Source organism: Terriglobia bacterium (assembly GCA_020072815.1).
Taxonomy (GTDB): Bacteria; Acidobacteriota; Terriglobia; order Terriglobales; family Acidobacteriaceae; genus Angelobacter.
The window spans coordinates 403700-460734 of sequence record JAIQGE010000001.1 but is presented as its reverse complement, the minus strand read 5'-3'; the positions used below and the strand labels follow the sequence as shown (position 1 = coordinate 460734).

At 58.9% G+C, this 57035-nt stretch carries 53 protein-coding genes (2 of these 53 running past the window's edge); 30 read left to right on the top strand and 23 right to left on the bottom strand.

Annotated features, from left to right (window positions below):
• Window positions 1-3161, top strand: the 3' portion of a protein-coding gene (gene carB / locus LAO20_01975; GenBank protein MBZ5530176.1) for a carbamoyl-phosphate synthase large subunit. The gene continues 133 nt to the left of window position 1, outside the view; the window shows 3161 of its 3294 coding nt (coding positions 134-3294); the start codon falls outside the window, past its left edge; the stop codon is at window positions 3159-3161.
• A 164-nt stretch (window positions 3162-3325) separates the two neighbouring features.
• Window positions 3326-4441: a hypothetical protein gene (locus tag LAO20_01970; protein ID MBZ5530175.1), complete on the top strand. Its 1116-nt coding sequence runs from the start codon at window positions 3326-3328 to the stop codon at window positions 4439-4441.
• 86 nt (window positions 4442-4527) lie between these two features.
• On the opposite strand, the gene LAO20_01965 is transcribed toward LAO20_01970, so the two are convergent.
• Window positions 4528-4935 (bottom strand): nuclear transport factor 2 family protein, encoded by a 408-nt coding sequence (locus tag LAO20_01965; GenBank protein ID MBZ5530174.1) that lies wholly within the window; start codon window positions 4933-4935, stop codon window positions 4528-4530.
• 543 nt (window positions 4936-5478) lie between these two features.
• On the opposite strand from LAO20_01965, the gene LAO20_01960 reads away from it, so the two are divergent.
• A complete protein-coding gene (locus LAO20_01960) occupies window positions 5479-6747 on the top strand; it encodes a nucleotide sugar dehydrogenase (GenBank protein ID MBZ5530173.1) in 1269 nt (422 codons plus the stop codon).
• Between the two features lie 619 nt (window positions 6748-7366).
• Here LAO20_01960 and LAO20_01955 read toward each other — a convergent pair.
• The 3 genes from LAO20_01955 to LAO20_01945 form a co-directional block, all read right to left on the bottom strand.
• Complete coding sequence (locus LAO20_01955) at window positions 7367-8104, bottom strand: hypothetical protein (GenBank protein ID MBZ5530172.1); 738 nt, start codon at window positions 8102-8104, stop codon at window positions 7367-7369.
• A gap of 5 nt (window positions 8105-8109) precedes the next feature.
• Entirely contained in the window at window positions 8110-8739 is a 630-nt protein-coding gene (locus LAO20_01950; protein ID MBZ5530171.1) for a phosphoribosylanthranilate isomerase, read from the bottom strand.
• A gap of 220 nt (window positions 8740-8959) precedes the next feature.
• On the bottom strand, window positions 8960-9718 hold the full coding sequence (locus LAO20_01945; protein ID MBZ5530170.1) for a hypothetical protein: 759 nt from the start codon (window positions 9716-9718) through the stop codon (window positions 8960-8962).
• 419 nt (window positions 9719-10137) lie between these two features.
• Between LAO20_01945 and LAO20_01940 the strand changes: the two genes are divergently transcribed.
• Window positions 10138-10800 (top strand): Crp/Fnr family transcriptional regulator, encoded by a 663-nt coding sequence (locus LAO20_01940; GenBank protein ID MBZ5530169.1) that lies wholly within the window; start codon window positions 10138-10140, stop codon window positions 10798-10800.
• A 28-nt stretch (window positions 10801-10828) separates the two neighbouring features.
• Here the strand turns inward: LAO20_01940 and LAO20_01935 are convergent, their stop codons facing one another.
• From LAO20_01935 to LAO20_01915, 5 genes are all read right to left on the bottom strand, one after another.
• Complete coding sequence (locus tag LAO20_01935; GenBank protein ID MBZ5530168.1) at window positions 10829-11515, bottom strand: response regulator; 687 nt, start codon at window positions 11513-11515, stop codon at window positions 10829-10831.
• 268 nt (window positions 11516-11783) lie between these two features.
• Window positions 11784-12509 (bottom strand): Crp/Fnr family transcriptional regulator, encoded by a 726-nt coding sequence (locus LAO20_01930; GenBank protein ID MBZ5530167.1) that lies wholly within the window; start codon window positions 12507-12509, stop codon window positions 11784-11786.
• Between the two features lie 232 nt (window positions 12510-12741).
• The gene (locus LAO20_01925) at window positions 12742-13392 is read right to left on the bottom strand and encodes a Crp/Fnr family transcriptional regulator (protein MBZ5530166.1); all 651 of its coding nucleotides are present in this window, start codon (window positions 13390-13392) and stop codon (window positions 12742-12744) included.
• A gap of 163 nt (window positions 13393-13555) precedes the next feature.
• Window positions 13556-14395 carry a hypothetical protein gene (locus tag LAO20_01920; protein MBZ5530165.1) on the bottom strand — a complete coding sequence of 280 codons (840 nt, stop codon included), beginning with the start codon at window positions 14393-14395 and terminating at the stop codon, window positions 13556-13558.
• A gap of 22 nt (window positions 14396-14417) precedes the next feature.
• Window positions 14418-14852 carry a hypothetical protein gene (locus LAO20_01915; protein ID MBZ5530164.1) on the bottom strand — a complete coding sequence of 145 codons (435 nt, stop codon included), beginning with the start codon at window positions 14850-14852 and terminating at the stop codon, window positions 14418-14420.
• Between the two features lie 161 nt (window positions 14853-15013).
• On the opposite strand from LAO20_01915, the gene LAO20_01910 reads away from it, so the two are divergent.
• From LAO20_01910 to LAO20_01860, 11 genes are all read left to right on the top strand, one after another.
• Window positions 15014-16054, top strand: coding sequence for a phage tail protein (locus LAO20_01910; GenBank protein ID MBZ5530163.1), 1041 nt, complete (start codon window positions 15014-15016; stop codon window positions 16052-16054).
• A gap of 175 nt (window positions 16055-16229) precedes the next feature.
• On the top strand, window positions 16230-16475 hold the full coding sequence (gene purS / locus LAO20_01905; protein MBZ5530162.1) for a phosphoribosylformylglycinamidine synthase subunit PurS: 246 nt from the start codon (window positions 16230-16232) through the stop codon (window positions 16473-16475).
• Between the two features lie 271 nt (window positions 16476-16746).
• On the top strand, window positions 16747-18624 hold the full coding sequence (gene glmS, locus LAO20_01900; GenBank protein MBZ5530161.1) for a glutamine--fructose-6-phosphate transaminase (isomerizing): 1878 nt from the start codon (window positions 16747-16749) through the stop codon (window positions 18622-18624).
• 145 nt (window positions 18625-18769) lie between these two features.
• The gene (locus LAO20_01895; protein ID MBZ5530160.1) at window positions 18770-19300 is read left to right on the top strand and encodes a hypothetical protein; all 531 of its coding nucleotides are present in this window, start codon (window positions 18770-18772) and stop codon (window positions 19298-19300) included.
• A 202-nt stretch (window positions 19301-19502) separates the two neighbouring features.
• Entirely contained in the window at window positions 19503-21431 is a 1929-nt protein-coding gene (dnaK, locus tag LAO20_01890; protein MBZ5530159.1) for a molecular chaperone DnaK, read from the top strand.
• A gap of 28 nt (window positions 21432-21459) precedes the next feature.
• Entirely contained in the window at window positions 21460-21732 is a 273-nt protein-coding gene (locus LAO20_01885; GenBank protein ID MBZ5530158.1) for a hypothetical protein, read from the top strand.
• Between the two features lie 128 nt (window positions 21733-21860).
• Window positions 21861-22394 carry a nuclear transport factor 2 family protein gene (locus LAO20_01880; GenBank protein MBZ5530157.1) on the top strand — a complete coding sequence of 178 codons (534 nt, stop codon included), beginning with the start codon at window positions 21861-21863 and terminating at the stop codon, window positions 22392-22394.
• Window positions 22391-22918 carry a hypothetical protein gene (locus tag LAO20_01875; protein MBZ5530156.1) on the top strand — a complete coding sequence of 176 codons (528 nt, stop codon included), beginning with the start codon at window positions 22391-22393 and terminating at the stop codon, window positions 22916-22918. The genes LAO20_01880 and LAO20_01875 overlap by 4 nt, the downstream gene beginning before the upstream one ends.
• Before the next feature lie 2 nt (window positions 22919-22920).
• Entirely contained in the window at window positions 22921-23994 is a 1074-nt protein-coding gene (locus tag LAO20_01870; GenBank protein MBZ5530155.1) for a hypothetical protein, read from the top strand.
• A gap of 6 nt (window positions 23995-24000) precedes the next feature.
• On the top strand, window positions 24001-25200 hold the full coding sequence (locus tag LAO20_01865) for a DnaJ domain-containing protein (protein MBZ5530154.1): 1200 nt from the start codon (window positions 24001-24003) through the stop codon (window positions 25198-25200).
• 14 nt (window positions 25201-25214) lie between these two features.
• Window positions 25215-25616, top strand: coding sequence for a helix-turn-helix transcriptional regulator (locus tag LAO20_01860; protein MBZ5530153.1), 402 nt, complete (start codon window positions 25215-25217; stop codon window positions 25614-25616).
• A gap of 160 nt (window positions 25617-25776) precedes the next feature.
• On the opposite strand, the gene LAO20_01855 is transcribed toward LAO20_01860, so the two are convergent.
• A complete protein-coding gene (locus tag LAO20_01855) occupies window positions 25777-26496 on the bottom strand; it encodes a hypothetical protein (GenBank protein MBZ5530152.1) in 720 nt (239 codons plus the stop codon).
• 218 nt (window positions 26497-26714) lie between these two features.
• The gene (locus LAO20_01850) at window positions 26715-27416 is read right to left on the bottom strand and encodes a response regulator transcription factor (GenBank protein MBZ5530151.1); all 702 of its coding nucleotides are present in this window, start codon (window positions 27414-27416) and stop codon (window positions 26715-26717) included.
• 245 nt (window positions 27417-27661) lie between these two features.
• On the opposite strand from LAO20_01850, the gene LAO20_01845 reads away from it, so the two are divergent.
• Both LAO20_01845 and LAO20_01840 read left to right on the top strand, forming a co-directional pair.
• Window positions 27662-28129: a GNAT family N-acetyltransferase gene (locus tag LAO20_01845; protein ID MBZ5530150.1), complete on the top strand. Its 468-nt coding sequence runs from the start codon at window positions 27662-27664 to the stop codon at window positions 28127-28129.
• A 239-nt stretch (window positions 28130-28368) separates the two neighbouring features.
• Window positions 28369-28746, top strand: a complete 378-nt coding sequence (locus LAO20_01840; GenBank protein ID MBZ5530149.1) for an RNA-binding protein — start codon at window positions 28369-28371, stop codon at window positions 28744-28746.
• A gap of 50 nt (window positions 28747-28796) precedes the next feature.
• Here LAO20_01840 and LAO20_01835 read toward each other — a convergent pair whose 3' ends face one another.
• The 6 genes from LAO20_01835 to mqnC all read right to left on the bottom strand — a co-directional run bounded on the left by LAO20_01835 (window position 28797) and on the right by mqnC (window position 35150).
• Window positions 28797-29651 (bottom strand): ABC transporter substrate-binding protein, encoded by an 855-nt coding sequence (locus tag LAO20_01835; protein ID MBZ5530148.1) that lies wholly within the window; start codon window positions 29649-29651, stop codon window positions 28797-28799.
• A 98-nt stretch (window positions 29652-29749) separates the two neighbouring features.
• On the bottom strand, window positions 29750-29914 hold the full coding sequence (locus LAO20_01830) for a hypothetical protein (protein ID MBZ5530147.1): 165 nt from the start codon (window positions 29912-29914) through the stop codon (window positions 29750-29752).
• Window positions 29915-29968: 54 nt separating this feature from the next.
• The gene (locus tag LAO20_01825) at window positions 29969-31600 is read right to left on the bottom strand and encodes a glycosyltransferase family 2 protein (protein ID MBZ5530146.1); all 1632 of its coding nucleotides are present in this window, start codon (window positions 31598-31600) and stop codon (window positions 29969-29971) included.
• A gap of 774 nt (window positions 31601-32374) precedes the next feature.
• Window positions 32375-33001 carry a DUF2971 domain-containing protein gene (locus LAO20_01820; GenBank protein ID MBZ5530145.1) on the bottom strand — a complete coding sequence of 209 codons (627 nt, stop codon included), beginning with the start codon at window positions 32999-33001 and terminating at the stop codon, window positions 32375-32377.
• 43 nt (window positions 33002-33044) lie between these two features.
• Window positions 33045-34028: a hypothetical protein gene (locus LAO20_01815; protein MBZ5530144.1), complete on the bottom strand. Its 984-nt coding sequence runs from the start codon at window positions 34026-34028 to the stop codon at window positions 33045-33047.
• Between the two features lie 75 nt (window positions 34029-34103).
• The gene (gene mqnC, locus LAO20_01810; GenBank protein ID MBZ5530143.1) at window positions 34104-35150 is read right to left on the bottom strand and encodes a dehypoxanthine futalosine cyclase; all 1047 of its coding nucleotides are present in this window, start codon (window positions 35148-35150) and stop codon (window positions 34104-34106) included.
• Window positions 35151-35263: 113 nt separating this feature from the next.
• Here mqnC and LAO20_01805 point away from each other — a divergent pair, with 113 nt between their 5' ends.
• Complete coding sequence (locus LAO20_01805) at window positions 35264-36013, top strand: hypothetical protein (GenBank protein ID MBZ5530142.1); 750 nt, start codon at window positions 35264-35266, stop codon at window positions 36011-36013.
• Here the strand turns inward: LAO20_01805 and LAO20_01800 are convergent.
• Window positions 36010-36855, bottom strand: a complete 846-nt coding sequence (locus LAO20_01800; GenBank protein ID MBZ5530141.1) for a menaquinone biosynthesis protein — start codon at window positions 36853-36855, stop codon at window positions 36010-36012. The two genes, LAO20_01805 and LAO20_01800, sit on opposite strands and share 4 nt — an antisense overlap.
• Before the next feature lie 125 nt (window positions 36856-36980).
• On the opposite strand from LAO20_01800, the gene dprA reads away from it, so the two are divergent.
• The 5 genes from dprA to LAO20_01775 all read left to right on the top strand — a co-directional run bounded on the left by dprA (window position 36981) and on the right by LAO20_01775 (window position 42436).
• Window positions 36981-38159, top strand: coding sequence for a DNA-processing protein DprA (dprA, locus tag LAO20_01795; GenBank protein MBZ5530140.1), 1179 nt, complete (start codon window positions 36981-36983; stop codon window positions 38157-38159).
• A gap of 56 nt (window positions 38160-38215) precedes the next feature.
• Entirely contained in the window at window positions 38216-38629 is a 414-nt protein-coding gene (locus tag LAO20_01790) for a four helix bundle protein (GenBank protein MBZ5530139.1), read from the top strand.
• A gap of 50 nt (window positions 38630-38679) precedes the next feature.
• Entirely contained in the window at window positions 38680-41232 is a 2553-nt protein-coding gene (gene topA, locus LAO20_01785) for a type I DNA topoisomerase (protein ID MBZ5530138.1), read from the top strand.
• Window positions 41233-41451: 219 nt separating this feature from the next.
• Window positions 41452-41784 carry a hypothetical protein gene (locus tag LAO20_01780; protein MBZ5530137.1) on the top strand — a complete coding sequence of 111 codons (333 nt, stop codon included), beginning with the start codon at window positions 41452-41454 and terminating at the stop codon, window positions 41782-41784.
• Window positions 41785-41995: 211 nt separating this feature from the next.
• Complete coding sequence (locus LAO20_01775) at window positions 41996-42436, top strand: hypothetical protein (GenBank protein MBZ5530136.1); 441 nt, start codon at window positions 41996-41998, stop codon at window positions 42434-42436.
• Window positions 42437-42445: 9 nt separating this feature from the next.
• On the opposite strand, the gene LAO20_01770 is transcribed toward LAO20_01775, so the two are convergent.
• Window positions 42446-42790: a hypothetical protein gene (locus tag LAO20_01770; protein MBZ5530135.1), complete on the bottom strand. Its 345-nt coding sequence runs from the start codon at window positions 42788-42790 to the stop codon at window positions 42446-42448.
• Between the two features lie 162 nt (window positions 42791-42952).
• On the opposite strand from LAO20_01770, the gene LAO20_01765 reads away from it, so the two are divergent.
• Window positions 42953-43399 carry a hypothetical protein gene (locus LAO20_01765; GenBank protein ID MBZ5530134.1) on the top strand — a complete coding sequence of 149 codons (447 nt, stop codon included), beginning with the start codon at window positions 42953-42955 and terminating at the stop codon, window positions 43397-43399.
• A 3-nt stretch (window positions 43400-43402) separates the two neighbouring features.
• Here LAO20_01765 and LAO20_01760 read toward each other — a convergent pair whose 3' ends face one another.
• Window positions 43403-44236, bottom strand: a complete 834-nt coding sequence (locus LAO20_01760) for an ATP-binding cassette domain-containing protein (protein MBZ5530133.1) — start codon at window positions 44234-44236, stop codon at window positions 43403-43405.
• Window positions 44237-44241: 5 nt separating this feature from the next.
• The gene (locus LAO20_01755; protein MBZ5530132.1) at window positions 44242-45015 is read right to left on the bottom strand and encodes an ABC transporter permease; all 774 of its coding nucleotides are present in this window, start codon (window positions 45013-45015) and stop codon (window positions 44242-44244) included.
• Between the two features lie 190 nt (window positions 45016-45205).
• On the opposite strand from LAO20_01755, the gene LAO20_01750 reads away from it, so the two are divergent.
• Window positions 45206-45880, top strand: coding sequence for a DUF1211 domain-containing protein (locus tag LAO20_01750; GenBank protein MBZ5530131.1), 675 nt, complete (start codon window positions 45206-45208; stop codon window positions 45878-45880).
• On the opposite strand, the gene LAO20_01745 is transcribed toward LAO20_01750, so the two are convergent.
• Complete coding sequence (locus tag LAO20_01745; protein MBZ5530130.1) at window positions 45849-47285, bottom strand: sigma-54 dependent transcriptional regulator; 1437 nt, start codon at window positions 47283-47285, stop codon at window positions 45849-45851. The genes LAO20_01750 and LAO20_01745 overlap by 32 nt on opposite strands.
• Entirely contained in the window at window positions 47278-50199 is a 2922-nt protein-coding gene (locus tag LAO20_01740) for a PAS domain S-box protein (GenBank protein MBZ5530129.1), read from the bottom strand. Before LAO20_01740 ends, LAO20_01745 begins: the two co-directional genes overlap by 8 nt.
• 338 nt (window positions 50200-50537) lie before the next feature.
• Here LAO20_01740 and LAO20_01735 point away from each other — a divergent pair, with 338 nt between their 5' ends.
• From LAO20_01735 to LAO20_01715, 5 genes are all read left to right on the top strand, one after another.
• Entirely contained in the window at window positions 50538-51455 is a 918-nt protein-coding gene (locus LAO20_01735; GenBank protein MBZ5530128.1) for an alpha/beta fold hydrolase, read from the top strand.
• A 143-nt stretch (window positions 51456-51598) separates the two neighbouring features.
• Window positions 51599-52987, top strand: a complete 1389-nt coding sequence (locus LAO20_01730; GenBank protein ID MBZ5530127.1) for a DUF58 domain-containing protein — start codon at window positions 51599-51601, stop codon at window positions 52985-52987.
• 135 nt (window positions 52988-53122) lie between these two features.
• The gene (locus LAO20_01725) at window positions 53123-54568 is read left to right on the top strand and encodes an FAD-binding protein (GenBank protein ID MBZ5530126.1); all 1446 of its coding nucleotides are present in this window, start codon (window positions 53123-53125) and stop codon (window positions 54566-54568) included.
• Between the two features lie 5 nt (window positions 54569-54573).
• A complete protein-coding gene (locus tag LAO20_01720) occupies window positions 54574-55947 on the top strand; it encodes an FAD-binding oxidoreductase (protein MBZ5530125.1) in 1374 nt (457 codons plus the stop codon).
• A protein-coding gene (locus LAO20_01715) for a 4Fe-4S dicluster domain-containing protein (GenBank protein MBZ5530124.1) crosses the window boundary here: on the top strand, window positions 55940-57035 show its 5' portion. 197 nt of this gene lie beyond the right edge of the window; only the first 1096 of its 1293 coding nucleotides appear in the window; its start codon is at window positions 55940-55942; its stop codon lies beyond the right edge, outside the window. The genes LAO20_01720 and LAO20_01715 overlap by 8 nt, the downstream gene beginning before the upstream one ends.

The following is a 57035-nucleotide window of genomic DNA, read 5'->3' as shown; positions in this document are numbered from 1 at the left end:
TGCTGGCCAACTCCAACCCGGCCACCATCATGACCGACCCGGAGATGGCCGACCGCACGTACGTTGAGCCGCTGACCAGGACTTATCTGGAAGAGATCATCCGGCAAGAGGCTGATCTGCTGGCGCACTCCGGGGTTCCCGGCAAGTTTGCGCTGTTGCCCACCGTGGGCGGGCAGACGGCGTTGAACCTTGCGGTGGAGCTGGCGGACGCAGGCATTCTGGACAAATACGCTGTGGAGCTGATTGGCGCGCAGCTTCGCGCCATCAAGATGGCGGAAGACCGCCTGCTGTTCAAAGACGCGATGAACCGCATCGGGCTCGACGTGCCGAAGTCGGCGCTGATCACCAACCTGAAAGACGGCTTGGAGTTTTCCGCCAAGATCGGCTTCCCGGTGATCATCCGGCCGTCATTCACGCTGGGCGGCACCGGCGGCGGCATGGCGTACAACCGCGAAGAGCTGCTGGAAATCCTGGCGCGCGGTCTGGACCTTTCTCCGGTGCACGAAGTGCTGATCGAAGAATCAGTGCTGGGCTGGAAGGAATACGAGTTGGAGGTGATGCGCGACCTGGCCGACAACGTGATCATCATCTGCTCGATTGAGAATTTTGATCCCATGGGCGTGCACACCGGCGACTCCATCACGGTGGCTCCGGCGCAGACGCTCACTGATCGCGAATACCAGTTGATGCGCGACGCTTCCATCAAAGTGATCCGCGAGATCGGCGTGGAGACCGGGGGATCGAACATCCAGTTCGGCGTGAATCCCATCACGGGACGCATGGTGGTGATTGAGATGAACCCGCGCGTGTCGCGCTCGTCGGCGCTGGCGTCGAAAGCGACGGGGTTCCCCATCGCGAAAATTGCGGCCAAATTGGCCGTCGGCTACACGCTGGACGAAATTCCGAATGACATTACGCTGAAAACTCCGGCTTGCTTTGAGCCGACGATTGATTACGTCGTCGTGAAAATCCCCAAGTGGCAGTTTGAAAAATTCCCCGGCACGGACGAGTCGCTGGGGCCGCAGATGAAATCGGTAGGCGAAGCCATGGCCATGGGGCGGACGTTCAAAGAAGCCCTGATGAAAGGCGTGCGCTCGCTGGAGACCGGCAGGAAACCGGGGACGGAAAAAATTGAGCCGCGGATTCTTACGCAACGCCTGGTCACGCCGCATCCCGAGCGCCTCACCTACCTGCGCTACGCGCTGCGCCAGGGCATGAGCATCAAGGAACTCCACAAGCTCACGGGGATTGATCCGTGGTTCTTGCACCAGATGAAGGAGATCAGCGCGATGGACGCGGAGATTGCCGGGTACACGCTGGATACGCTGCCGCGGCAGGCGTTGCGCGAAGCCAAGCGCATGGGCGCGTCGGACGAGCGGCTGGCGCTCACGCTCAAGACCAACGCGGCCACGGTGCGGCGCATGCGCGAGCAGCAGCGCATCCGTCCGGTGTACAAGCAGGTGGACACCTGCGCGGCGGAGTTTGAGAGCTACACCCCGTATCTTTATTCGACGTACGAAGAAGAGGACGAGGCGCCGCCCACGCCGGAGAAGAAGATCATCATTCTGGGCAGCGGGCCCAACCGCATCGGGCAGGGGATTGAGTTCGACTACTGCTGCTGCCACGCGTCGTTCGCATTGCGCGATGATGGGTACGAGACCATCATGATCAACTGCAATCCGGAGACGGTCTCCACCGACTACGACACCAGCGACCGCCTGTACTTTGAGCCGCTCACGTTTGAAGACGTGCTGTCGGTTTACGAGCATGAGGCGCAGGGCGGCGCGCCGATTGGCGTGATCGTGCAGTTCGGCGGGCAGACGCCGCTGAACCTGGCGCTGCCGCTGAAAGCCGCGGGCGTGCCGATCATCGGCACGTCGCCGGAGTCCATTGATCTGGCGGAAGACCGCAAGCGCTTCGGCAAACTTCTGGAAGACCTGAACATCGCGCAGCCGCCGGGGGCCATCGTCACCAGCGTGGAAGAAGCGGTGGCGGGAGCGCAGAAAGTCGGCTATCCGGTGCTGGTGCGGCCGTCTTACGTGCTGGGCGGACGCGCCATGGTGATCGCCTACGACGACGAGAGCGTGATCCGCTACATGAAAGAAGCCGTGGAGTACTCGCAGGAGCGCCCGGTGCTGATTGACCACTTCCTGGAAGACGCAACCGAGGTGGATGTGGACGCGCTCTCCGACGGCGAGGACGTGGTGATCGGCGGGATCATGCAGCATATCGAAGAAGCCGGCATACACTCCGGTGATTCATCGTGCGTGCTGCCGTCGGTGGACCTGCCCGAGCGCGTGCTGTTCACGATTCGCGAGATCACGTACAAGCTGGCGCGCGCGCTCAAAGTGATTGGGCTGATGAACATTCAGTTCGCCATCCAGAATGAAAAAGTTTTTGTGATTGAAGTGAACCCGCGGGCGTCGCGCACGGTGCCGTATGTGTCGAAGGCCACCGGCGTGCCGCTGGCCAAGATTGCCGCGCGCCTCATGACCGGGCGCAAGCTACAAGAGTTCCTGCCGGACAACGCTGCCACTGGGCTGGACCTGGCCACGGGCGCGGGATACTTTGTGAAGTCGCCGGTGTTTCCGTGGAGCAAGTTCCCCGGCGTGGACACGGTGCTGGGGCCGGAGATGAAGTCCACGGGCGAGGTCATGGGATCAGCCGAGACGTTTGGCGAAGCCTTCGCTAAAGCGCAGCTTTCCGCCGGGCAGTCCTTGCCGACGAGCGGCACGGTGTTCATCAGTGTTACGGACCGCGACAAGGTCAAGTCCATTGAACTGGCGCGGCGCTTCGTTGACCTGGGCTTTAACCTGGTGGCCACGCACGGCACGGCTGACCGCTTGGAGAAAGCGGGCATCGCGGTGGAGCGTGTCTACAAGGTGAAAGAAGGCCGGCCCAACGTGGTGGATTGGATCAAGGGCGACCGCGTGCATCTCATCGTGAACACGCCGCACGGCCCCGACCCGTATTTTGACGAGAAGGCCATCCGTCGCGCGGCTGTGACCAATCGCATTCCCACGATTACCACGCTGGCGGCCGCGAAAGCTGCAGCAGAAGGCATTGCCGCGCTGCAGCGCAGCGAGATCAATGTGCGGTCGCTGCAGCAGTGGCATGGAAAGAGCAGCCAAAAGCATTCAGCAGTCAGCAAGAAGCGGTAGCTTTGCTCTTGTCGCTACGCACTGCGGTGCTGCGCTCCTGTTTGCAGCGACAGCCTCAGCAATTTCTTAACAAAACTCGTCTTGCGATATTTAACGTCGCGGCAGTAGCATGGTTAACATTCCCCCTAGGAATACCGTCTTCAACTGGTTCGAGGAGGCGTGAAATGCAAGCCATTCGCCGTTCTGCTGTACCTTCTTTCCTGGCAATTCTCTTCTTAATCCTGCTAGCGCTCAGCGCTGCCGTCTTTGCTCAAGGCGGGCCGCAGAAGGGGCTTCCTGTAAATCCGCCGCCGGCGAACTCGCTGGAGCTGGCCAACGGCGCCACGCACGTGGTGGAGACGCCGCAGGAGCGCGCCGAGATCGTTGAACTGGTGGAAAAGGCACGCCAGAATGCCGACCTGCACTCGCCGGGCAGCCCGGCCTTCACCTTGAAGGTCAGCTTCACCGCCAGCGGCAATGCGCAGGTCACCGGCGCCGGAGACATGGAAGAAACCTGGATGCAGCCATACGCCTTCCGCTGGAAGGTCCGCCTGGGGGACTATTCGCTCACGCGCATCTCGACCGGCGGAGGCGTGTATGACGACCCTGCTGCGGAATCGGTGCCCATGCGCGTGCACATGCTGCGCTCGGCGATCTTCTGGCCCATTGAATTTCAGTCGGCGCATACTCTGATTCGCACCGCCAAGGCCAACTGGCGAGGCAAGGATGTTACTTGCGTCCTGGCTTCCGGCGACATGAACGATCCCACGCCCACCCCGGGACGCCGCTGGGTGGAGAGCGAATACTGCGTGGATTCGAAAACCGGGTTGCTGCAGGTACTGTCTGAGGCGCCGGGCATTTACGTGGTGTACGACTACGCGAACGCGCTGAATTTTCACGGCCGTACGCTGCCGGGGCAGATCTCCATTGTGGAAGGAAACAGCTCGGTCCTTGAAGCCCGCCTGGAAAGCATCGTGGAAGCCGGCGGAAGCGGCCCGGAGGAGCTCATCGTGAACAAAGACATGATGGCCCATCGCCCCGGCCCGCTTCTGGGCGGGACCATGCGCTTTCCCCGCGTGGTGCCGGTTGCGCCGGGAGCGCAAGCGATACAGCCAGTGATTGTGCACGCGATTCTGGGCGAGCGCGGCCAGGTCATGGAAGCAGAGCTGCTCGATAGCTCGGCGGGAGAGCTGGGCGAGGCCGCTCTGCAGACGGTGACTACCTCCACCTTCCCGGTATTGCGGCCCAACGCGCATCGCCAGTATGAGGCGTTTGTGAATGTGAAATTTGTTTCGCAATAAATTCATGTCCCTTCGCTCCAAACCGCTTGTGTGCGTGGCGTCCTCCGCGTTTGGCTTTGCAATTCCGGGCAGCTCGAAAAGCATGTTCATGAATATTTCCGCATGATGGCCCGGATGGGTTCGTTATCCGCGTACACCTGCCATACGGCGATCTTGCCGTCTTTGACCACGGCACGCCAGGCGGCGGGAGTGGTCCAGAAGTTTTCCTTCTTCACCTGGCCGTCCTTTGAAAAAGTTCCCTGGGCGGAACCAAACATGGCCACCGTGTCGCCGTTGGCGAAGATTTCAGAATGCGCGATGGAGTAGTCTGGCACCATCTTGAAGTAGCCTTCCCACGCCTGGCGCAGCTTTCCGGCGCCGGCATTTTCCATGCGGTTGCCGAGCGAGTCTATGAATACCGAGTCAGGTGTGAGCAGCGCGCAGACAGCTGCGGCGTCGCGGGAGTTGATAAGCTGTTCGAATTTGAGGACGACATCAATCGGATTGTTTGGCATAAAGCGCTCCGAAGAGTTCTTTTTTGATGTAATACTACCGTTCCCGGGCGATTCCCTCTTGAGAAGGGTGCAACGCGCCAAGGTTCTTTGTCCTCAAGCAAGACAGGAACCGGCGGTCATGGTCAGCATGCCCTGCGCATTGTGCCCGGCCATTGCAATCGGCCGGATGGGGGGAACAAAGCTGACCGCTTGGTGCATGACCCCTGGCCGGATAGCCGAGTGCTCCTCCCGAACTGTGCAGCATTCATGGTGCAAACGCGGCCGCATGACGCGCGCAGTCGTCAAGCGAAGGTCTATTGGACTTGAGATACACGCGGAAGCGCACGACCGCGAAAATACTGCAAAATCAAAATGGTTTCGCCCCGGTTTCGTGGTAACGCGGATGGTCCCCGGAAGTACATGTCCTAATTCCATATTGCGGATGTCCTAATCAAAAGCTTCTAATCACACAGCCCATAAGTAAATCAATGAGTAGCAAGCTGGCGAGTCCCTCTTTTCCCCGAGTCGTCGCCGCCGACTACGCTTCTCCAGGAGCCATTGTTTATGCAGATTGGTGTGTACGGGTGCGGATATCTGGGCACAGTCGTGGCCTCATGTCTTGCAGATTTCGGGGTGCCAGTGACCGCGTACGGCAGCGATTCCATCAATACCACGTTGCTGGCCAGCGGCATTTTGCCTTTCCATGAAAAGAACTTGAGTGACATTGTGCGCCGCGGCGTGCGCTCCGGCCGGCTCATGTACTCCACCCACCTGCAGTCCATGGTGCAGCGCGCGGAAATCATTTATCTGGCGGAAGACGCCAACAAAGACATTGAAGCCATCTCCATGGAGATTGCCAACTATTGCGACCACGGCCAGATCCTGGTGCTGGTGACGCCCGTGCCCGTGGGCACAGCGCGCCGGATTGAAGAACGCCTGGCGGGATCGGGCCGGCAGATCGTAGTGGTATCGCATCCCATTTTCCTTTCCGAAGGCTGCGCCGTGGAAGATTTCAACTGGCCGGACCGCATCGTTCTGGGCACCAACTCCAACGCTGCGGTGACCGCGCTGAAAGCTCTGTATCGCCCGCTGGTCATGCGCGGCGTCCCGGTGATTGTGACCACGCATGAGACGGCGGAGCTGGTGCGCGAAGCCTCCACTGCGTTTCTGGCGACGAAGGTTTCTTTCATCAACGAGCTTTCCAGTCTGTGCGAACGCATCAACGCTGACGCCGTGGACCTTTCCCTGGCCCTGGGACTGGACAAGCGCATTGCTCCGCGCTGCATGCAGCCCGGCTCGCTGGGCGGCAGCTTCACTGAATCCGACATGGATTCCCTGGCCAGCCTCGCCGCCAGCTCGGGCGTGTCACTGAAGATCCTGACCGCCGCGCGCGAAGTCAACCAGGCCTTCTGCGGACGCATCATGCAGAAGATCAACAGCGCGCTGGAAACCGTGGCGGGCAAGCAAGTGGGCCTGCTGGGTCTGGCCTTCAAGCCCAACACCAATTCGGTGGCGCACTCCGGTTCCATCCATCTGGCGCGCGCGCTGATGGAAGGCGGCGCGCACCTGCGGGCTTACGATCCCATCGCCATGCCGGACGCGCAGCAGGAACTTACCGGCAACAACGTCCGCTATTGCGACTCCGCGTACTCGGTGGCCGAAGGCGTGGACGCGCTGGTAGTAGGCACCGGATGGCCGGAGTTCCGCACACTGGATTACGACCGCATTCGCCGCATCGTCCGCCGGCCCGTGGTGGTGGACACCAAGAACCTGCTGGACGGCGTGCGCATGAAAGCCCTGGGCTTCGAGTATCTCGGCGTCGGCCGCGCGTAAGCGAAGCGACAACAGGATTAGTTTTTGAGCCTCTGCGAATGCAGGGGCTTTTTCTTTGCGGATAGCCGGCGGCTTGTTGCCTTTCAATCGTCAATTTTTGGCAATTTCGGCGATTTTGGCAATCTCTTCCATCGCCTCCGGTCGCCATTTGGCGATTGCAAAACTCCACTCATTTTCCCTCCCTATCTTCGCCAACACCAGCGGGAAAGTAGTTCATCGCCCCAAAATCATCGGTCGCAGGCTCGAAAGTCCCAACGTAGAGACGTAGCACCGCTACGTCTCAAACTGCGTATGACGAGATACCCGAGGTCGCGCGAGCCGGGTCCCTGAGCGCGCTTTGCTCGTGTGGCACCGGGGTAGAGGTACTCTTTGCCAGTGTGCTCGGTGGAAGCCCGGCCCTTTACGTGCCGGGTGAGCGGAGCGAATGAGGGAAAGGAATGAAGAGAGAGCTCTTCCTTGCGCCGCGGGCCCGCGCGCAGCAAAGCGGAGCACGCAGCTTCATGATTGAGGATGCATTGAGTGGGCACCCTCGGCCTGCAGAGAGGGGCAGAATACGCGGGGAAGCCTGGAACACCCGGCAGGAATAGGTAGGCCACCCGGCCAGTGTGCCCTCCTGCCGTCACTTGGCAGCATTGTCAACAGTCGCAGACGGGGCACCGTTTGCGGCTTTCGCCAACGATCCAGAGATAAGCAGCAGCAGGTTTTTTTCGTAGGAAACAAGATTTTTGATCGCTGCCCGCCACAGCACACCGATCACCACGCAGCTAAACGCCAGGAGGGCGAGACCCAACAAGAAAAACACACAAGGGTACTGCCAGAGCTTGACGCAGAGCAGGAAGACAGCCGCCAATGCGCAGAGCAAGAGAGCGCAGGCGGAGTTGATATCAAATTCATACCAGCAGAAATAACTTTCCCATAGATAGTTCAGGTTGGCGAGCGTGACTGCCGGCAGGTAGTAATATTCCAGCGTCGGACGGTCGGGGCGGGCGAGCTGTCCCAAGGCGCGACCCGCTTGGCCAAAATACGCCGCGGAATCCTCCCAAAGACCCCGGGAGAGTTTCTCGCGCAGCTCGGCGTAGATCGTTCCGCGCAGTTCCGCGTCGCTGCGGGCACGCGCCCGGTGGTTCAAAGCCATCCATACAACGGTGTTTTGGAAGAACCCCAGGATCAGGCTGAACGGGATGAACGCGGCGGTGACTGGAGTGATCCAATCTTTGTGTAACTTGGCGATCAGGAATCCCGTACCGGGCTGCCACAGCGCCCATGCACCTTCTGCGAACAGCGCCAATGCCAGACCGAGGATGGCGCCAGGAAGAATCGTCTTGATGATTTTACCGAAGGAGAATGCGCTGAACATTCAGATCACCCTGCCGGTACGCCATGTGTCCCCGCGCCAGCCGTTGCCTTGGCCAAGCTGATGAAATCCTCGACCTTCTGCGGAGATTTCGACCCATCTGGAAACTCCAGACCGCTGTTGACATCTACGGCGAAAGGTTGGACCACCTTAATCGCCCTGGCCACGTTTTCTGGCTTGAGCCCTCCCGCCAGTATGACGGGTTTCTCGACGGCCTGTACGATCCGCGCGCTGATCGTCCAATCGTGGGTTTTTCCGGTCCCGCCGATGCGGGTGGCGGTGCGGGAGTCCAGCAAGACGGCATCAGCCTGCTGGGCCGCGGCCACGGCACGTGTCACTGCGCTTTCGTCCACAATGTTGACGGCTTTGATGATCCGCACATTGGGAGCCATTTGGCGTAGCTGCGGAATCTGCGCCAAAGCAAAATCGCCGTGCAGTTGCACGACGTTGCATCCGCTTTGCCCACACGCCCGAGCAACCCAGCCCAAGTCTACTTGGTGAGTGACCAGAACTGAGGAAACAAAAGGAGGAACCTCTGCAATGATGCGCTGCGCCGATTGCAGGTCGAGTTCGTCATCAGTGCGATAGCTCAGCCCGACCAGGAACCCCAGAGCGTCCACGCCCAAAGACACGGCCATGCGCGCCTCATCATGGTTTCGAATCCCGCAGATTTTGACTCGCATTGGCCGCATTCTCGGCTATTCTGCAAACACGAATATCATAACCCATTTTGTTGGTTCCAAAGCTATCGTTCCGAGCGGATGGCTTCATTTTGAGAGGACGTGCATTGGATACGAGCCCAGGGGTCCACCAAGCAAGAACCTTCCCGCTCGCTTGTTCGTCTCCTAAGATCTCTCCCTAGCCCGGTGGCCCGCCTGTCACACCGGGAACTGCGGGCACGAGAGGTGGAGCACCCATGTCGCGGGCCTCGCAATAAAACAATGTGACCATGATGTTCACCAGCGCCATCGCCACCTGCGTGATCAGGAACCAGACGCCCAAGGCTGAAAACATCGCGGCAGGCGAATCCGATTGTGCGGCCACCACACCGGCAACGTTGGAAGCAACCACTTGCCCCAAGATGACAAAAATGAGGAAGCACACATATACCGCCAGTACGCGGCCAAAGACCCGCTTGATGAGGGAGAACCCGCGCCGGATGGCGGCCAGAGGGCCAAGCTGGCCGTCAATTCCTGCCGGAACGATCAGCGCGCACGCGGTCGTAATCAGGAGTCCGGGAACCACGAAACACCAGCCTCCCAGGTAGGATGGAATTCCAATCATCGCGAAGTAGAGCACGGCGGTCGGAATGAACCGCAGCATGTCCAGCAGCACTTTTCCCAACGGTATGCGTACATCTTTTTGCTGTTCCAGAGCCATGCGGCAAACACCGCGCGCCGCCAAGTAAGAGGGCACAGTGGCCGATGCGATAAATGCCAGCACGATGAGCAGCCTCTCACCCCAGCCCATGGACTTCCACAGGGACACCGGGTCCCAGCTCTCATGAACAGCTGGCTTGAGGTGGATCATGCGCCCGATCAGGACCAGCAGGCCGATGGCTACCACATAGGGAAGGATAGCGACAACCGCATAGGCGGCAGGGCGTGCAGACAACATCGTGAAACTACGTTTGAAGACCGAGGGACGAGGTTCCATCGTGCGCCTCCCCAGGACAACCGAAAATCGGGCAGATCATACCACGGGCGTTTGTTGTTCTGGCAGCTTCTGGGGTTAAACAATCTCGGGCGACAAAATGCCACCTGCGGCGTAAGCGCGGCTATTGGCCGCAACCCCTTAACTGGGTTCTCCGCGCTAACTGTTCACTTTTATACAGCTTTCTGCTTAGGCCCCCATTTTTTGGGGGGGTGACCACCGTCACGGAATTTGTGCCCGGCTCTCTGCTAGCCTTGTCGTAATTCGGATACTAGAAACCAGCCGTGACAATTCGCAGTCAAGAACGGCGGGCAGCACGATGCTGAAAGTCTGCGGAGGTTTCCCCAGGCATTCCGCAAGGGAATCACAAAGGGGGAGCCGACATCAAGGTCCCACATAAAAAGCGGCCATCGTTTGATCCCAGAACCTTTCTTTCCAAAGCCGGCCTGGGCAGGACAATTGTTCATCTGCGCAAGACGCAGATCGTCTTTTCCCAGGGTGATGCGGCGGATTCTGTGTTTTATATCCAGAAGGGCCGGGTCAAGCTCACTGTGGTTTCCAGGAGTGGCAAAGAAGCCACCATCGCGTTGTTAGGCGCCGGGGATTTTGTAGGAGAGGCGTGCGTAGCTGCGGCTCAGCCCTTGCGCATGGCAACGGCTATCGCGCTTAGCGATGCCGTACTGCTCAAGGTTGATAAAGAAGCCATGATACGGGTGCTTCATCATCAAAACGCCCTTTCTGAGATTTTCGTCGCCTACCTGCTGGCCCGCAACGCCCGCATCCAGGAAGACCTGGTGGACCAGCTTTTTAGTTCCAGCGAAAAACGCCTGGCCCGGATTCTCCTGCTGCTCGCGCAATTCGGCAAGGAAGGCGCGCCGAATAAAGTGGTCCCCAAAATAAGCCAGGAAGTGCTGGCCGAAATGGTGGGCACAACCCGGACACGAGTCAATTTCTTCATGAATCGCTTCCGCAAGCTGGGGTTTGTTGAGTATAACGGCGAACTCCGGATCCATAGTTCGCTCCTGAACATCGTCCTGCACGACTAAGCACAAACGGGGGCGTTGCGCTTTCCGATCAGGCGGATGTAGAGGCGGTCCCATGCGGACCGGGTGCGCCGGCGGGTTTCGTGCTGAGTTGTCTCTCCGCTTCTGGCCGTGGCGACGCAGTGGCCAGCGAAAAATCAATGATGTATCTGACCGTGTTCGGACAGAAGAGGCAAGGAGTTTCCTGGATCTTCTGCAGGTCTTCGTGTGCCACGCTTAGCGGAAATGAGCGCAAGCACTCCGTGCAGGTCACCACCACGTAGGGTATTCCGTGTGAATCGTGCCCGTTCCGGGGTATCCAGACCGGAGCGGACTCTCTCTTGTGTTCCACGGTGCGCGCCGCAGAAGTCCCGATCAGTTCGGCCACGATATGCAAGAGCGCCTGTGGATTGCTTTGGCCCTTGTTGTAAAAAGCGTCGGCAATCACGCCGCCGGGTACGGCCTCCCCGGACTCATAAGCGCCACTCATAGCGATCACGGATATCTGGGGAAAGCGCCGGCGAACCACGGAAAGCAACTCAAAGCCCGACATTTGCGGCATATTGAGGTCGGAAATCAATATATCAGGGGCTTTCTTTTTCAACTGCAAAAGAGCGTCAAAGCCGTGTGTCGCACTCCGCACGTCATATCCTGACCGCCTCAGCAACAGAACCAGGCTGTCGCCGACGGCCTCGTCATCGTCCACTACAAGAACGTCATACCGGGAAGGGCTCGCCATTTGGGATGCACCCCTCCTATCTCCCTACCAGGGACCAGATTTTCCGATAAGCTGAGTATGACATTTAGTACCCACTATGGCTGTCTAAAATTGGACATACCATTGGACATGTACTACTGCGGCCTAAGTCCGTTAGATTTCTCTTAACACCCCTGCGCTGGTGCTTCAACAGCAGTCCAAGTTTGAACAAGGCTGGGTTTATCTGAATGGGAATGCAATGTATCTATGGGATGGAGGAGTGGGCCCCCGCCTTGATTCATCGGCCGCGTCAAACTGCGGCCACGCGTCGTATTGCTTCCCTATTGATAATGGTCCAGGTGTTGCCGTTCGTGGTGATCCATTTCATTTCCCGGAATTCTCCCAAGGCTCTGGACGTTGTTTCCCGCGTACTTCCAACGAACTGGCTTATCTCCTCGTGGGTCAGGGTGACTCGAATTCGTATTCCCACATCCCGATTCTGATTCGGCAGCGGGGATTCAGCCCACTGGAGAAGGAGTCGCGCGATCCGCTCTGGCACTGAGGCGGAAACACCCAGGCAGCGTATAGACGCGTAAGCCTCTTTGCAGTTGCGGCTTAGCTGGCCTGCAACCATTAGGGCCATCTGGCCGGAGGTTTTCAGTAAACGAAGAAAATGGGCTTTCCACACGAAATCAGCTTGCGTCGCTTCGAGAGTTTCAACCGTGGATTCATGGGCCGCACCGGTTAATACCGCTGAGAGACCCAGGATCGCGCCGGGGCCAACGATTCTCACGATCGCGGTTTTTCCTTTATCCGAAGCCACAGACTCTTTGGCCCGGCCCGTACGCAGAAGAAAAACCCCCGTTGCAGATTGCCCTTCCAGGAAGAAAATGCCGCCTTTGGGATAAAAGACAGGAAGAATTCCCGCTGCCAATTCGGCACTGTCTCGTTTGGCCAGCCCGGTCGATCTTTTGCTTTCAAAACAATCACCGTTCAACCAATTCCCACGCAGTTGCAGAGCGCCATTCGAATGCATGGAGCCTCCTTTCGGATGTCCCCTACACAAAAACCCTATCATGGGCCCCCGGAAACGACGTGCTCACTATTGAACACATCGGATTGAACACATCGGCCTTAGTTCTTAAAGACTGTCTCCGGAATTTCCAGCACGTCTTGGCGGAATAATGTGGATGAATTGGCAGGGGCTCTGGCCGGATGAGGCGCAGACGCGACGCAGGGAATTTAGTCAGGTCAAGCGACTGCTGGAGCTAGCGCGACTGCAGGACGTTCTTCAACGATTTGTATACTTCTATTCCGCCGTTGTAGTTGATGTATCCCCTCTTCCTGAATCGGTTCATGAAAAAATTGATGCGCGGACGGGTAGTGCCCACCATCTCCGCCAGGACCTGGTGACTTAGGTGGGGAAGCCCGGTGATGGCTGGACCTCGCCTGTCCAGATGGGCCAGCCGCAGCAGAACGCGAGCCAGCCGTTGTTCGGAAGAAGAAGTCAGCAATTCCGCCACATGGTCCTGATACGTCTTGACGCTGGAGAGCAGGTAAGACACGAAAGGATGCGTCACCTTGCTCTTCCGGCGAAGGATACGGGCCATGGATGCCTTCGTGATCTCCCGTATCGAACTGGCGGTGAGCGCAACGGCGGTAGAGACACGAAGAGGAAAGCCCGCCAGGCAAAGCTCCCCAAAAAAATCGCCCACTCCCAGAATGGCGGTGACCGCCGGCGGCTTATGTTTCGACCGGGTGGTAAGCCGCACCCCTCCTTCTTGAATGTAGAAGAGGGTGTAAGCGGGCGCGCCTTGGGAATAGATATTTTGTTTGCCCCGATAGAATGAGACCTTGCCGCCCATGCCGGCTCCCGCAGAACCAGCAACGTGTGACGGCTTCTTCTTCATGCGTTTCATAAGTCGCTCCGCTCCTCACGAACGCGCAATGTGCGTAAATTCGAAGACACAATCACCGTCACCAGTCTAGCAGGCCCTTCCGACGTGGAGTGTACAAAAAAAGACAAGTGATGCGATGCCTGTAGCGGTGCAGCCTCGTTCCGTGGCGTTGGGGTCCGCCTCGTTACGGCTTCAGCTTCTTCAGCTTGATCTCTCTCCACCTTGTCTTGTCCGGCAGAAACATGCTGCCCTCCAGGCGATCGCCCTGCAGCGCAAGATCAAGCACGCCGAACTCCCACTCGCAGTGGAGGAGTTTCTTCGCCGCATCATAGCTGCAGTCAATGGCGCCCATGTTGACCGGCTTGCCGTCCACGATCTTGTCCGCCTCCACTTGGAGCTTGCCGGACTTGTCTGCCCTGACGTGGTAGAGGGCTTCTTCGTCGTGGCAAGCGCTGGGCTTGACCAGGCAGAGCGACGTGCCGCGCCAGTCGCCCAGCGCGGCCCGGGTTGATGCAGAGTCAGCGCCGCCGGAACTGGCAACGGGCTTTGCGCCGCCCGAAAGCTTGGCCCGGATGGCCTCCAGCAGCGAGGCGGGCGCTTTCTCAAAAGAGACAACGGCCAGCAGGCTGTCTCCATGCTCAATCTCCTCCGGGTGGCCAGGGCTAGGACGGTCCGCCCCCCACAACAGGCCGCGAATGTAGACTTCCGCCCGTTGACGGCTAGCAGCATCGGCAAATTCAAAGTAGTAGATGGTGCCTTCCTGCCGTCCGCACCTCAGCGACTGTGCCTGCTTCCCCGCAAGCGGCGGCAGGGTCTGCCTATACGCCTCGTAGCGTTCAAATAGGATCTGGGTCTGGATATCCATAGGATAGCGGCCTTCGATCGCTCTGCATTCTGCAGGGATCTCCGCGTCGCTGAGTATCGCTGCGTCCAGCTTGTCGGTGGCCGCTGCGGAGCGAGGCAGAAGCATCGCGACCAGAAGGGAAATCGCGACCGCCGCAATCACAGACATTTTGAGTTTCATAGAGACTCCACAAGTGTCGGACTCATTGCCCGGCCTGCTTTCCGCGATATAAGAATCCGCCCAGCCAGCATTGCGGCAGGGAGAGCACAACCAACGCCACGGGATACCAATGCGGGCCGAGCGAAGGCACTTTGTTCCAGGTAACCACAGCGCCCACCGTGCCCAGCACCAGGCCCAGCGCGCCCAGCCACAGGGCGTGAGCCATCGGCCGGTTCGGCGCCAACCGCGCCGTGAGGTAGGCCCCGGCCACGCTGTAAATGGTGCGATAGGCCGTTGCCAGCAGGAAGAGCGAATCGGACATGGACTGGCCAAGCTGCGGGAAGATGCCGGCCGCATGCATCACCTTGTCGGTGCCGATGGAGAGGACCACTGTAACAATTATCCCGGCAAGCACGGCCACAATGCTTCGACCCACACTCGATGGACGGTCTGTGGTGTTCACAGCAGTCTCGTTCACAACTCGCTCCTTCGTTATTCCCTCACCGGAAGACGGTTTAGTCGGGGCGTTTTTCCAGCAGCCCCTTGCGAAGACCAGAATCCAAATTTTCCTTCTGGCCATTCATTGAACCAGAAACCAGGCTTTGTTGCTACAATCGCAATCCGTCAGAGGCATACACCATGAAAAAGCATACACGCCGCGAATTTCTGGGCAAGACCATTGTAGGAGCCATTGGCGCGGGCGCCGTCCTGAGCGGCCTGGACGCGGGCGCTCTGCTGGCCGAACAACTCACGGCTGATCGCCGCAGCTACGCGGCCGCGCGCTACGGCATCATGCTCGACGGAATCATGGCCGGGTGGTTGCACTCGGCGGAGGGCGGCCACGCCACCAGCGACCCCGTCGCGCAGAAGCCGGGCCCTGCCGGCATGCAGCGCAACCCCGGCGCAGTCGTCAGATACGAAGACATCACCCTGACTTGCGGCATGGGCATGTCGCGCGCATTTTACGAGTGGATCAAGGCCACGCTGGAGAAATCGCACATGCGCAAGGACGGCGCCATCCATTCTTGCGATTACGATGGCAACGTGAAATCCACGTTGGATTTTTTCCACGGGCTGATCACGGAAGTTGGCTTCCCAACGCTGGACGCCTCGTCCAAGGACGAAGCGCGAATGACCATCAAGATTTCACCGGAATCCACGCGCATGACCAAGGGCAGCGGCAAGCTCTCCGCCGGCGGCCCGGCGAATGCCGCGCAGAAGCGCTGGCTGCCCGCAAACTTCCGCCTGCAGATCCCCGCCCTGGACTGTTCGCACGTCAACCGCATTGAGGCCCTTACCATCAAACAGAAAGTAATCGAGAACCGCCCGGGCCAACCTAGGACGCCGGAACTCCGCATTCCGACAAAAGAACCACCGATAGTCGAGGTCCCCAACCTGGTGATTACCCTGCCGGAACAGCACGCGGCAGGGCTGCTGGCGTGGCAGAAGGAATCGGCCGGCCGCAGCGGCCACGACGCGAAGAACCAGAAGAGCGGCCAGCTCGAATACCTGAGTCACGATCTGCGCGAACCGCTGTTCACGCTCAACTTCCACGGTCTGGGCATCTTCAAAGTCACTCCGGACAAAACGGAGGCCCGCAACGAGAACATCCGCCGGGTGAAGGCCGAAATGTATTGCGAGGAAATCCGCTTCAGCTACGGGGCCGGGGCCTGGGCGTGAGAAGGGGCGCTTGTCCTCAAGATCAGGTTCTTATGCCGCACCCTAGGCGCTCTTCTTGTTTAATCTGACTTTCCCAGGCCGTAAAGGCCGGGGCTTCCACCGAAAATTGCCCGGATCATGCCCATCAGCGCTGATCAGCGGTAAGGTCTTGGGAGATTTATAATTCCAGCTAACCATGAAGGCCTACGTTACAGTCATGCTCAAGACCACCGTCCTGGACCCGCAGGGCAAGACCATTCACGGCGCGCTCAAAAAGATGGGATACCAGGGCGTGGGCGACGTCCGCCAGGGCAAGTTGTTTGAGCTCACCCTGAACGGCGGGCTGGACACGAACGCAGCCAAGGCGGAAGTGGAACGCATCGCCAAAGAAGTACTGACCAACCCGGTGATTGAAGAGTTTAGTTATAGGCTGGAAGAGTGACGGGAGATCGCCGGGATCGCGCGTGATCGCCGTGATCGCCGTCATCGCCGTGATCGGAAAAACCTTGCCGCTGATGAACGCAGATGACGCTGATCGGAAGCAAGCGTAGGCCGAGTCGACACGACCTCAGCGATCCTCTGTGACCTCTGTGGTTCGGTTGTTGATTTCTGTAGGCGAGTGCCGGAATCGCGGGAATAATCTGAGCATCCAATGTTTGTCTCCGGAAGCAGGGCAAGCCGCCAGGTAAAGCTGAGATCAAGCAGGTTTTCATATGTGTGGAATCGTAGGATACGTGGGCAAGAAGAGCGTTGTCCCGGTGATCATCGAAGGGCTGCGCAAGCTGGAATATCGCGGATATGATTCCGCCGGCATTGCCGTGGCAGGCAACGGCACGGGCGAGATGCAGGTGCGGCGCGCGGAAGGCAAGCTACGCAACCTGGAAGAAGTCATCCGCCTGAAGCCGCTGGACGGCACCTACGGCATTGGCCACACGCGCTGGGCCACACACGGGCGTCCCACGGAAGAGAACGCCCATCCGCATCGCGACTGCACCGGCAAAATCGTCGTGGTCCACAACGGGATCATCGAGAATTATCTTTCGCTCAAGAAAAAGCTCATCGAAGAAGGCCACAAGTTCCGTACCGAGACGGACACGGAAGTGATCGCGCACCTGGTAGAGAAGGCGTTCTTCGCCAAGTCCAACGGGCACCGTCCTAGTCTGGAAGAAGCGGTGCGCACAACAGTGAAGCAGTTGACCGGCGTGTTTGCTCTGGGCGTGCTGAGCGAAGAAGAGCCCGACAAGATTGTGGCGGCACGCAATGGGCCGCCGGCGGTGATTGGCTTGGGCAAGGACGAATACTTTGTGGCGTCTGACGTGCCGGCGCTGCTCAGCCACACGCGCGACCTCTTCTTCATGAATGACGGCGACGTGGCCATCGTGACCAGGTCCGGCGTGCAAGTTACTGACTTTGACGGCAAGCCGCTGAAGCCCCAGGTGCAGCACGTGACCTGGGACCCCATCATGGCGGAAAAAGGCGGCTACAAGCACTTTATGCTCAAGGAAATTTATGAGCAGCCGCGCGCTGTGCGGGACACCGTGCTGGGCCGCGTGTCGCAGGACACGGGTTTGGTCTTCCTGGAAGAAATGGACGTGACCGAAGCAGAGTTGCGCGCGGTGCAGAAGATCAACATCGCCGCCTGCGGCACCAGTTGGCATGCCGGGCTGGCGGGGAAATTCATGATCGAGCGCCTGGCGCGCATTCCCGTGGACGTGGATTACGCCAGCGAATGGCGCTATCGCGATCCCATTACCGGTCCCAAGGAAATCACCCTGCTGATTACCCAGTCGGGCGAGACGGCGGATACCATTGCCGCGCAGCGCGAGGCCAAAGCCAAGGGGTCCAAGACGCTGGCCATCTGCAACGTGGTGGGCGCCATGATCGCCCGCGAAGCTTCGGGCACGGTGTACACGCACGCCGGACCAGAGATTGGGGTGGCGTCCACCAAGGCGTTTACCGCGCAGTTGACCGCGCTGTTTCTGCTGGCGCTGCATTTGGGCGAAGTGCGCGGAGTGACCACGCCGGAACAAGGCAAGAAGTTAATTGACGAACTGCTGCGTATGCCGCAAAAGCTGGAAACCTTGCTGGCCAACTGCGGCGACGTGGAAGAACTGGCGCGGCGGTATTCCAAGTCACAAGACTTCTTGTTCCTGGGGCGCGGCATACACTATCCCATCGCGCTGGAAGGCGCGCTGAAGCTGAAAGAAATCTCCTACATCCACGCGGAAGGCTATCCCGCGGGCGAGATGAAGCATGGCCCGAACGCGCTGATTGATGAGAACCTGCCGGTGGTGGTGATCGCCACGGCCGACCCCAATGATCCGCTGTCGGTCCAGCGCTATGAGAAGACCATGTCCAACGTGAAGGAAGTCAAAGCCCGCGAAGGCCAGGTGATCGCCGTGGCCACCGAGGGCGACGAGGAGATCAAGGAGTCCGTGGACCACGTGCTGTACGTCCCGCAAGCGCCGGAGTTGCTGTTGCCCATCCTGGAGGTGGTGCCGCTGCAACTGCTGGCATACCACATTGCGGTGCGTCGCGGGTGTGACGTGGACCAGCCGCGCAACCTGGCTAAGTCTGTTACGGTGGAATAGTTTAGCGGTGGAACACCCAGGCATACCCAAAAGTCTTAATTGACCTAACCCTTGGTTATTCAAGCGCGGACAGCAGAACGACGGCCGCGAATTGGGCGAAATTTGGGAAAAAACTTAATGTTGCGAATATGGCCAAAGGGCTACAATGGCGACTGTGCCAAAGGACAATGTCCAGTTTGAGTCGTTTTGGACCCGACATGCCGGCTGGATTGCCGTGCTCATCGGCATTTTCGCGTTCGGGCTAGGCGTTCTCCAGGATGCATTTCTCAGCCAGGAAGGCTTTTCCCGCTGGAGCCTGATCATCATCAGCGACGTGATCACGGGAACTATCGCCGGGCTCTTGTTCTACCAGTTCGCCAGGAACGTGAAGAACCGGCATGAGCTGATGCGCGAACGGATGAGAACGATTGCGGAACTCAATCATCACATCCGCAATGCCCTGCAGGTCATCAAGTTTTGGGGTTCGCAGCACCAGAACTGCAGCCTTGACCCCATGCAACTGCAGCACATGAAGGAATCCGTGGACCGCATTGAATGGGCGCTGCGGGAAGTGCTGCCGCAATACCCCGAGCCCGCCGGAAGCGCCAGAAAACCGGTGATGATGGAAGACACGGGCGGTGGAAGCGTTGCCGGTGCGGCCCAACAGGGAGACGGCAAAGAAATCAAGTTGCAGTAAGTCCCGCCAGGGACACCGCTAACGGTTCTTCGCTCCGCATCTACTTCTTGACGCCATTTCTTCTCAGAAATGCCCGAATCGGCCTCTGGTAACCCCGCATCTAATCACTTGACAATAAGTCACTCAACTATAATAATGGTAGCGGCATTATATTTTAGTCTATTGTTTTAAAGCACTTATAACGATTCAGGAGAGTTAAGCCATGGGAAAAATTATCGGAATTGATCTGGGGACCACCAACTCGGTGGTCGCCGTGATGGAAGGCGGCGAGCCGAAAGTGATCGCCAACGAGGAAGGCGGACGCACCACGCCTTCGGTGGTAGCTTTCACCAAGTCCGGCGAGCGTCTGGTAGGCCAGGTGGCCAAGCGCCAGGCCATCACCAATCCTGAGAACACGGTGTATTCCATCAAGCGGTTCATGGGACGCCGGTTTGATGAAGTCAGTGAAGAAATGAAGATGGTGCCTTACAAAGTCGTCCGGCAGGGCGACCACGTGGCCGTTCTGGCGCAGGGCAAGGAGAACACGCCTCCGCAGATTTCGGCCATGATCCTGCAGAAGCTCAAGAAGGCTGCGGAAGACTATCTCGGCCAGCCCGTCACCGAAGCGGTGATCACCGTTCCCGCGTATTTCAATGACGCGCAGCGCCAGGCCACCAAAGACGCCGGCAAGATTGCCGGTTTGGACGTAAAGCGCATTGTGAACGAGCCAACCGCGGCCGCGCTGGCCTACGGTTTGGACAAGAAGAAGGACGAAACCATCGCCGTGTACGACTTCGGCGGCGGCACGTTTGATATCTCCGTTCTCGAAGTCGGCGAAGGTGTGACGGAAGTTAAGTCCACCAACGGCGACACGCACCTGGGCGGCGACAACATTGACCAGCGCATTGTGGAATGGCTGGTGGATGAGTTCAAGAAAGATGAATCGCTTGACCTGCGCTCCAAGGGCAATGAGATGGCCTTGCAGCGGCTGCGTGACGCCGCGGAAAAAGCCAAGATCGAGCTTTCGACCACCATGGAAACGGAAGTGAACCTCCCGTTCATCACCGCCGACGCCACCGGTCCCAAGCACCTGGTGAAGAAGCTGACGCGCGCCAAGCTCGAGCAGATGGTGGAAGACATCATCCAACGCTCGGTTGGACCCTGCAAGCAGGCCTTGAAAGACGCCGGCGTGGATGCCAGCAAGATTGATGAAGTGGTGCTGGTTGGCGGGCAGACCCGCATGCCGCGCATACAGGCGCTGGTGAAAGAGCTGTTCGGCAAAGAGCCCAACAAAGGCGTGAACCCGGACGAAGTGGTCGCCGTGGGCGCGGCCGTCCAGGCGGGCGTGCTGGCCGGCGACGTGAAAGATCTGTTGCTGCTGGACGTGACTCCGCTGACCCTGGCGATTGAAACCCTGGGCGGCGTGGCCACGCCGATGATCCCGCGCAACACCACCATCCCCACGCGCAAGACGGAGGTGTTCTCCACCGCGGCGGACAGCCAGACGTCGGTGGAAGTCCACGTGTTGCAGGGCGAGCGGCCTCTGGCCAAAGACGACCGTACTCTGGGCAAGTTCCACCTGAGCGGCATCCCGCCGGCTCCGCGTGGCGTGCCGCAGATTGAGGTCACCTTTGACATTGACGCCAACGGCATCTTGAACGTCACGGCCAAAGATCGCGCCACCAACAAGGACCAGAAGATCACCATTACGTCCTCTTCCGGTCTAAGCAAAGAAGAAGTGGAAAAGATGGCCAAGGAGGCCGAAGCCCACGCCACCGAAGACAAGACCAAGCGGGAAGAGATTGAAGCCCGCAACCAGCTCGATGGTTTTGTTTACAACGTGGAAAAGATGCTCAAAGAGCATGGCGACAAGATCTCCGCGGAGGACAAGGCCAACGTGGAAACCGCCATTGCGGACGCCAAGAAAGCCCTGGAAGGCACGGACCCGGCGATCATGAACTCGGCGCGCGAGAAGCTGACGCATGCTTCGCACAAGCTGGCGGAAGAGATGTACAAATCCGCCCAGCCACCGGCCGACGCGTCCGCCGGAGCGCAGCCAGGCCCGCAAGCAGACGGCGCAGGCGCGCAGGAGAAGAAGAAAGACGAAGGCGTGATTGACGCCGAGTACGTGGACGTGGAAGAGAAGAAGTGATCACGTTTGCCGGGCGTTTGAGCCCGGCGTGATCATCCTGAGCGAAGCGAAGGATCTGTTTCTCAAGGAGAAGAACGGCAAGGCGGCTTTACCAGGCCGCCTTTTGCCCTATGCAGCGAGCGAGGTGGCCCAAGTGAAGCAATATTTGGTCATGAAGATGGTAGAAGGTTTGAACCAGGTGGCTGGGTTTATGGCTCTCCCCGGACTCTATACGCTGGAAGCAGCGCAGGACTTCATTCGCACCGCCCTGGATGCCGAACCCGGCTCCAATTACTTGATTCAGGAAGTGGGAACGGCGTAAGGGAGAAGCGAAACCACAAAGGACACGAAGGAACACGAAGGTAGCCTTCGAATATAGGAATACCCCTTTGTGAACCTTTGTGTCCTTCGTGGTTAAAGCATTTTTCGTGAGCTAATCGGAGAGAAGAAATGAAATTCATGAAACGACGCGGTCTGCGGATGTTTGCCGTGGCCGCCCTTCTGCCCATGATGGCGTCCGGCGCCATCGCCCAAAGCGCTAAGGTCGCGACTAGCAGCGTCACGTCAGCGGCCATGTCTGCCGAAGATTCGGCCACCATCCAGCAGGTGACGCAGCGCGTGCGCGATTTTCTGGCTAACGTGCCCAAGAACGACCCTAAAGTTTTTGAAGACTTCTTCGCCGACGACGTGATTTACACTCGCTCCGCCGGCGTCACCGTGACCAAGGCTGACATCCTCAAGAACATTGACGTGCGGGCCAGCAACGAGCCGCAAGCCACCTTCGGCGCTGACGACTTCACCGTCCACCCCTACGGCACCGTGGCGGTGGTAAACTTCCGGCTGATCATGCACAACCAGGAAAACGGTAAAGAGACGATCAGCTACTTCCGCAACACCGGCACGTTCCTGAAGCGCAACGGCAAGTGGCAGGCTGTGGCGTGGCAGGCGACCAAAGTGCCGGAAGATACCAAGGCCAAGCCATGAAGCGCCTCGCCCGGACCGTGGTTCTCTCTGCTGTGGCGTTCCTCACGGCAGGACTGAGGCTAGCGCCGGCGCAAGACACTGCTCTGCTGGACCGCCTCAAGCTGCGAATGGAAGGCAGCATGATTCATTTCACAGAAGGCGGCCGGAAGCATGATGTCTCCATCGAGGGGCAATTTGATGCGGCGCGCATAGACTCCGTCAAAGTGCTGTCCGCCCAGGAAGGCAAAGGCGCCGTGTACCTGCTGCTGGATGTTACCGGGCCATCCAAGCTTCCCAGAGACAAAGAGAAATGCGGAGACACCAACGAGTCCGGCCTGATATGGCTGAAGCTGGACCAGGACTGGCAGCTCATGACCGGCACTGGTTTCCCTTACAGTTCATGCCTGTATCCCATCACCATGGTGAGCGCGCCCAAGTGGGACGGCAGTGTGCTGACGGCAAGAACCAATTCGCAAGTCGCGACCTATGACAACGCAAATCCGGGAGCAGGCCTGAAGATTGCTGCGACTAGCGCGGCAAAATAACAATGAGCAAAAATGTATTCATATTGGGAGCGGGTGCCTCAGCTCAGGCTGGCGTGCCGCTATTGAAGGACTTCCTCAACGCCGCCGACGCGATGCGAACAAGTGCATTGATAAACAGGGCTGATCAAGAGCTGTTTGATTTGGTATTCACGGCTCGCGACGCCTTGACCGCGGTGCATGTCAAATCGCGATTGGACTTCGATAATTTCGAAGAAATCTACAGCGCTTTTGATATGGCAACTCTGATAGGGCGGTTAGGAGATGTGGGAAAAGAGGATGTTCGCAGGCTGCCCATGGCGATGAGGCGTTTGATCACTGTGACCATCGAACGCAGCATGAAACTGCCGGTATCGGGCAATATGGAAAGCCGCAAAGCGATACCCCCTTTGCCGTACGACGGGTTTATCAAAGGAATCCTTCCGCTCATAAGAGAGAGGGAGGCGACATTTATCACTTTTAACTATGACCTCGCTCTTGATTACGCTCTGCACTACAACGGAATCCAGTTTAACTATGGTCTCAACGATTCTGGTGGCCTCGATCTTCTCAAGCTGCATGGTTCACTGAATTGGGGACGATGCTCAAGCAGCTCTTGTCGCAAGATAGTCGTTTGGGCCCTGGGAGACTATTGCAAGCAGTTCAGTTGGGGTGACATGATCGACTCTGGAAGCGTCTCTCTAAACTTGGCCTCGAATCTGCGAGGTCGCCAACATTGTCATCCTGAGACGCTTGAGGAAGATCCAGTCTTGATTCCTCCCACCTGGAACAAAGGGGGTTTTCACCAGGAGCTAAGTTCTGTTTGGGGCAAAGCAGCGGCTCATCTCGCTGCAGCCGAGAACATTTACGTCATCGGATATTCCTTCCCAGCCAGCGATCAGTTTTTCAAGTATTTCTTTGCCGTTGGTAGCGTGGGAAAGGGTTGGATACAGAAGATAAGAGTGGTCGATCCAGACCCAACCGATGAAGTTAAGGACCGGTTCAGCAGGATTTTTGGGCCAAATGCTTTGTCAAAGTTCAGCTTGAAGAGAGCGAAATTCGAAGATGTCGCTGGCGACATTGTAAAGGGATTGTCATAGTCGGATATGGCAACCACACAACAAAAAGACTATTACGCCACGCTCGGCGTAAAGAAGAGCGCCTCCGCGGAGGAAATTCGCAAGGCGTTCCGCAAACTTGCGCGCAAATACCATCCTGACGTCAATCCGGACAAGAAGGCGGAAGAGAAGTTCAAAGAGCTTTCTGAAGCCAATGACGTGCTGAGCGATCCCAAGAAGCGCAAGATCTACGACCAGATCGGCTTCTACTCTGACAACATTGATCCCGCCACGGCAGAGGCCTATGCGCGCGGCGGCGGGCACCCCGGCCAGGGCGGACCCGGCGCCGGCGGTCAGGGCGTGCCGTTTGACTTCAGCGGGTTTGATTTTTCTGACTTCACCGGCGGCGGACGGCAGACCGGCGGAGGCGGCGGCTTCCGCGATATCTTCTCCAGCATTTTCAGCGGCGGGCGCGGACCGGGCGCGGCCATGGCGCGCGAACCGGAACATGGCTCTGATCTTGAATACCTGGCCAACATCGGCTTCTGGGACGCCATCCGCGGCACCGTCATCCGTTTGAACATTCCGCGCCACGACACCTGCAATAACTGCAGCGGCAAGGGCGTGGTGGGTTCGCCGCAAACCTGTTCGCAGTGCGGCGGCAGCGGACAGATCACCCAGACCAACGGACGCATGAAGTTCAACCTGCAATGTCCGCGCTGCGGCGGAAGCGGCAAGGCGCAGAGCGAATGCCAGGTGTGCCACGGCGACGGCGTCGTCGAACGCACGGACCCGCTTGAATTCCGCGTGAAGCCGGGCACGCGTGACGGCCAGCGCATACGCCTGGCGGGCAAAGGCAACGCCGGACTGCACGGCGGACCGTTCGGCGATCTCTACATCATCATCCGCATCGGCGAGCATCCGGTTTTCCGCCGCAAAGCCGACGACGTTTACGCCACCATCCCGGTCAGCGCCATGGAAGCCGCGCTGGGCGCCAAGATTGAGGTCCCCACCATTGACGGCCGCGCGCAACTGCGCGTGCCGCCGGGCACGCAGAGCGGGCAGAAACTGCGCCTGCGCGAAAAAGGCGTCCCTTCGGCGACGAAAGACGGCGTTCGCGGCGACCAGATTGTGGAAGTCAAGATCGTCGTGCCGGAAGCGCGCGATCTGAAAGTCCGCGAGTTGTGGCAGGAATTACAGAAGTTGAATCCGGAGGACCCGCGGGAAGAGCTGTGGAGTAAGGTGTGAGCCGCAAATAACCAATGGCCAAACGAAAATCCAAAGGCGCCTACATGATCTCCGCCGTCGCGGAGATGTATGGCATTCATCCGCAGACGCTGCGCCTGTACGAGCGCGAAGGCCTGCTCAAGCCGTCGCGCACCGACGGCAACACGCGTCTCTACACGGAAGAAGACGTGCAGCGCCTGGAGTTTATCCTGAACCTGGCGCGCGACCTGGGCGTGAACATCGCCGGGATTGGCATCATTTTGCAGATGCGCGAACGCATGGAAGAGATGAACCGGCAGATGCAGGGGTTCGTCCGCTTTGTGCAGCAGGAAGTGGCCCTCCGCGCCAGCCAGGCCCACGCCGATCCCAGCCAGGGCGCCATCGTGCCCATCCGCAAGCCGACGATCAGCATGCCGGTGAAGAACAAGAAGAAGTAGTCACACACCTGGCTTTCTGGTCAAGAAACCCTACTCCAAAGATTTTCACCACAGAGGACACAAAGGTTCACGAAGGTTGTGTGGACGAAGGCAACCTTCGTGTTCCTTCGTGTCCTTTGTGGTCAATTGTTTTGGGTTTCCAAACTTGCCCACACGGCGACTACGTATTCTGCTTCGCTAGCCAATCCAGAAACAACTGTTCCACCGGTTTGTCCTTGGCTCGCAGCAGATGCCGGACGGTGTGCCCGGTGGCCAGGTGGCAGAGTTCTTCCGCCATGTTGGTGATGTGATCGCCCGCGCGCTCCAGCGCGTTGGCCATGGCCAGCACGTGCAGGCTCTCCTGTCCCTTGAGGCCCTCGGCATTTTCCGTGTGGCGGACCACCATGAGGTTGCGCAGGCGGTCAACGTCGGTGTCCGTTCGCAGGACGCGCAGCGCCTGCTCCACGTTGCGCTCGCGAAACGCGCGCGTTACCAGGGTGAGCATGTTTTCCACCAGGCAGGCCATGCGGGTCAACTGGCCTACGTCTTCCATGTCAATACGGTTGCGGACAATGGCCGAGCGTTCCGCGAAGCTGGAGAGCAGGTCGCCCACGCGCTCCAGATTCAGCATTAGCTTCATGCACGCCAGCAACTCCCGGGCCTGTTCCGGCGTGACCTGGGTGATGGTGGACGCCATGCGCTCGTCCAGTTCCCGGTCTAGCTCGTCGAGTTTCTGTTCACAACTCCTCACCGCCTCCAGGGACGAAGCCGCGCCATTGATCAGGCCGTCAATCGCGTGCGACGCGGCCTCTTTGGCCAGGTCACACGCTTGCAGCGTGAGAGCTGCAAGATCGGCTTTGCCGGAGTTCTGTTTAATGACGAAGAGGGCAGGAGAATTCATAAGCCGCGATTCTTGGTTAGCTTCTAAGGATCGAACTGCCTCAACTGTATGGCAGCCGGGTCAAGAGAAGATGAAAGGCATGTGAAAATCGTGTGAACGCAGCCGAGCTTCGCCGATTGTGGCAGCCCGGGAGTTTGAGACGTGGCAGTGCCACGTCTCTACGCGAAGATTCTGTCTTGATCCGCGATCATCCGCGTGAATCCGGGGTAAGGTCTGTATCACTTCGGCACTTCAAACCGATAGCCCGTTCCGCGCACGGTTTTCAAGTAGCGCGGGCGCTCCGGGTCATGCTCGATCTTCTCGCGCAGCTTGCGGACGTAAACGTCCACCGATCGCGGGCTAACGTACGTGGTCTCCCGCCAGACGGCATCCAAAATCTGGTCGCGAGTAAAGACCCGTCCGGCGTGCTGGGCCAGGTAGTGGAGCAGCCGGAATTCAGTGGCGGTGGTCGTCACCGTTTCGCCGCGGACGCTCAGGGTCATAGCGCCGGCGTCTATTTCTAGGTCGCCTGCCGTGATGGACGACGGAGCCAGCGGACCTTCACACCGCCGCAGCACAGCTTTGATGCGCGCGACCAGCTCGCGCGGGCTGAAGGGCTTGGTGATGTAGTCATCGCCGCCCAGCTCCAGTCCCATGATGCGGTCGGTCTCCGATGTCTTCGCAGTAAGAAAAACGATAGGTGTCGCGGCCAGCGGCGCGCCGGCCTGGCGGACCTGGCGGCACAGCTCCATGCCGTCGCCGCCGGGGATCATGATGTCCAGCAGCATGAGCGCGGGACGCTCTTTCTGCGCGTCATGGATCACGCTGGCGGTGCTGGAGAAGCTGCGCACGCGAAATCCGGCCGCTTCCAGGTGATGGCGCACCAGGCGGGAGATGTCCAGGTCGTCTTCCACCACAAATATTTTCTGGCTGCCGTTCATGCCTGGCTCGGGAGATTCTCTGAGCTTCGCGCCATCTCCAAGTACCGGTCCTCGATTGATCCAGCCCATCTAAAAGCCCCAGCCTATCTAAATGCCCCAGCCTGCCTAAATGCCAAGCCTGATTGCGTGATCAGAGTACACGGCGAATGTTAAAGGAGTATGAAATCGCGGAACGCAGAGGTGCGTGGGCCGCCGGCCAGCGGTCAAGCTAGAATCAGTGCGGTTCGTTGAGAGGCAAGTTAATCATGGATATTCGGTTGCGGCCATGCACCCCGGACGACCAGTCCTTTCTCTTCCAGCTTTACGCCGACACGCGACGCCAGGAAGTCTCCGCTTTTGGGTGGGACCAGGCGCAGCAGGACGCTTTCCTGCGCATGCAGTTCAACGCGCAACAACGCTCGTATGTAATGGCCTACGCTGGGGCGGAGCACGAAATCATTCTGGGCGACGACCAGCCTATCGGCCGCATCCTGGTGCTGCACGGCGCGGACGCCAAGGTCCTGGTGGATATCGCCCTGCTTGCGAACCATCGCGGACAGGGGACCGGCGGCCGGCTATTGCGCGAGCTGATCGTACGCGGCGATCGCGAGAGAGTGCCCGTGCGTCTGCAAGTGCATCGCGGCAATCCCGCAAGACGGCTGTATGAAAGGTTGGGCTTCGTCCAAACCAGCGAAGACGCCATGTACTTCCAGATGGAAAGAGCGCCGCGATGAGTTGGCGCTTTGCTTGTTGATCAACTGTTAAACCAACTGTGGCTTCCCGGCCGGGTCCAAGCAGCAAATTTTCTCCCTTGGGCGTTTGCAACTTCACTGGGTCAGGCGTACGCTTATGGGGTTCGCGCGAGCGACATAGACTCGATAAATAGATGAGCAGTGAAAGATAAGCTCTTCCACTCTTCGTCCGTTTTTGACGCCAGAATCCCGGCGCCTCTAATCCACTCAAGAAGGACCGCATGAAGAATATCTACGTAGGTAATTTGGATTTCAATGTTACAGAGGATGAGCTTCGCCAGGCTTTTTCGGCGTATGGCCAGGTTGATAACGTCACCATTCTCAAAGACCGCGACACGGGCCAGCCCAGGGGCTTCGGCTTTGTGGAGATGGCCAATGACGAAGAAGCTGAGAAGGCGATCAACGGGATGAACGGCGCGCAACTCGGCTCGCGCGCAATCAACGTCAATGAAGCCCGGCCCAAAGTGAGCCGCGGCGGCGGAGGCGGTGGTGGCGGGTTCAACCGCGGCGGAGGCGGAGGATTTGGCGGTGGTCGCGGCGGCGGTGGCGGCAATCGCCAGGGTGGCCGCGGCGGCGGTGGCGGGTTCCGCGGTCGCTAGAACAAAGATCGGATGACATGGAGACGCAGGATGGCCTGCGTCTCTGCCATTTAGACAAACTCCACGTTCGGCTCCATGGGAATAATCCCGGCGCGATGTCCCATATCCAGCAGCCGGACCACTGCTTCGCGGCCGTCCGGGCCGTAGTCCAGCGTGCGCTCGTTCACATACATGCCAACAAACTGGTCGGCCTTCTGGGGGTCGAGATCGCGGGCAAACTGCATGGCGTAGGCCAGAGCTTCTTCACGATGGTCGAGCGCATATTGGATGCTGTCCCTTAGCGCGTGAGAAACGGTGGCGATGAGTTCAGGCCCCAGTTCGCGACGAATGGCATTGCCGCCCAGCGGCAACGGCAACCCGGTGAGTTCGTGCCACCATTTTCCTAAATCCAGAATGCGGGTCAGCCCGGAGGTCTCATAGGTCAGCTGGCCTTCGTGGATGATGAGTCCCGCTGCATAGTTGCCGGCCAGCACTTCCGGGATGATCTGGTCGAACGGCACGGCCACGGTTTCAATGTTCGGAGCAAACAGCTTAAGCGCCAGATACGCCGTGGTCATGGTGCCGGGCACGGCCACTTTGGTCCGCTTCAATTCGTCCAGGCTCATGCCGCGCGGTGACACCACCATGGGGCCGTACTGCTCACCCACGCTGCCGCCGCAGGACATGAGCGCGTACTTGTCTTGCACGTAAGGGTACGCGTGGAAGGAGATGGCGCTGACGTCATAAAAGCCTTCCATGGCTTTGCGGTTCAGCGTCTCAATGTCGGTCAGCGTGTGGGTGAACTTCAAACCCGGCACGCGGACTTTGTTGGTGGCCAGCCCGTAAAACATGAAGGCGTCATCGGAATCAGGGCTGTGAGCAATGCTGATTTCGCGAATTTGGGGAGCGATGGAAAATGATGACATACTCTAAAATCCTAAGAACTTTCTCGGGTCCTGCGGCCGCAGATCGCCGCGAAAAAATCGTTCTATAAATCGGCACGGGCCGCGGTCTTGGCTCGCGCTTACTTTGGTTCGAGTGATTCGTGTTCCGGCTGGATTTCCCCCAGCGCGTGCTGCAGGCCCTTGTTCGAGCGGCGCAGGTGCCAGCGCAGGCGCAACCACATGGCGACCACGGTCACCATGATCGCCGCCACAGACACCACCAGCAACGCGAACAACACCTTCATCAGCACCCAGCCAGCATATCAGACTAGCGTGCCGTGGGAACACCGGGAAAATCCCTATACGCCCACCGGGAATGGCTTGGTGTGCGGCTCCGGCGCCGGGCGGGAGAGGCGCTCAAACCGTCCCTGCAGGAGTGACATCAGTCCGGTGTACCAGTAGCCCAGAACAAAGAGCAGCAGGAAAGGAATGGTCCAGTAGTTTTCGCTGGTGAACGCGTAAATGCACATCAGGGCGAAGTAACAGCCCACCAGCAGTTCCACCCAGGGAACAATCCCCAGCCGGCGGCGATACTTCTGCCCCATGGCTTTGTCCGCCTTGGACTCCACGCGGTACTTGGGCGTGCGCTTGAATGATGACTTGATGCCGAACAAGGCTTCCATCACGGCGCGCGTGTTGGTCAGCGTCAAGCCGATCCCCAGCGACATGAGGAACGGCAAGTACAAAAACGTGCGCGGCCACTTGTGCGGGAACAGCTCTTTTTGCGAAACCAGATAGAAACTGGAGATGGAAAACGTTGACGCCAGAAACAGCGGCAGATCAATCAGCAGCATCTGGAACCAGCCGCCAAACGAGCGGATGATCATCGCCGGCAAGAGCAGCGTGGAAAGCACGATCATCAGCGGATAGCTCAGGTTCGCCGTGAGGTGGTAGAACGCTTCCACCTTCACGCGCCACGGCGCTTTGCTGCGGAAGACCCGCGGCAAGACTTTCTTGCCGGTCTGGATCAGTCCTTTGGCCCAGCGAGCCTGCTGCACCTTGAATGCCGTCATTTCAATGGGCAGTTCCGCCGGACATTCAATGTCCTGCACGTATTTAAACTTCCAGCCCGCGAGCTGCGAGCGGTAAGACAAGTCCGTGTCTTCGGTGAGCGTGTCATGCTGCCAGCCGCCGGCGTCTTCAATGGCCTGGCGGCGCCACATGCCGGCCGTCCCGTTGAAATTGAAAAACACTTTGCTGCGCGAGCGCCCGCCGTGCTCCAGAATGAAATGTCCGTCGAGCAGGATGGCTTCCACTTCCGTCAGGAAAGAATAATTGCGGTTCAAGTGGGTCCAGCGGGTCTGCACCATGCCGACTTGCGGTTCGGCAAAATGGTGGACCACGCGCAGCAGCCAGTCCTCGGGCGGAACAAAGTCGGCGTCAAAGATGGCGATGAACTCGCCCTTGGAAGTCTGCATCCCGTGCTGCAGCGCCCCGGCCTTGTAGCCTTCGCGGTTGTCGCGATGGATAAACGTAATCGGATGCCCCAGCGCCGCGTAGCGCTCCACCACCGCGCGCGCCACGTCCGTGGTTTCGTCGGTGGAATCGTCCAGGAGCTGTATGTCCAGCTTGTCCTTGGGATATTCCAGCTTGCAGATGGACTCCACCAGCCGGTCCACCACGAACTGTTCGTTGTAGATGGGCAGTTGAATGGTGATGCGGGGAAGCTCCGCGAAACGCTGTGGCGGGTCCGTGGTGCGGTTCTTGCGGTTCTTGTAGTACATGTAGACCAGCGCGTAGCGGTGCAGGCCGTAACCCGCCAGGATGGTCATCACCACGAAATAGGGGATCAGCAACGAGAGATCAAACGCATTGGGCGTGTACAGCCCTTTGAAGGTCTTATCCAGGAATTGCGACTTGAGATAATGGACAAATCCCCTCTGCCCGGCAAAGGCGAAGAAGAGGAAAAGATTGGCAAGTAAGGGACTCAGACAGAAACTCCGTTAACCGCAAAACTCAAGCGCACATTGTAAATCATCTTTCCACCTGAACCATGACTCGTCGTTCCGGCTTTGCAGTCGAAGGCGACGAATCATCAATCTTGGCAATCCTGGCAATTTTGGCAATGACCCTACCCCTCCCTCTGCATCCCAATATCTAAAAGACTTAGCAGCCGCATCCCAGTTTGGCGTGGGTTTCCGCCGTCTACCAAGCCCTCCGCTCCTGTCATGTTGAGCGAACTCCGAATCCGCGCCAGCGGACGAGGAGGCAGTCGAAACATCCCGGCACTGCAAAGGACACCCATGCAGACTCGGTGAGTTCTCACCGATATCCACGGTATCCCAACATATCCTGGCAATTTTGGCAATTTCTTCGCCTACCCCACCCCCCTATGGCCTCGACTATGATTCCAAAGGGTTTAGCTTGGGTCATCCGGGTAAATCAGCCTCAAACTCGGGTTCAAACTGCGTCAAATCGGGTCCAAACATAGTCAAAATCCATTCCGTTTTCATCGAATCGCCCACCGCTCCGTCGCAAGTCCCCGGCGTTTGGCTAGCTGCCAGAGGCTAGTCGCTAGCAGCTGTTTATTTTACCTTTTATTCGCTTATGAATCAACCGCGAAATGGGCCAATGCACCATTTCCTTCTGAAGCTCGTGTGGCAACGCCGCCCCCGGCTGTGCTTGGTTTTGTGATGGCCTATTTGTGTGACTGGCGGTACAGGAGCGCAGCGGGCGCGGCTTAGTCGTAGCGAAGGCCGACCGGGTTATCTAAACCCTCTGTTGTTCTTAATGACCCTAAAACTCTTGAAGGCCAAACGTCCTTTAACGACGGAAACGCGATCATGTTTCCGAAGCGCACGTTCTATCGTTACTTTCGAGGTTTCGCACAACGGGCCGGCGATGACCTCGCGCAATACGAGGTCCTTATTGAAATCGGCAAAAAATAGCCGCGTCTCGGGATCGCGGTCTTCCAGGCGGGTGCAAATGCGCCATTCTTGCTCATATTGCCAGTCCGCGAATTTGGTGAACAGCAACTTTTCCGCCATTGCGTCGCTGACTTTTGTGAACATGGGGCGATGCTTTACGTAGTCCATTTGCCTTATCAGATCGTCTCGAACGTCGAATCCTAACGCCATACCACGATGCTTGTCGGCGTAATGACTCCAAAGCAGTGTGCTATGCCACGACCGGCAAAAGCAGAGCACCCCATACCTTCGCGACATTGTCTTCTTCCACTTTCGAAGGCCCGCTCGCACGTTCTTGTCCGGCTGAGCTACCGCCCACAGCTCAAACGGGTCGTTCAGCGTGTCGAAGGTTGCGATTTTGATCCTGCGCCGCCGGATGTTGTCCACGGCATGCTCAGCGGAAAGGAAATGGTAAACGCGGATCATCGGCTCAATCGAGGAGAAAACATTACAATCGCACCGCCCTATTTCATTGTAAGTAAGCCTGCATCTTCGCTTTGTCTGAAAAGATGTCTTGCAACCCCGATCTCAAAATCTTCAGCCACGAAAGCCTCAAGATAGATCCGGCGGCTTCAAGTAGCTCTCCGGCATAACTTATTTCTTCCCCGTTCAAACCTTTCCGGATGATATTTTTCTGCCAATCATCAGGTATCCGATCAGAGTGAGCGACCTTGTTTCGCAAACGGCAAATGTCTCTGATGAGATCGGTCGTTAGCTCCAACTTTGGGAGAGGCCAAAAATCGACCTGATAGTCCTCGTGAAGGTCAAGGCCGTTTCCGAGGAGCTTTGGTATCCTGCGCTTTAAAGCCGCCAAACCGTAACTGCTTTCGGTGGAGAAAAGTGCCTCAAGCGCCATGACTTTGAAGAGGAAAATGATTCTGAAATTCTGGCCGCCGATATATGACTGTTCGCCGAAGAAGAGCGCTAGCCAAAGCGGGTAGTAATGTTCCCAATTGTCTTTGAATTTGACTATCCACGGCATCAGAGTTTTCAATTCGTCGATCTGCTTGCGATCAATCCCCCAGCACAGATTTTCACAATCACACAGGAAGCGATTGGGACGGCCGGGGGCTTTGGAACAGCGAAAACCTGAGTATTGGCCAGACGATGTCTTTTCAAGCTGTATCCAATCATCAATGGAGTCCCGATGTGGGTTCAGTAACCGCAAGTGCCCGAGTACATATGGCAGGAGCTTGATCGAGTATTCTTCCGGCTCACCAGTGCCCGATGGTGCCGTATAGCGATGAACCAAACAACTTCCCCAACTGCCGATTTCTTTTTCATCATCCGGATCTCCTTTATGACTCCAAATGTATCGATCAGCGGAAGCCAGAAGTTTTTGACAATCCTCTACGGACACTCCGAAACCAAGTTCGATAGTCTCTCCGGGGGCGAGTAGGGAGCTTTCCGTCGAGCGGAGGGGCACGATAGTGATTTTGTCAATTTCGTACATTCGTGGCAAAAATCTCAAAAAGCTCGCATGGGAAAGTTGCACGCACGCGCAGTGCATCCTTGCAATAAAAGCAGCCTAATTCAGAAAATACTGCCTATACAACGTGTCCCTCTGTTTGGGCACAAACCCGGCGTCGCGGATCATGTAGCGCAACTCTTCTTCCGTGGTGCAGTTGGCCACGCCGGCCGAGCGGACCACGTTTTCCTCCAGCATCACCGACCCCACGTCATTGCCGCCGAAGCGCAGGCCGGTCTGGCAGACTTTGAGTCCTTGTGTGACCCAACTGGACTGCACGTTCTTGAAGTTCGACAGATACAGCCGCGCGACAGCCAGCGTCTTCAGGTATTCCACCGCGGTGGCTTCGTCCCAGTGGCGGCCGCCCAGCGCGGTGTTGCCCGGCTGGAAGCTCCACGGGATAAACGCGGTGAACCCGCCGGTCTCTTCCTGCAGATCGTAGACGTGCTGGAAGTGGTTGATGCGCTGCTCCAGCGTCTCACCCACGCCGAACATCATGGTCGCCGTAGTGCGCATGCCCAGCTTGTGGGCCGTCCGATGGACGTTGAGCCAGTCGTTGGTCAGGCACTTGAGGCGGGCGATCTTGTAGCGAACTTCGTCGTCCAGAATTTCCGCGCCGCCGCCGGGAATGGAGTCCAGGCCCGCGTCGCGCAGCCGCTTGATGGTGTCTTCAATGGTCAGGCCGCTGACTTCGGCAAAGTGAATGATCTCGCTCGCGGAAAAACAATGCAGGTGGACTTTGGGAAAGCGCTGCTTGATGCCGCGCAGCATTTCTTCGTACCACTCGATCTTCAGGTCCGGGTGCAGGCCGCCCTGCATGAGCACGCCCGTGCCGCCCACTTCCACCGTCTCGCGGATCTTCTGGTAGATGGTCTCAAAATCCAGCACGTAGCCCTTGCTGCGGCCGGGGCCTTTCACCGGTGCGTAGAAGGCGCAGAAGGTGCAGTACTCGGTGCAGAAGTTGGTGTAATTAATGTTGCGGTCAATGATGTAGGTGACCACGCCTTCCGGGTGCAGCTTGCGGCGGAGCGCGTCGGCTTCCATGCCCAGGCCGATCAGGTCGTCCGAGCGGAAGTAGTCCAGAGCTTGTTGTTTGGTTAAAGACATGGGTAAGTAACCATTTTAGAACAGCAGTCAGCAGTCAGCAATCAGCATTCAGGCGCCGCTAACATGTTGGATGTACTAGAATCGCTCTCACAAAGGACTGTAAGGAGCAAGCCTTGAGAAAAATCGCTGCCTTGATGTCTCTCTCACTCACGGTCCTGATCTCAGGCTGCGTCCCCGTGGACTCCCTGAATCCCCTGTATACAGACAGCAACGTGATCTTCGAGCCCGGTTTGCTAGGCCGCTGGGCCGGCTCTGAACCGGACGAAGGGCTGCGCTTTGACCGGGCTGAGAACAATGCCTACCAGATCATCATGACCGAGAAAAAGAATTCTGCGCTGAAACAGTCCATCTTTCAGGCCCACCTGGTCAGCCTTGGAGGAGAGAAATACCTTGATGTTCAGCCTAAAGAACTGGAAGGGTCGCCGGAGCAGTTCCTTTTTCAAATGGACACCGCAAAAAAAGGCTCCCGGTTCGCACCCACGCTTCAGAGGGTTTCCCTCGGCGTCTATCTGGAGATGATCGGTCCTACTCCGGGGAAAGCAACCGTGCAGGAGATCCAAATCAAGCTGCGGCCGGCGCATTGGATCTTCAAGGTTGAACTGCATGACAAGAGCCTGTCACTCGCCTACCTGGACGACGAATGGGTCAAGAAGGCGATCCAGAAGAAGCTCATTCAGGCCAGCCACCTCAAGGCGCGAGACGACAATCAGATTGCCTGGGTGCTGACGGGATCCACAGCTGAAATCCAGCAACTGGTGGTGCATACGGCAGACGATCCCGGGGCGTTCAACGCCGGCTTGGCCTTGAGCCGGGTCGATGCGCCGGCTTCAATGCCTGCGTCCAAAGAGCCGGGCAATCCTTAGAGTTTTGCGGCCAATCGGGGCTGCTCAAGAAAATGCAGCTCCGGCGCGGGCGGCAGGGCTTCATACTCCGCGGCGTAGCGATAGAACAGCCGCAGGCCCTTCAGGTTTTCATCATCCAGCGAGTAGTCAATGTTCTCCTTCAGGTAGTCGCTGATCAGCGTCTCCGGCAACTCCAGCCTGGGCGCCCACTCGGCCGCAATCTCCGGGATATGTTGCAGGCCGTGGTCGCGCGACTGCTGGAAGACACGCGCAATGTTCAAGTCCGGCGCAACTCCGGCCAGCGACGCCTTGCGCACCGCCCAGAAAGCGAACACAAACGGATGTCCCGTCCAGGTGCGCCATTGTTGCGCCAGATCGTAGACGTAATATCCCTCGGTGTTGGCCTGGAGCGCGGGGTCGCCGATGATCAACGCCGCGTCATGCCACTTCAGCATTTCTTCCAGTACAGGTTTTTGCCGGCGGAACCCGGGATCAGTGCCTACGAATTTCTTCAGATAAATTTCCACCAATGCGGCGGAGGTGCGGGAAGAATCGTCCGTGGCCACGCTGCGGATCTTCTCCACCGGCACTTTGCTGATCAACAGGATGGACCGTACGGCGTTCTTGGACGCGATGGCCACGTCCGGAATCACCGCCAGCCCGGGGATGGTGGCGTAGGCCGCTGCAGGAATGATGCCGATATCGGCCATGCCGGCATGCAGTTCTTCCGCGCAACGCGAAGGCACGGTGTAGCTGAGCTCAAAGTGCTCGCTGAGCTGCGCCGCGGACTCGCCATGTTCAAAGTCCCACATCAGCGGAGCGGTGTTCAGGAAGCTGATGGCCGAGATACGAAGGGCACACATTTAACCTTATTCTAGCAGGACACTTCCGGCGGCCGCCTTGACAGTTCTTTCGCCGCCCGTGTACAGTCCGCCAGAACTTGTGAAAAGCCGAACTTCCGGAGAAAGACCAGATAAATCTTCCGCACATGGCAACACCGGTGACCAGAACGTCGAATGCTCTCTATTGGCTCGCGCTCTCCCTCACGCCCGGACTCGGCCCCACGCGGGGACGCAAGTTGGTGGAGCATTTTGACCGCGTCGAAGATATCTTCCAGGCGTCTCTGACCGAGTTGGAAGCGCTCAACCTGCAGGCGCAGTCCGCCCAGCACATCGCGCTGGGCAAGTCGCTGGAGATGGCGCATGAGGAGTATGCCAAGGCCCAGGCCGCGGGCGTGCAGATCATCGCCCGCGACGAGCCTGCCTGGCCCGAGCGCCTGAGTGAAATTTACGATCCGCCCCTGGTCCTTTATATACGCGGAAATGCTGATGCGCTGGCCCGCCCGGGAATTGCCGTGGTCGGCACCCGGCACCCTACGCCGTACGGCATCGGGATGGCCGAGCGCCTCTCCTGCGACCTGGCGGCCCGCGGTATCGTCATTTTCAGCGGCATGGCGCGCGGCGTGGATACCGCCGGCCATCGCGGGGCGCTCAAAGCCAAAGGCCAGACGGTGGCGGTCTTCGGCACCGGCGTGGACGTGATCTATCCCCGCGAGAACAAGAAAATCGCCGACGGCATCCTGGAGTGCAATGGCGCGCTGATCAGCGAATTTCCGCTGGCTTCGTTCGCCGCGCCCCAGAATTTTCCTATCCGCAACCGGATCATCAGCGGCCTGTCGCTGGGCGTGCTGGTGGTCGAGGCCGGCGAGTACAGTGGCACGCGAATCACCGCCCGCTGCGCCCTGGAACAGAGCCGCGAACTCTTCGCCGTGCCGGGCAACGTGACCAACCGCAACTCCTGGGGCCCGAATACGCTCATCAAGCAGGGAGCCAAGCTAACTGCAACATGGGAGGACGTTTGGGAGGAATTGCCGGCCGCCGTCCAGAAGCAGCTTGAATCCGAATGGGGGCCGGAAGCATCAGACCATAACGCTTCAGAACGAAAACCAGGGACATCCAGTCTGTTCAGTCACGACGAGCAAGCCACGCCACGCGAGCAAAAGATCCTGGCGGTGCTCCGGGCGGATGAATCCACGCATATTGACGCGATCATCGAAAAGCTGGAACCCGAAATCTCATCGTCGGAGGTGTTTGCGGCGCTGTTTGAACTTGAGCTGAACGGCAAGATCAAACAGATGCCGGGGAAGAATTACGTAAGAACCTTCTAGCGGCTAGCTCCTGGCTGCTAGGCAGATCAACCCTCGGGTATTTATAAGGAAAGGCCATGAAGGACTTCAAAGATCTCCAGGTGTGGAACAAAGCGTACGACTTGGCGCTTACAATTTACGCGGCTTCCCGCAGCTTCCCGCGAGAAGAGGTTTACGGGCTCACCAGCCAGCTTCGCAGATCTGCGGTTTCCATTGGTGCTAATATCGCGGAGGGCTGCGGGCGTCGATCAGACGGGGAACTAGTCCGGTTCCTGCAAATCGCAAGAGGCTCTGCTTCCGAGGTTGAGCATCATCTTTTGCTTGCGCGAGACTTGAAATTCTTGCCCGGGAACGTACATCAAGACATCGAAAAGAGATTGGTAGAAGTACAGCGTATGTTAACGTCTTTGGTGAGCGTGATCCAAAAAAGGTCTGGTTCGCCGCCGTTGACGCCAAGAGTTACAGGAAGTGCACCGCGAGCCAGAAGCTAGTGGCTAGCAGCTTTTTGAGTATGTTAGTTTTCGGATAGGACTTAAGCACATTGCCCAAATCACTCGTTATCGTCGAATCGCCGGCCAAGGCGAAGACCATCAATAAGTACCTGGGAAAGGACTATGAGGTCGAAGCCTCGCTCGGCCACATCAAGGACCTGCCCAAGAGCCAGCTGGGCGTGGACCTGGAAGGCGACTTCTCCACCGAGTACATCGTCATTCCGGGGAAGGAAAAAGTCGTCGCCAAGCTGAAGAAGATGGCCAAGGACGCCGCGGCCATCTACCTGGCGCCTGACCCGGACCGCGAAGGCGAAGCCATTGCCGCGCATCTTGCCGAAGAACTCACGGACGGCTTCAGCAAGAAAAAGCGCGAGGGCACGCCGGTGCATCGCGTCACCTTCAACGAAATCACCAAGAAGGCGGTGCAGGAAGCGTTTCAGCATCCGCGGGAAATTGACCGCAATCTGGTGGACGCGCAGCAGACGCGCCGCGTGCTGGACCGCATCGTCGGTTACCAGGTTTCGCCGCTGCTGTGGGACAAAGTCCGCCGCGGTCTCTCTGCCGGACGCGTGCAGACCGTGGCCCTGCGGCTGATCGTGGAGCGCGAGCGCGAAGTCAAAGCCTTCGAGAAAAAGGAATACTGGACCATTGACGCGCACCTGACCGGACCCAAAGGGCCGGCGTTTGATGCCCGCTTTATCGGGCGGGGCGACGAAAAGACTGAAGTCCCCAACGAAGAAGAATCCAAGAAGATCACCGCCGCGCTGGAATCGGCGCTGTGGTCGGTACGCGACGTCGAAAAGAAAGAGCGCCGCCGCAGCCCTGCGCCGCCCTTTACCACCAGCAAGCTGCAGCAGGATGGTTCCCGCAAACTGCGTTTCAGCGTCAAACGCATGATGATGATCGCCCAGCGCCTGTATGAAGGCGTGGAACTGGGCGACGAAGGCTCCGTCGGCCTCATCACTTATATGCGTACCGATTCCGTGCGCGTCTCCAATGACGCGTTGGACGAAGCGCGGCAGATGATCGGCGCGACGTACGGCAAGGATTTCCTGCCGGAAACGCCCAACGTGTACAAGTCGCGAAAAGCCGCGCAGGAAGCGCACGAAGCTATTCGTCCCACGTCCGTGGCCCGCCATCCCGACGAGATTAAGAAATATTTGGGCGAGGATGAGTACAAGGTTTACAAGCTGATCTGGCAGCGCTTTGTGGCGTCACAGATGACGCCCGCGGTCTTCGACCAGACCAGCGTGGACATTGAAGCCAAGTCCGGCAATGAATCATTCACCTTCCGCGTGACCGGCTCGGTGCTGAAGTTTGAAGGCTTCCTGAAAGTGTACGAAGAGTCCAAGGAAGGCAAGGACGAAGAAGACGAGGCGCTTAAGCACAAGCTGCCGGCGCTGGAAGCCGGCCAGCAGCTCACGCTCAAAGAACTGAAACCAGAACAGCATTTCACCGAGCCGCCGCCGCGATTCAACGAAGCGTCGCTGGTGAAAGAGCTGGAAGAGCGCGGCATCGGGCGGCCGTCCACCTACGCGACGATTATTTCCACCATCGTGGAACGGCAATACGTAACCAAGATCGGCGGGAAATTCACCCCCACGGAAACCGGCCTGGTGGTGACCGACCTGCTGGTCAAGAACTTTGCCGACATCTTTGATTTCCAGTACACCGCCCGCCTGGAAGAAGAGCTGGACGAAATCGAAGAAGGCAAAGAGAAGTGGACTGACGCCCTGGGCGAGTTCTACAAGAAGTTTGAGAAAGACCTCCGCTACGCTGAAAAGCACATGGAAAACGTGAAGCGGATGGAAAAGCCCACCGACGAGAAGTGCGAACGCTGCGGTTCACCGCTGGTGCTCAAGTGGGGCAAGCACGGCTCTTTCTACGCCTGCAGCTCGTACAAGAAAGACGATCCCGCAAGCTGCACTTTTACCAAGGAAAATCCCATCAACTTGCCCGACCTGGACACGGCGGAGATGCCGGAGACGTCGCAGGAAGAATATTGCGAGAACTGCGGCCGGGTGATGGTGCTCAAGCGTGGGCGCTTTGGCCAGTTCATGGCCTGCACCGGCTATCCTGACTGCAAGACCACGCGGCGGCTGGACCAGGGCAAGCGCGTGCCCGACGTTCCACTGGAAGAAACCTGCCCGCTGTGCAAACGCAACCTGATCCTGCGCCATGGTCGCTACGGCGAATTCATCTCCTGCAGCGGCTACCCGGAGTGCAAGTACATCAAGCAGAATTTTATCGGCGTGAAGTGCCCGAAATGCAAAGACGGCGAGCTGGTGGAGAAAAAGGCGCGCCGCCGGGGCAACATCTTTTATGGATGCTCGAACTATCCCAATTGCGATTTCACGTCGGCTTTCAAGCCGGTGGCCGAGGCTTGCCCCAAGTGCAACAGCCCGTACCTGCTGGAAAAGCATCTTAAGTCGGGCTCCATGCTGATTTGTCCGAACAACAGCAAGAAGGCCGCCGACGAAGAAGAGGCGCCTAAGCGCCGGCGCACCAAGAAAACTGAGGCTGCGGAAGCAGCCGAGGCAGCGGCTCCGGTGATCAAGTGCGACTATTCGAAGGCCATTCCTTCGCCGGAAGCCGTCGCCTGACCAATCGTTGACTGCAAACATTTGCGACCGTCGGATCGCGAACTCCTGGAAGCAGGAAATCTTGACGTTTCTCTTCTGCCTTGCAGTGGTTGCGATTGGTTTTTCGTGTATACTTTGGCGCTTCTGACTGAGACGGATGGCCGCGAACGCCACCCCCTTGAGCACTCCGTACCCCGATCCGATCATCAATCAGACAAAATCCAAAAAGGAGCTACTGAAATGAAAACGGCTCTTCGCAACTCCATCCTCCGCATCACCATTCTTGCTGTCGCCGTCGCTAGCGCCAGTTTTCTCGCCGGCTGCGGCGGAGTCAGTGGCAACACCTACCAAGCGCAGGGTGGTGTGTATCAGATCGAGTTCAAATCCGACGGAAAAGCCGTCGAGTCGCTCGGCGGGCAATCAGAAACGTGCACTTACAAAGAGGACGGTAAGAACGTCACCATCACTTGTCCCGACGGCAGGCCTGTTGTTTTTACCATCAATGACAAAGGCCAGCTCCTGGCCCCACCGGACAGCATGCTTCGCGCGATGGGCCCGCTCTCCAAGAAATAGTAAGGAATCGGGGGACCCACGGCACGCCGGGGCGGGGCGGACAGCTCAGCCAAGACCGAGAATTTCAAAGACGCCTTGCCCCTTCATAGATGGCCGTTCTTCCATCCGATCGCAGCTCATTGTCGCGGGCGATCAGCGCGATGATCAGGAGCACTCATAGTCAAAGGAAAGAAAACCTCAACACAAAGGATGCGGAGATCGCGGAGAAAACATGCCTAGAAAAGCAACGGCGCAAGACGCGCAAGTCATCCTGCAGCTTTACGAACTTCGTCGCGAGCCGGTAATGCGCGCGGCGCGGAAATTCATGGTGTCAGAGTTCTGGCCGCAGAGTTATGAGGAGTTCAAGACCGTCCTGACCGGCTACGGCACCGACCAAAATGCCTACCTGCGCCAGGTAATCACCTATTGGGACATGGCGGCGGCCATGGTGCTGTCCGGGGCCATCAACGAAGATCTTTTCTTTGAGACCAACAGCGAGCCGTATTTTCTGTGGGCCAAATTCGGCGATTACATGCCGCAAGCGAGAAAAGATTTTGCCAACTCCTGGCTAGGACTGCATCTGGACCAGCTCGCGGCCAAGCCGCGGGCCCTCCAGCGCATCAAAGAACTGCAGGCCCGGAACGCGGCGCGCCACTCAAAGACAGCAAAGTAAGTTCGCAGCTTAAGGCCGTCTCGCGGGCGCGGGGCCGGGGGGAAGGATTTCAGGTTCCTGAGAGTGGACTTGCCCGCGGGTGATGAAGAAGACCGCGGCCGTCCACGTAGGGATTAGATCGAGTCCGGGGACCAGTTCCGCAGCGATGGTCGGCAGCAGAGCCCAGTGCCACCCGAGGAGCCTCCAAAGCGTGGCGGCGACGATAACGTCCAGCGCGTCATCAAAGGGCGACAGCGCGCCCTCCATGAAGACGGGAAACACGCCAATCTGTAGCGCGTCGGCAACGATGGCTACCAGCCAGGCCAGCCGGTGCTCGCGCGATTTCAGGTTCCTGAAGAACTCAATCGGACCCATAACAAGCCAAGCATACATCGTCTGGCAGGTCCAGGGAAACCGGGTTAAGCGTCTGTAGTGGGTCAGTTAAGTCTTTTACCAGTTTTCGTCTGGCAGCTTAAGCGATTGATCGCCGGGCTCACGCCAGCTACAATCCGGGTCGCCACCCATCGGAGGGCTTTGATGAAGAACCTGCTGATCGCGCTGTTCCTGCTGGCGTCTGCTCTGCCACTGTTGGCCCAAGGCGCGCCGGCGCAGGCAGCCGCGGACCAGCCTTACACCGTGGAGTATTACTACAAAGTCCAGTGGGGACATCAACAGGAGTTTCTGCAGCTCTTCCTGAAAAACCACTACCCGCTGCTCAAGAAGAACATCGAGAGCGGGCGCATGTTGTCAGTGAAGATTGAGACGCCTGCCCTGCACAGCACGGAAGACGGCCGCTGGGACTATCGCGTGACCATCCGCTTCAAAAACTCCACGGTCGCCACCACGGCGAATCCGGACGAAGAAGCCTGGACCAAGCAACTTTATCCAGACCAGGAAACATTCAAGCGTGAAGAGCAGCGGCGGTTTGAAGTCCTGCTGGCGCATTGGGACCTGCCGGTGACCGACATCACGCCGAAAAAATAGATCTCAGGAAATATATTCCTTGATATACGGGTCTTGCACGGCGCCGAGTTCGACTCCGGTTCCGTCAAAGATGACCTTGCCGTCGCGCAACACCATGAAGCTGGTGCGGACGTCACGCATGGGCTTGCCGTCCACGGGCTGCATGGTGCTGGTGACCGGATCGTAGTAGTGGCTGGCCAGCATGAAGCCGTCCTGCAAGCGATGGCTCACCAGCAAGGCGCTGGTCTTGGCCACGTCCCGCTGCTTCATGATGAGCTGGATGATCGTGGTTGAGGTAATGGGGTCCAGGCCGCCGGTGGGCGAATCGTAAAGCAGGACTTCTGGATGGGTGATGATGGCGCGGGCAATGCCCACGCGCCGCCGCATGCCGCCGGAAAGCTCGGAAGGCAACTTGTCAATGGCGTCTTCCAGCTCCACAAACCTCAGGACTTCGCGCACGCGCTCTTCCACTTCCTGCTCCGGATGTTTTTCTTCCATCAGGCGGAAGGCCACGTTGTCGCGCACAGTGAGCGAGTCAAACAAAGCGCTTTCCTGAAAAACAATTCCCACTTTGCTGCGCAGATCAAACAGGTCGGCTTCCGGCATGGTAGTCACGTCATGTCCCAAGACATAGATGTGGCCGGAGTCGGGCTTGAGCAAGCCCAGGCAGAGCTTGAGGATGATGCTTTTGCCGGAGCCGGCGACGCCGAGCAAGGCTTTGGTTTCGCCGCGCTTCAATTCGAAAGACACGCCGTCCAGGACCGTCAGGTCTTCAAAGCCGATGGAAACATCGTCAAAGATGATTGCTTTGTGGACTGTGTCCGGCGACAGCGTGGGTTGAGCGTCAAGCGGGGCCATGGCGGTCACTTGAGCGACAGCATGAGCTGGGTGAGGACCACGTCCACGGCCAGGATGAGCACGGACGAAGCCACCACGGCCTGCGTCGTGGAGCGTCCCACGCCCTGGGTGCCGCCCTTGGTGCTCAAGCCGTAGTAGCAGCCCACGGTGGCGATAATGAAGCCGAAGAACAGCGGCTTGATGAGGCCGGTGATCACGTCATTGTAGGTGAGCGACTGGTAGGCCGTGTTCCAGTATTGCACCGTGTCCAGACCGAGCATGAGGTAGGAAATCAGGTATCCGCCCGCGAGCCCCACCAGGTCAGAGAGGATAGTCAGGAAAAACATCATGAAAACGGTGGAGACCACGCGCGGCGTGACCAGTTTCTTGTACGGGTCCGTCCCCAGGGCGCGCATGGCGTCAATCTGCTCGGTCACTTTCATGGAACCAAGTTCGCTGGCCATGCCGGAGGAGTTGCGTCCCGCCACCATCAGGCTGGTGAGGACCGGGCCGAGCTCGCGCACCATGGAAATGGAGACCAGTTGACCGGTGAGAGAGAGTGAGCCGAATCGCTCCAGGGTGTTGGACGTATTCAAGGCCAGCACCATTCCGGTGAACATTCCGGTGAGGACCACAATGGGCAGGCTGCCCACGCCGATGAGGTCGGCCTGTTGGATGGCGTCCGACCAGTAACGTGGCTGGGCAAAAATGTTCGCGATGGAGCGGACCGCGAGATGCGTGTAATCCTGCACCGCCACCACGCTGCGCTTCGCGATTTCAACAGGAGAGATCAGTGCCATCCCATGGCCAATATAGCAGAGTGTCCATCGCGCTCACAAAACGCCGGTACTGGGTCAGTTTGGACTGACCCAGTACTCGTATCAGCGTCTAGCGATTCGCTTGTGAATCGCGGGCCTTTAGGCAGACGTTCATCGCAAAGCAAAGCCGTGATTGCCAGCCCTGCCCGTGTCGCATAGAATCGCATGGCTCATGAGCTCGCCGCCCAAGTCAATCCGCCAGGCGATTTACAGTGTCCGGCTTTCCAAAGGACGCATGGAAGCCTTGACGGACGGCATCTTCGCCATCGCCATGACCCTGCTGGTCCTGGAGCTGAAAGTTCCGGAACTGGCCAAGCATGTTGGCAGCGGAGAGCTGCTCAACAAGCTGGGAGAGGAAACGCCGGCTTTTTTCAGTTTCTTTCTCTCGTTTACTTATTGCGGGCTGCTGTGGATCCAGCACCACCTGGCGATGCATTTTGTCCGTCATCTGCAGGCCGGTTTGGTCTGGCTCAACTTGATGTTTCTGATGTGTATTTCTGTTTTGCCGTTTTCCTGCGCCTTGCTGGGACATTTCCTGAACAACACGGCGGCCAAGGAAATCTATTTCGGCAACCTGTTTGTCGCGGCAACGCTCCTGGCCTTGCAGTGGGTGCTGGCCAAGCGCAAAAAGCTGGTGAATGAAGAGGACGATCCGCGCGCGGCCAAGGCCATGGGCCGCACGTTGATGATGTTTCCGGTAGCGTTGGCCGCCGGCATGGTGGCCACCCCGTTCGGTACGGAGACAGGCTTTTACGCCATGGCGGTGGTCCTGCTGGCGATGCGGGTGTGGCAGCAGAAGCGTTTCCGCAAGGAGCTTACTGCTCCCTCGTCCCCGACTTCTTCCTGACTTCAATATTCAACCGCTTGATCTTCTGGTTGAGCGTGGAAAGCGGGATATGGAAGCGGTCGGCGGCCTCGGTCTGGTTCCAGTTGGATTTTTCCAGCATGTCCACGATCAGGCGGCGTTCGCAGTCTTCCACAATCTCAAACAGGGAAGCGTCGGGGCGATGGTCAAACATCTTGCCGGCGGAGCCGCGGCCCACAATGTGGTCAGGCAGCAGCTCAATGCCAATCACCGGACCGTTGGAGAGGACCACGGCCCGCTCCATCACGTTCTCCAGTTCGCGCACGTTGCCCGGCCAGCCGTAGTCCATCAGCGGCCGCAGGGCTTCCGGCGAGATCTGCCGCGGCGGCTTGCTGTTTTCCTCTGAAAACTTGGCCAGGAAGTGGTTGACCAGCAGCGGGACGTCCGCCGCCCGGCTGCGCAGCGGCGGCAGGTCAATGGTGATTACGTTGAGGCGATAGAACAGGTCATCACGGAACCTGCTCTCGCGCACGGAGACCTTCAGGTCAATGTTGGTGGCCGCAATCACCCGCACGTCCACTTGGATTTCCTGAACGCCGCCCAGGTGCATGAATCTCTTGTCCTGAAGCACCCGCAGGATCTTGGCCTGGGTTTCCAGGCTCATGGTGCCGATTTCGTCCAGGAAGATGGTGCCGCCGTCGGCGACTTCAAACAGGCCCTTCTTGGACGAGACGGCGCTGGTGAACGCGCCCTTGACGTGGCCGAAAAGCGTTGACTCCAGCAGATCGGCGGGCATGGAGCCGGTGTTCACCGGCACAAAGGGATGGTTCTTCCGCGGCGAGTTGGCGTGAATGGCCTTGGCGATGAGTTCCTTGCCCGTCCCGCTTTCACCCTGGATCAGCACCGTGGAGCGGCTGGAGGCCACCTGGCCCACCAGGTCAAAAATCTTGAGCATGGATTCGCTCTTGCCCACGATGTTCTCAAAGTTGTAGCGCTGTTTGAAGGCGCGCTTGAGCTGCTCGTTTTCTTCTTCCGCGCGGCAGCGGGCCACGGCGGCGCGCACGTCGGCCAGCAACTTCTCGTTGTCCCAGGGCTTCTGGATGAAGTTGGTGGCGCCGTTCTGCATGGCGCGCACGGCGTTGTCCACGGTGCCGTAGGCGGTGATCATGATCACGGCAAGCTGGGGATCGCGATTGCGGATCTCCGCCAGAACTTCCAGGCCGTTGCGGTCGGGCAGGGCGAAGTCCAGCAGGATCAGATCAAAGGGCCGCTCGCCCAGCTTGGCAAGCCCTTGTTCCCCGGTTTCCGCCGATTGCACAGAGTAGCCTTCAAATTCCAGCAGGGTCTCCAGGGACTCACGAATTGCGGCCTCATCATCAATGATAAGGATGGAACCGGTGCCGGCGGTCTCCGCCGGCGGGCGGCTTAGTACGGCGGCATCAGACATTGACGGCCTTCCTGATTAAGGGGAATTCAAGATGGAACTGGGTCCCGCGGCCAGGATTGGACTCCACCCGGATCTTGCCTGCATGTTCTTGAATGATTCCGTAGGTAACTGACAAACCCAGGCCCGTGCCGCGCGACTGGCCTTCTTGCGGCGCGTTCTTGGTGGTAAAGAACGGATCGTAGATCTTATGAATGTGTTCCGGCGCAATACCCGTGCCGGTGTCGCTGATGCTGACCTGGACAGCGGACCCGTTGGCGGTGGCTACCCGCAGCGTGCCGCCATGGGCGGCCATCGCGTCCTTGGCGTTAAGGAAGAGATTGAGGAAGACCTGCTGCAATTTTCCCGCATTGCCGTAAATGTCCGGCAGACCTTCATGCAAATCAGCTTCCACTTTGATGCGCGAAGTCTTGAGCTGGTGCTCCAGCAGGGCCAGAGTGTCCAGGATGATCTTGTTCAGGTTGATGTCACTGAATTCCGTGGCGCTGGTGCGGGAGAAATTCAGCAGGTTGTTGACGATCTCTGAGGCCCGGAAGGTCTGCCGCGTGATCTTCTCCATCAGCGCGGCCAGCTTCTCGTCACCATTGATCTGCTTGGCCATCATTTGCGAGTAACTGGAAATGACCGCCAGGGGCGTGTTGACTTCATGGGCCACGCCCGCGGCCAGCAGGCCGATGGACGACATTTTTTCCGCCTGCGAGAGCTGCGATTCCAGTTCAATGCGCTCGGTGATGTCGTCCACGATGATCAGCCGCCCGATGACGCTGAAGTTTCGCGTCACCAGCGGCGCAATGGCCACGTTGGCAACCCGCGTGTCCCCGGTGGGCGTAAGCAAACGGAATTTGTAGAGATTGTGGATGCCCGGGTTCTGGCGCACGCGATAGAACTCTTCCATGAACGGCCCGGGGAAGACTTCATTCAGCTTCTGTCCTACCACCTGGGCGCGCTCCTGGGCGTACATCACTTCCATCTGCGAGTTCCAGGATTCGATGCGGTCTTCCAGGTCCACGGCCAGCACGCCCACATTGATGGATTCCACAATGTTCTCGTTGAAGTCCTTGAGGCGTTCGTATTCGCTGGCTTTCTGCTCCAACGACGCGTACAGGCGGGCGTTCTGGATGGCAATCCCGATGTAGCCGGCCAGGGTCTCCAGCAATTCCACGTCTTCGCTCGACAGGAAGTCGCCGGACATGGTCTTGCCCAGCCCCATCACGGCGATGGTGCGGCCCTGCACCGTGCAGGGAATGTAGTAATTGAAATTCAGCCGGGCGATGGTTTCGCGCGCGGAAACACTGCCCTGGAGCGCTTTGCGGGTGTTGTCAAAAAAGATATGCCCGGCGTAGTGCTCCGGCTGGTCCACCACCAGGAAGCTCAGGTCCAGCGTGCCGCTGCCGCTGTGGGAGATGCCGAAGGACTTGGCCATCTCAAAGGGCTCAGCCGGGTTGCCGGTGGCCAGGAAGATGGCGATGCGGTCCACCAGCAAGGTCCGCGACAGGCGGTCAATCACCGAGCTCAGCATGTTGCTGAGGTCAATTTCCGAACTCAGTTCGCGGCCGAATTCAATCAGGGTGCGGCGGTAGTCGTAACGCTTGCGGTAGAAGAACTTGTCCACCTGGTCCTGGATCCAGTTCTTCAGCGGCTCAAAGGCCAGCGCGGTGATGACGATGACGGCAAGCAGGCCCGCGAAGCCGGAGCCCGGCAGCTTGTTGCTCACCACCGCCGTCATGCCGCCGATCACCACGAAGTATCCGCCCACAATGGCTGCCGTGGCCAGGGTGTAAGCCACGCCGCGCTTGAAAATCACGTCCACGTCCATCAGCCGGTAGCGCACAATGGCGTAGCCAAAGGTCAGGGGCAGAAAGACCAGTGAGAGCACGGAGAGCTTCATGGCCGGCGTGGCCAGGACCCCAAACAGGTAAGGGACCACGTAGATCAAAGTAAAGGGCGTGATCGCCAGCACCGTGCCGCGGGAAATCCACTTCATCTGCTGGCGTTGCAGCGGCGTGTTGGACTTGCGATAGCTGTCCCATAGCACACCGGCCGCGGCAAAGAAGTAGAGCGCCAGATACAGCAATTGCAGCCGGTCCAGGTTCCAGAGCAGCACTTCGCGGGCTTCAAACTGGGTTTGCGCTGTAATTCGCACGGCCAGCAGAACGGCCCCCGGCAGATAGACGAGAGAAGCCAGCCAGGGATGGCTGACCAGCGTTTTGCGTTTCTCCGGGAAGGTGTAAGCAAAATGCAGGAACAGCGCGGGTTGGAGCAGTTCGGCGACAATGTTCGCCCAGAAAATGATCTGGTCAAACGTGTTCCATTTCCCGGTGTAGTGGAACGAATAGAGGATGAACGAAACCAGGCAGAAAATATAAAAATGAGTGGACTTGGGGGCCGTCCAGCGGCGGAACAACACGTAAACGCCGATCCCCAGGTAGATGAGCGCAATCAGCCGTTCGCCCAGGTACAGCGACCGGTCCACCGGGGCCAGGACCAGCGAAAGTTCTTCCACGCGCGTGCCGTTGCGGTCCAAGTCGTAGTTAACCTTGGACCACACGCCGGCCCGGTCCAACTGCCGCTGCAGTGCGGCCACGGTCTTGAGCTGAGGTTGTTTGGGTATGTCTTTGCCGGCCGGTTTGATTCCGCGGCGTTCGGCGGCGCCCAGAGGTTTGCCCACCAGCGACTCGTCGGGCGCTGTGACGTTGACTAATTTGTCGCCAACTTTGACTCCCGCGCGCTCGCCCGGCCCGCCCGGGCTGATTCCCTTGGCGACGAGCTGGCCGCCCTTATCAATCCACCAGACGCCGTCATCGGGTGTAACGAACAGGCCTTCTTTCTGGAAATTGATGGCTGCGAACACGATGCTGGCGGCCGTAAGAAGGGCTAATACAACAGCCGAGACCCGGATTAGGGAGTCCTTACGCATAGGCGGATCAGCGAAAACGCGCGGCTCGCTCTGTTCCCGCTTGGTGAGATCTTTCCGCCGTGATTGGAGCAAGTCAGATGCCATGGGGACTGCTTCTCTCCGCCGAATAACTCTCCTGTTTACTGGTAGTTAAACGGATTATAATGCTTCCCTGTAGAGAAAAATACAAAAATCGGTATCTGGCGTGTGAGTTTTGGTATGTGCAGCAGAATGGGTGCCGAGCAGCTTGCGAAACCGATGGCAGTCTGCAAAAAAGAGCGGGACACCAGAGATCTCGTGTCCCGCAAAAACAAGCTACAGAAGCGATATCCTTTAGTTTCGAAGATCAGAGAGGCTTTGTGGTTGCCCTGGAGTCGCCAAAAATCCAAGCCAGCGTGAAAGGCGCCAAGGCGGAGAGCCATTGGTTCGGCCTCGATGACGAGAAAAACGCCGGCCAACGAAACGACGTTCTGAATAGCGCTGCCCCGAAAATGCATTACCTCAAGGCCGGCTCTGGACCGCCGTTGCTGCTGGTCCATGGCTTGCTGGGAGGCTCGTTCTGCTGGCGCTTCAATCTCCCGGAACTGGCCGCCCGCCGCACGGTCTATGCCGTGGACATGGCTGGCCTGGGCCTGTCTGATGCTTCGCGCTACGCCGACTGCAGCATGGCTGCGCAAGCGGCGCGCCTTGGCTCGTTCATTCACGCGTTACGCCTTGGACCAGTTGATGTGGTTGCCTCCTCGTGGGGCGGCGCCGTAGCGCTGTTGCTGGCGGCGACGAACGCCAACGTACGCTCCCTGATCCTGGCGGCCCCGGTGAATCCCTGGTCGGCCTTCGGACGTGAGCGCGTTTCGTCCTTCAGTGGACGCCTTGCTGGGTTCTTGCTTCCGCGACTCCTGCCGTTCTCGCGCCGATTTCAGCGGCCCTACCTCGAACGCTTGTACGGCGATCCCCACCGCATTCCTTCCGGCACGATTGAAGGCTATGCTGCCTTGATCACGCGTCGCGGACGCGGCCACAATCTGCTCAGCATCCTGCGCGGATGGCAGAAAGACGTTGACGAAGTGCAGGCGGCCATTCCCCGGGTCAAAGCTCCAACGCGGCTGATCTGGGGATCGCAGGACCGGGCTGTGGACCCTGCGTCGGCGGAAGCGCTGCAACGCGCGCTGCCGGGCAGCGCGTTGGCCGTGATGCCGGGAGTCGGACACCTTCCCTTTGAAGAGTCGCCCGCGGAATTCAACCGGCTGGTGCTGGAGTTTCTGGCAAAGGCCAACTGACGCCGGCCGTCGTCTGACGACAGCAACGGGCGGCACGCTTTTTCTCGCCTGCTCTTGTGGCCATGACCTTTCTTCGCTATCCGAACTGCATTTTCTTTTTCCACCCTGGCCCTGCTGTGCCACACTAGAAGCAAGTTTGCGAAATGGTAAACCGTCTCAAGTCTCTTCTGGCCAACCTCGACGGAGAAGCCTGGCTGCGTTTTTTTCTCGCGCTGGCCGGGCTGGCTCTGGCTTTTGCCGCCGCCGTGTTTTCGTCCGCGGCCAGCGAGTCCGGCAATTTCGCGGCGACCATTGTCTTCGCCTCCAGCGCGCTGTTTCTGGCCGGCTTAGTGGCGATTACCACGCTGCCCTACCTCACGCGCCGCGTGATGGCCAGCCGCGTCCGCGACGCGCTGCACTACGAGCTGACCAAGGAAGGCATTGCCTACCTGGGAGCGGCGCTGGTGGTCGGCATCGCTGCGCTCAACACTGCGAACAACCTGCTGTTCATTGTTCTGGCGGCCATGCTCGCCGCCGTTGCAGTCTCCGGTTTTGCTTCCGCCGCGGTGCTGCGCCGCCTGGCGCTGGACGTGGGCATGCCGGGCAACGCGTTTGCCGGGCGCGCGGTCGCGGTCCGCGTCAAGCTGCAGAACCCGCGTTATTGGGTGCCCGCCTTTTCCGTCAAAGTCTCCACGCCGGTGGAGAAAAAGAAAAAGAAGGCGGGATGGGAATGGCAAAAGAGCGAATTCGTTTTCCCGCGCAAGGGTACATGGCTTCGCCTGCCGGACTACACTTTGCGCCGCAAGATTCTGGTGCCGCGTCCCGCAAACATCCTGACCCGGCCGGTGTACTTTACTTTTGTGGCGCCCCGCACCACCTCGGAAGCTGAGGTGGAGCTGGTTTTTCCCCGGCGCGGACTGTACAGCCAGGATTCTTTCAGCCTGTCCACGCGGTTTCCGTTTTCGTTTCTCATCAAGAGCCGCAGGGTCACGCTGGAACGTGAGCTGCTGGTGTATCCCACGCTCCTGGACCAGGACAACCTTCTGGACGTGCTGCCCATGATCACCGGCGAATTCGTTTCCTACATGCGCGGACGCGGCAGCGAACTCTATCGCATCCGCGAGCACCAGCCCGGAGACCCCGCGCGTACCGTGGACTGGAAAGCCACCGCCAAGACCGGCGCGCTCAAGGTCCGCGAGTTCACCCGCGAAGATGAGCGCCGCCTGCGCGTGGTGTTTGACAATCCCGAGCCCGCACGCGTCTCGGCCGAGAAATATGAACACGCCGTCTCGCTGGCGGCCACGCTGGCCTGCCACTTTGCCACGGAGAACGTGGAACTCTCCTTCGCCGGCTCCGGCTACCACGGCGGGATCCACCTGGAAGACTTCCTGCGCTACCTGGCGCTGGTGGAGCCCGAACCGGGCGACAAGTACGGCGAAAATATTTTGGACGCGCTGCCCGTCTCGTCGGACTACAACGTGATCCTCACCGCGCGCCAGCCCGGCACGCTGCCCAGTTCGCTGTGGCACAGTTCGTATGTGATCTATATGTAGAACTCCGTCCTTCGGATCGGATTCGGGCCGTTCAATTTTCCGCTTTTGGCAATTTCGGCGATTTTGGCAATCTCTTTCCCACTGCCCTCCCTCTGATCTTGCTACAATCACTTCGTTCCAAGGCACAGGTTTCCCATGGATTCCTCCATCATTCGCGCGCTGAAGAAGATTGTCGGCAGTGAAGCCGTTCTCGATCGCCCGGAAGAGCTCATGCTCTACGAATACGATGGCGGCGTGGAGAAGAGCCGTCCTGGTGCGGTGGTGTTTGCGCAGACCGCGAAGCATGTGTCGGAGATCATGCGGCTGGCGTCGGCGACGAAGACTCCGGTGGTTCCGCGCGGCGCGGGAACCGGCCTGAGCGGCGGCGCCATCGCCCGCAAAGAGGCGATCATGCTGGCCATGGCCCGCATGAACAAGATCTTGGAAATTGACGTGGAGAACCAGCGCGCCGTGGTGCAGCCCGGCGTGGTCAATCTGGAAGTCACCAACGCTGCGGCGAAATTCGGCTACTACTACGCGCCCGATCCTTCCAGCCAGAAGGCCTGCACCATCGGCGGCAACGTGGCGGAAAATTCCGGCGGCCCGCACACGCTGGCCATGGGCGTGACCGTGAACCACGTCACCGGACTTGAGGTGGTCCTGCCCGACGGAAAAATCGTGGAGTTTGGCGGCAAATCGCAAGATTCCTGCGGGCTGGACCTGGCGGGATTCTTCGTTGGCTCGGAAGGCACCATGGGCGTGGCGACGAAGATCACCGTGAAGCTGACCAAGCTTCCGGAATCGGTCGCGACTTTGCTGGCCATTTACGACTCGGTGGAAGACGCGGCCAACACGGTTGTCGCCATCACCCAAAGCGGTGTGACGCCGGCGGCGCTGGAGATGCTTGACGGTTTCATGGTGCGCTGCGTGGAAGAAAACGTCCACGCCGGCTATCCCATGGACGCCGCGGCCGTACTGCTGATCGAGCTCGAAGGCATGAAAGAGACGGTGGAAGAGCAGGCTGAAATTGTCAGCGCCGTGTGCACCAAGGCCAAGGCCCGCGAAGTTCGCCGCGCCAAGACTGAACAGGAACGCCAGCTTCTCTGGCTGGGCCGCAAGACGGCGTTCGGCGCCGTGGGCCGCGCGGCGCCCGCTTACTACACGCAGGACGGCGTCATCCCCCGCACCAAAGTTCCGGCCACGCTGGCGGAGATTGAACGCATCAGCCAGAAATACGGCCTGATTATCGGCAACGTCTTCCACGCCGGTGACGGCAATCTGCATCCGCTGATCCTGTTTGACAGCCGCGATCCCAAGCAAACCGAAGACACCCACAAGGCCGGCAATGAAATCATGGAGACCTGCATTCGATTTGGGGGCTCCATCACCGGCGAGCACGGCGTGGGGCTGGAAAAAAAGAATTTCATGCCGCAGATCTTCACTGAGGACGACCTGGAATTCATGATTCGCCTGCGCAACGCGTACAATCCTGACTCCATCCTCAACCCGCAGAAAATGATTCCTGAAATGCGCTTCTGCCGCGAGATCACCGGCCCGCTACCCAAAGCGAAAGTAGAACCAGTATCCGGGGTGCCGATGTGAGCGCCGTGGCCGCAGCACAATCCGTGGAGCGTGAGATCGCTGCCATTGTCGGCGACGAGCACGTGGGCCTGCAGGAGTTGACCAGCGCGCAACTGGAGATCAACGGCGTAACCCCGGCCACGGTGGTGGCGCCCGCGTCAGCGCAGGAAGCCGCTGCTGTAGTGCGCGTGGCCGCGGAGCGGAATCTGGTGGTGGCTCCCGCCGGCGGTTTTACCAAGCAGGACATCGGCGGCGTGCCCGAGCGCATTGACATTCTTCTGCGCACACACCGGCTGAACACCGTGGAAGCTTACGATCCCGGCGATCTTACGGTGAGCGTCAACGCCGGCATGACTTTTGCCGAAATGCAAAGCAAGCTGGCCGAACACCAGCAGTGGCTGCCTTACGACGCGCCCAAGCTTTCGCAGGCCACGGTGGGCGGGTTGCTGGCTACCGCCGCAGCCGGGCCGCTCAAGCACGCCTTCGGGGGCCTGCGCGACTTCTGCATCGGCGTGCAGTTTGTCACCGCGGAAGGCAAGGTAGCCAAAGGCGGAGGCCGCGTGGTGAAGAACGTTGCCGGTTACGACCTGATGAAGCTCATCATCGGCAGCTACGGCTCGCTGGCCATCATCACGCAGGCCAACTTCAAGGTGTTCCCCAAGCCGCGCCAGACGCAGACGTTCATCTGCAACTTCGGCTCGCTGGCGGAAACCATCCAATTTCGCGAACGGATTTTCAAGTCGCCGCTCACACCCATTTGCCTGGAGATCATTTCTCCGCACGCGCCCGAATACCTGAACGATCCGCAACCGGCGCAAGATCCAGACCATTACGTGCCTTCGCAGCCGTTGCGTCCGACGGCCAACGTCTGGCAGATGGCCTTGCGCGCCGCGGGAAGCGACAACGTTCTGGCGCGCTATCGCCGCGATCTGGGCGCGGCCGTTGCCCGCGAGTTGCACGGCGCCGAGGAAGACCAGTTCTGGCGCTGGGTTTCACATTTTGAGTACAACGTGCTGGCCAAGCATCGCAACGCCATGGTGATGTACACGCACCTGACCATTCAGGGCGTGGCGCCCGCCATCCACGGCCTGGAAAAGGCCGCGCCGGACTACAACTTTATTCCCGCGGTGCTGGGCCGCGCCGCCACAGGGAACCTGGTGATCGCTTTCATTCCGCTTTCCGTGGACCCGCCTTCTGCCATGCAGTACGCCAACTGCGTGTCCGGCTTCCGCGCGCTGTTGCCGCCGGGCGCGTCGGCGGAGGTGGCGCACTGTCCCAAGGAAGCCAAGCTGCACTTTGACGTTTGGGGTACCACGCCCACCGACGTGGCCGTGATGCAGGCCGTCAAGCGGGCCGCTGACCCCAAAAATATTTTCAACCGAGGCCGTTTCATTGTCTGATTCAAGTCAACCGACGAGCGCCGCCGCAGTCGAACAGCCGCCACTCGGCGTGAGCATCGCCGACCAGGACATTCCCACGTGGGACCTGCTGCGCACATGCGTCCACTGCGGATTGTGCCTGAACCACTGCCCCACGTACAAGACGCTGGGCGTGGAAATGGATTCGCCGCGCGGACGCATCTACCAGGTTGCCCACGTCAACGACGGTGACTTGGAACTGGGCGCATCGTTTGTCAAACACATTGACCAGTGCCTGGGTTGCCTGGCCTGCGAAATTGCCTGTCCGTCGGGCGTGAAGTACGGCCACATCGTGGAGCGGGCCCGCGCGCGGATTGAGCAAAAGTACCGCCGGCCGTTCATAGCGCGCACCGTACGTAACATTTTCTATCGCAAAATCATCTCCAACTTCGGCACGCTCAAGTTCGTGGCCCGGATGGTGGGCTTTTACCAGCGGTCCGGGCTGCAGGCGGTCACTCGCGCCACTGGCGTGCTAAGACTTTTCGGCATGGCGGACGTGGAACGCCTGTCGCCGCAGATTGACAAGGAATTTTTCTTCGGCGAGATCGGCAAGGTTTTTCCCGCCGTGGGGGAACGCCGCGGCAAAGTGGCTTTTCTTGCCGGGTGCATCAACAACGTGGCTTTCTCGCACTTGAACCGCGCCACCATCAGCGTGCTTACGCAAAACGGCGTTGAAGTCCACGTGCCCGCCGGGCAAGGCTGCTGCGGCGCGCTGCACGCTCATGCCGGCTATCGCGATGAGTCGCGCGCGCTGGCCCGCAACAACATCAAGATTTTCCTCAACGCCGACTACGATGCCATCATCACCAACGCCGCCGGCTGCGGCTCGCACATGAAGGAATACGACGACCTGCTGGAACACGATTCGGAATACTTGACGCGGGCGAAGGAGTTCAAAGCCAAATCCAAAGACGTGACCGAGTACCTGGCAGGGATCGGCGTGCGCGCGCCAAAGAAGAAGATCAGCCAGAAGGTCGCCTACCAGGACCCATGCCACCTGGCTAACGCGCAGCGCATCCGCATCCAGCCGCGCGAGTTGCTCAAGGCCATTGGCTGCGAACTGGTGGAAC

What these genes read in the sequence shown, in the direction of transcription:
- LAO20_01960 (MBZ5530173.1), top strand. Translation starts at nt 5,479, where the DNA reads ATGCAGATTGGTGTGTACGGGTGCGGATATCTGGGCACAGTCGTGGCC.
- LAO20_01870 (MBZ5530155.1), top strand. Translation starts at nt 22,921, where the DNA reads ATGAGCAAAAATGTATTCATATTGGGAGCGGGTGCCTCAGCTCAGGCT.
- LAO20_01935 (MBZ5530168.1), bottom strand. Translation starts at nt 11,515, where the DNA reads ATGGCGAGCCCTTCCCGGTATGACGTTCTTGTAGTGGACGATGACGAG.
- LAO20_01895 (MBZ5530160.1), top strand. Translation starts at nt 18,770, where the DNA reads ATGGCGACTGTGCCAAAGGACAATGTCCAGTTTGAGTCGTTTTGGACC.
- LAO20_01965 (MBZ5530174.1), bottom strand. Translation starts at nt 4,935, where the DNA reads ATGCCAAACAATCCGATTGATGTCGTCCTCAAATTCGAACAGCTTATC.
- LAO20_01820 (MBZ5530145.1), bottom strand. Translation starts at nt 33,001, where the DNA reads ATGATCCGCGTTTACCATTTCCTTTCCGCTGAGCATGCCGTGGACAAC.
- glmS (MBZ5530161.1), top strand. Translation starts at nt 16,747, where the DNA reads ATGTGTGGAATCGTAGGATACGTGGGCAAGAAGAGCGTTGTCCCGGTG.
- LAO20_01845 (MBZ5530150.1), top strand. Translation starts at nt 27,662, where the DNA reads ATGGATATTCGGTTGCGGCCATGCACCCCGGACGACCAGTCCTTTCTC.
- LAO20_01865 (MBZ5530154.1), top strand. Translation starts at nt 24,001, where the DNA reads ATGGCAACCACACAACAAAAAGACTATTACGCCACGCTCGGCGTAAAG.
- LAO20_01880 (MBZ5530157.1), top strand. Translation starts at nt 21,861, where the DNA reads ATGAAATTCATGAAACGACGCGGTCTGCGGATGTTTGCCGTGGCCGCC.
- LAO20_01745 (MBZ5530130.1), bottom strand. Translation starts at nt 47,285, where the DNA reads ATGTCTGATGCCGCCGTACTAAGCCGCCCGCCGGCGGAGACCGCCGGC.
- LAO20_01750 (MBZ5530131.1), top strand. Translation starts at nt 45,206, where the DNA reads ATGAGCTCGCCGCCCAAGTCAATCCGCCAGGCGATTTACAGTGTCCGG.
- LAO20_01725 (MBZ5530126.1), top strand. Translation starts at nt 53,123, where the DNA reads ATGGATTCCTCCATCATTCGCGCGCTGAAGAAGATTGTCGGCAGTGAA.
- LAO20_01770 (MBZ5530135.1), bottom strand. Translation starts at nt 42,790, where the DNA reads ATGGGTCCGATTGAGTTCTTCAGGAACCTGAAATCGCGCGAGCACCGG.
- LAO20_01835 (MBZ5530148.1), bottom strand. Translation starts at nt 29,651, where the DNA reads ATGTCATCATTTTCCATCGCTCCCCAAATTCGCGAAATCAGCATTGCT.
- LAO20_01780 (MBZ5530137.1), top strand. Translation starts at nt 41,452, where the DNA reads ATGAAAACGGCTCTTCGCAACTCCATCCTCCGCATCACCATTCTTGCT.
- LAO20_01815 (MBZ5530144.1), bottom strand. Translation starts at nt 34,028, where the DNA reads ATGTACGAAATTGACAAAATCACTATCGTGCCCCTCCGCTCGACGGAA.
- LAO20_01970 (MBZ5530175.1), top strand. Translation starts at nt 3,326, where the DNA reads ATGCAAGCCATTCGCCGTTCTGCTGTACCTTCTTTCCTGGCAATTCTC.
- LAO20_01855 (MBZ5530152.1), bottom strand. Translation starts at nt 26,496, where the DNA reads ATGAATTCTCCTGCCCTCTTCGTCATTAAACAGAACTCCGGCAAAGCC.
- purS (MBZ5530162.1), top strand. Translation starts at nt 16,230, where the DNA reads ATGAAGGCCTACGTTACAGTCATGCTCAAGACCACCGTCCTGGACCCG.
- LAO20_01755 (MBZ5530132.1), bottom strand. Translation starts at nt 45,015, where the DNA reads ATGGCACTGATCTCTCCTGTTGAAATCGCGAAGCGCAGCGTGGTGGCG.
- LAO20_01840 (MBZ5530149.1), top strand. Translation starts at nt 28,369, where the DNA reads ATGAAGAATATCTACGTAGGTAATTTGGATTTCAATGTTACAGAGGAT.
- LAO20_01930 (MBZ5530167.1), bottom strand. Translation starts at nt 12,509, where the DNA reads ATGCATTCGAATGGCGCTCTGCAACTGCGTGGGAATTGGTTGAACGGT.
- LAO20_01800 (MBZ5530141.1), bottom strand. Translation starts at nt 36,855, where the DNA reads ATGTGTGCCCTTCGTATCTCGGCCATCAGCTTCCTGAACACCGCTCCG.
- LAO20_01775 (MBZ5530136.1), top strand. Translation starts at nt 41,996, where the DNA reads ATGCCTAGAAAAGCAACGGCGCAAGACGCGCAAGTCATCCTGCAGCTT.
- LAO20_01760 (MBZ5530133.1), bottom strand. Translation starts at nt 44,236, where the DNA reads ATGGCCCCGCTTGACGCTCAACCCACGCTGTCGCCGGACACAGTCCAC.
- LAO20_01740 (MBZ5530129.1), bottom strand. Translation starts at nt 50,199, where the DNA reads ATGCGTAAGGACTCCCTAATCCGGGTCTCGGCTGTTGTATTAGCCCTT.
- LAO20_01955 (MBZ5530172.1), bottom strand. Translation starts at nt 8,104, where the DNA reads ATGTTCAGCGCATTCTCCTTCGGTAAAATCATCAAGACGATTCTTCCT.
- dnaK (MBZ5530159.1), top strand. Translation starts at nt 19,503, where the DNA reads ATGGGAAAAATTATCGGAATTGATCTGGGGACCACCAACTCGGTGGTC.
- LAO20_01860 (MBZ5530153.1), top strand. Translation starts at nt 25,215, where the DNA reads ATGGCCAAACGAAAATCCAAAGGCGCCTACATGATCTCCGCCGTCGCG.
- dprA (MBZ5530140.1), top strand. Translation starts at nt 36,981, where the DNA reads ATGGCAACACCGGTGACCAGAACGTCGAATGCTCTCTATTGGCTCGCG.
- LAO20_01730 (MBZ5530127.1), top strand. Translation starts at nt 51,599, where the DNA reads ATGGTAAACCGTCTCAAGTCTCTTCTGGCCAACCTCGACGGAGAAGCC.
- LAO20_01945 (MBZ5530170.1), bottom strand. Translation starts at nt 9,718, where the DNA reads ATGTTGTCTGCACGCCCTGCCGCCTATGCGGTTGTCGCTATCCTTCCC.
- LAO20_01910 (MBZ5530163.1), top strand. Translation starts at nt 15,014, where the DNA reads ATGAAAAAGCATACACGCCGCGAATTTCTGGGCAAGACCATTGTAGGA.
- LAO20_01875 (MBZ5530156.1), top strand. Translation starts at nt 22,391, where the DNA reads ATGAAGCGCCTCGCCCGGACCGTGGTTCTCTCTGCTGTGGCGTTCCTC.
- LAO20_01920 (MBZ5530165.1), bottom strand. Translation starts at nt 14,395, where the DNA reads ATGAAACTCAAAATGTCTGTGATTGCGGCGGTCGCGATTTCCCTTCTG.
- LAO20_01790 (MBZ5530139.1), top strand. Translation starts at nt 38,216, where the DNA reads ATGAAGGACTTCAAAGATCTCCAGGTGTGGAACAAAGCGTACGACTTG.
- LAO20_01925 (MBZ5530166.1), bottom strand. Translation starts at nt 13,392, where the DNA reads ATGAAACGCATGAAGAAGAAGCCGTCACACGTTGCTGGTTCTGCGGGA.
- LAO20_01950 (MBZ5530171.1), bottom strand. Translation starts at nt 8,739, where the DNA reads ATGGCCGTGTCTTTGGGCGTGGACGCTCTGGGGTTCCTGGTCGGGCTG.
- LAO20_01765 (MBZ5530134.1), top strand. Translation starts at nt 42,953, where the DNA reads ATGAAGAACCTGCTGATCGCGCTGTTCCTGCTGGCGTCTGCTCTGCCA.
- LAO20_01830 (MBZ5530147.1), bottom strand. Translation starts at nt 29,914, where the DNA reads ATGAAGGTGTTGTTCGCGTTGCTGGTGGTGTCTGTGGCGGCGATCATG.
- LAO20_01850 (MBZ5530151.1), bottom strand. Translation starts at nt 27,416, where the DNA reads ATGAACGGCAGCCAGAAAATATTTGTGGTGGAAGACGACCTGGACATC.
- mqnC (MBZ5530143.1), bottom strand. Translation starts at nt 35,150, where the DNA reads ATGTCTTTAACCAAACAACAAGCTCTGGACTACTTCCGCTCGGACGAC.